49 protein-coding genes (2 of these 49 cut by a window edge) are annotated in these 57,671 nt (G+C 42.9%); 24 read left to right on the top strand and 25 right to left on the bottom strand.

What is annotated here, in order from left to right:
• On the top strand, positions 1-1,963 hold the 3' portion of the coding sequence (locus tag WAA86_RS10950) for a carboxy terminal-processing peptidase (protein WP_337301046.1). The gene continues 167 nt to the left of window position 1, outside the view; 1,963 of the gene's 2,130 nt are visible here — the last part of the coding sequence; its start codon lies beyond the left edge, outside the window; it ends in the stop codon at positions 1,961-1,963.
• A gap of 90 nt (positions 1,964-2,053) precedes the next feature.
• Positions 2,054-2,857 carry a DNA/RNA non-specific endonuclease gene (locus tag WAA86_RS10955; protein ID WP_337301047.1) on the top strand — a complete coding sequence of 268 codons (804 nt, stop codon included), beginning with the start codon at positions 2,054-2,056 and terminating at the stop codon, positions 2,855-2,857.
• Here WAA86_RS10955 and rodA read toward each other — a convergent pair.
• The 7 genes from rodA to WAA86_RS10990 form a co-directional block, all read right to left on the bottom strand.
• On the bottom strand, positions 2,854-4,137 hold the full coding sequence (rodA, locus tag WAA86_RS10960) for a rod shape-determining protein RodA (RefSeq protein ID WP_337301048.1): 1,284 nt from the start codon (positions 4,135-4,137) through the stop codon (positions 2,854-2,856). The two genes, WAA86_RS10955 and rodA, sit on opposite strands and share 4 nt — an antisense overlap.
• Positions 4,127-5,995 carry a penicillin-binding protein 2 gene (mrdA, locus tag WAA86_RS10965; protein WP_337301049.1) on the bottom strand — a complete coding sequence of 623 codons (1,869 nt, stop codon included), beginning with the start codon at positions 5,993-5,995 and terminating at the stop codon, positions 4,127-4,129. Before mrdA ends, rodA begins: the two co-directional genes overlap by 11 nt.
• Positions 5,988-6,320, bottom strand: coding sequence for a hypothetical protein (locus WAA86_RS10970; RefSeq protein ID WP_337301050.1), 333 nt, complete (start codon positions 6,318-6,320; stop codon positions 5,988-5,990). The genes mrdA and WAA86_RS10970 overlap by 8 nt, the downstream gene beginning before the upstream one ends.
• A 169-nt stretch (positions 6,321-6,489) precedes the next feature.
• Complete coding sequence (gene mreC / locus WAA86_RS10975) at positions 6,490-7,308, bottom strand: rod shape-determining protein MreC (protein ID WP_337301051.1); 819 nt, start codon at positions 7,306-7,308, stop codon at positions 6,490-6,492.
• A 91-nt stretch (positions 7,309-7,399) separates the two neighbouring features.
• On the bottom strand, positions 7,400-8,428 hold the full coding sequence (locus tag WAA86_RS10980) for a rod shape-determining protein (RefSeq protein ID WP_337301052.1): 1,029 nt from the start codon (positions 8,426-8,428) through the stop codon (positions 7,400-7,402).
• A gap of 55 nt (positions 8,429-8,483) precedes the next feature.
• Positions 8,484-10,016, bottom strand: coding sequence for a bifunctional phosphoribosylaminoimidazolecarboxamide formyltransferase/IMP cyclohydrolase (gene purH, locus WAA86_RS10985; RefSeq protein WP_337301053.1), 1,533 nt, complete (start codon positions 10,014-10,016; stop codon positions 8,484-8,486).
• A 95-nt stretch (positions 10,017-10,111) separates the two neighbouring features.
• Positions 10,112-10,564 carry a GAF domain-containing protein gene (locus WAA86_RS10990; protein WP_337301054.1) on the bottom strand — a complete coding sequence of 151 codons (453 nt, stop codon included), beginning with the start codon at positions 10,562-10,564 and terminating at the stop codon, positions 10,112-10,114.
• 144 nt (positions 10,565-10,708) lie between these two features.
• Between WAA86_RS10990 and WAA86_RS10995 the strand changes: the two genes are divergently transcribed.
• The 3 genes from WAA86_RS10995 (at position 10,709) to WAA86_RS11005 (ending at position 13,875) form a co-directional block, all read left to right on the top strand.
• Positions 10,709-11,122: an HYC_CC_PP family protein gene (locus WAA86_RS10995; RefSeq protein WP_337301055.1), complete on the top strand. Its 414-nt coding sequence runs from the start codon at positions 10,709-10,711 to the stop codon at positions 11,120-11,122.
• Positions 11,123-11,224: 102 nt separating this feature from the next.
• Positions 11,225-13,459: a TonB-dependent receptor gene (locus WAA86_RS11000; RefSeq protein WP_337301056.1), complete on the top strand. Its 2,235-nt coding sequence runs from the start codon at positions 11,225-11,227 to the stop codon at positions 13,457-13,459.
• Between the two features lie 59 nt (positions 13,460-13,518).
• Positions 13,519-13,875, top strand: coding sequence for a heavy-metal-associated domain-containing protein (locus WAA86_RS11005; RefSeq protein WP_337301057.1), 357 nt, complete (start codon positions 13,519-13,521; stop codon positions 13,873-13,875).
• A 59-nt stretch (positions 13,876-13,934) separates the two neighbouring features.
• Here WAA86_RS11005 and groL read toward each other — a convergent pair whose 3' ends face one another.
• From groL to miaB, 7 genes are all read right to left on the bottom strand, one after another.
• Positions 13,935-15,563, bottom strand: a complete 1,629-nt coding sequence (gene groL / locus WAA86_RS11010; protein ID WP_337301058.1) for a chaperonin GroEL — start codon at positions 15,561-15,563, stop codon at positions 13,935-13,937.
• 21 nt (positions 15,564-15,584) lie between these two features.
• Positions 15,585-15,863: a co-chaperone GroES gene (locus WAA86_RS11015; protein WP_337301059.1), complete on the bottom strand. Its 279-nt coding sequence runs from the start codon at positions 15,861-15,863 to the stop codon at positions 15,585-15,587.
• 137 nt (positions 15,864-16,000) lie between these two features.
• Positions 16,001-16,357, bottom strand: coding sequence for a preprotein translocase subunit SecG (gene secG, locus WAA86_RS11020; RefSeq protein ID WP_337301060.1), 357 nt, complete (start codon positions 16,355-16,357; stop codon positions 16,001-16,003).
• A gap of 7 nt (positions 16,358-16,364) precedes the next feature.
• A complete protein-coding gene (locus tag WAA86_RS11025) occupies positions 16,365-17,297 on the bottom strand; it encodes a hypothetical protein (RefSeq protein ID WP_337301061.1) in 933 nt (310 codons plus the stop codon).
• Between the two features lie 6 nt (positions 17,298-17,303).
• On the bottom strand, positions 17,304-17,822 hold the full coding sequence (locus WAA86_RS11030; RefSeq protein WP_337301062.1) for an LptE family protein: 519 nt from the start codon (positions 17,820-17,822) through the stop codon (positions 17,304-17,306).
• Between the two features lies 1 nt (position 17,823).
• Positions 17,824-19,107, bottom strand: a complete 1,284-nt coding sequence (locus WAA86_RS11035) for a sigma-54 interaction domain-containing protein (RefSeq protein ID WP_337301063.1) — start codon at positions 19,105-19,107, stop codon at positions 17,824-17,826.
• Positions 19,108-19,175: 68 nt separating this feature from the next.
• Positions 19,176-20,621, bottom strand: coding sequence for a tRNA (N6-isopentenyl adenosine(37)-C2)-methylthiotransferase MiaB (miaB, locus tag WAA86_RS11040; protein ID WP_337301064.1), 1,446 nt, complete (start codon positions 20,619-20,621; stop codon positions 19,176-19,178).
• Positions 20,622-21,029: 408 nt separating this feature from the next.
• Here miaB and topA point away from each other — a divergent pair, with 408 nt between their 5' ends.
• The 7 genes from topA to WAA86_RS11075 all read left to right on the top strand — a co-directional run bounded on the left by topA (position 21,030) and on the right by WAA86_RS11075 (position 30,670).
• Positions 21,030-23,525, top strand: a complete 2,496-nt coding sequence (topA, locus tag WAA86_RS11045) for a type I DNA topoisomerase (RefSeq protein WP_337301065.1) — start codon at positions 21,030-21,032, stop codon at positions 23,523-23,525.
• A 2-nt stretch (positions 23,526-23,527) separates the two neighbouring features.
• Positions 23,528-24,685, top strand: a complete 1,158-nt coding sequence (locus WAA86_RS11050; RefSeq protein ID WP_337301066.1) for a formimidoylglutamase — start codon at positions 23,528-23,530, stop codon at positions 24,683-24,685.
• 117 nt (positions 24,686-24,802) lie between these two features.
• Positions 24,803-26,161, top strand: coding sequence for a type IX secretion system lipoprotein PorK/GldK (gene porK / locus WAA86_RS11055; protein WP_337301067.1), 1,359 nt, complete (start codon positions 24,803-24,805; stop codon positions 26,159-26,161).
• 78 nt (positions 26,162-26,239) lie between these two features.
• Entirely contained in the window at positions 26,240-26,893 is a 654-nt protein-coding gene (gene porL, locus WAA86_RS11060; RefSeq protein WP_337301068.1) for a type IX secretion system motor protein PorL/GldL, read from the top strand.
• 55 nt (positions 26,894-26,948) lie between these two features.
• Entirely contained in the window at positions 26,949-28,517 is a 1,569-nt protein-coding gene (gene porM / locus WAA86_RS11065; protein ID WP_337301069.1) for a type IX secretion system motor protein PorM/GldM, read from the top strand.
• Between the two features lie 109 nt (positions 28,518-28,626).
• Positions 28,627-29,529 carry a type IX secretion system ring protein PorN/GldN gene (porN, locus tag WAA86_RS11070; RefSeq protein WP_337301070.1) on the top strand — a complete coding sequence of 301 codons (903 nt, stop codon included), beginning with the start codon at positions 28,627-28,629 and terminating at the stop codon, positions 29,527-29,529.
• A 79-nt stretch (positions 29,530-29,608) separates the two neighbouring features.
• The gene (locus tag WAA86_RS11075) at positions 29,609-30,670 is read left to right on the top strand and encodes an NAD(P)/FAD-dependent oxidoreductase (protein WP_337301071.1); all 1,062 of its coding nucleotides are present in this window, start codon (positions 29,609-29,611) and stop codon (positions 30,668-30,670) included.
• Here the strand turns inward: WAA86_RS11075 and WAA86_RS11080 are convergent.
• Entirely contained in the window at positions 30,660-31,043 is a 384-nt protein-coding gene (locus WAA86_RS11080) for a DUF983 domain-containing protein (protein WP_337301072.1), read from the bottom strand. The two genes, WAA86_RS11075 and WAA86_RS11080, sit on opposite strands and share 11 nt — an antisense overlap.
• A 65-nt stretch (positions 31,044-31,108) precedes the next feature.
• Here WAA86_RS11080 and WAA86_RS11085 point away from each other — a divergent pair, with 65 nt between their 5' ends.
• The 7 genes from WAA86_RS11085 (at position 31,109) to WAA86_RS11115 (ending at position 41,140) form a co-directional block, all read left to right on the top strand.
• Positions 31,109-33,031 carry an ABC-F family ATP-binding cassette domain-containing protein gene (locus WAA86_RS11085; protein WP_337301073.1) on the top strand — a complete coding sequence of 641 codons (1,923 nt, stop codon included), beginning with the start codon at positions 31,109-31,111 and terminating at the stop codon, positions 33,029-33,031.
• Between the two features lie 181 nt (positions 33,032-33,212).
• Positions 33,213-34,103: a leucine-rich repeat domain-containing protein gene (locus tag WAA86_RS11090; protein ID WP_337301074.1), complete on the top strand. Its 891-nt coding sequence runs from the start codon at positions 33,213-33,215 to the stop codon at positions 34,101-34,103.
• Positions 34,104-34,114: 11 nt separating this feature from the next.
• On the top strand, positions 34,115-35,020 hold the full coding sequence (locus tag WAA86_RS11095) for a leucine-rich repeat domain-containing protein (RefSeq protein WP_337301075.1): 906 nt from the start codon (positions 34,115-34,117) through the stop codon (positions 35,018-35,020).
• Positions 35,021-35,177: 157 nt separating this feature from the next.
• Positions 35,178-36,311 (top strand): efflux RND transporter periplasmic adaptor subunit, encoded by a 1,134-nt coding sequence (locus WAA86_RS11100; protein WP_337301076.1) that lies wholly within the window; start codon positions 35,178-35,180, stop codon positions 36,309-36,311.
• Complete coding sequence (locus WAA86_RS11105; RefSeq protein ID WP_337301077.1) at positions 36,311-39,586, top strand: efflux RND transporter permease subunit; 3,276 nt, start codon at positions 36,311-36,313, stop codon at positions 39,584-39,586. The genes WAA86_RS11100 and WAA86_RS11105 overlap by 1 nt, the downstream gene beginning before the upstream one ends.
• A 4-nt stretch (positions 39,587-39,590) precedes the next feature.
• Positions 39,591-40,955, top strand: coding sequence for a TolC family protein (locus tag WAA86_RS11110; protein WP_337301078.1), 1,365 nt, complete (start codon positions 39,591-39,593; stop codon positions 40,953-40,955).
• 2 nt (positions 40,956-40,957) lie between these two features.
• A complete protein-coding gene (locus WAA86_RS11115; protein ID WP_337301079.1) occupies positions 40,958-41,140 on the top strand; it encodes a CPXCG motif-containing cysteine-rich protein in 183 nt (60 codons plus the stop codon).
• 59 nt (positions 41,141-41,199) lie between these two features.
• Here WAA86_RS11115 and WAA86_RS11120 read toward each other — a convergent pair whose 3' ends face one another.
• A complete protein-coding gene (locus tag WAA86_RS11120) occupies positions 41,200-41,880 on the bottom strand; it encodes a head GIN domain-containing protein (protein ID WP_337301080.1) in 681 nt (226 codons plus the stop codon).
• Between the two features lie 324 nt (positions 41,881-42,204).
• Here WAA86_RS11120 and WAA86_RS11125 point away from each other — a divergent pair, with 324 nt between their 5' ends.
• From WAA86_RS11125 to acs, 3 genes are read left to right on the top strand one after another with little or no spacing between them, the layout of a single operon-like run.
• On the top strand, positions 42,205-42,465 hold the full coding sequence (locus WAA86_RS11125) for a DUF4212 domain-containing protein (RefSeq protein ID WP_337301081.1): 261 nt from the start codon (positions 42,205-42,207) through the stop codon (positions 42,463-42,465).
• A 30-nt stretch (positions 42,466-42,495) separates the two neighbouring features.
• On the top strand, positions 42,496-44,208 hold the full coding sequence (locus WAA86_RS11130; protein ID WP_337301082.1) for a sodium:solute symporter family protein: 1,713 nt from the start codon (positions 42,496-42,498) through the stop codon (positions 44,206-44,208).
• Positions 44,209-44,240: 32 nt separating this feature from the next.
• Positions 44,241-46,148 carry an acetate--CoA ligase gene (gene acs / locus WAA86_RS11135; protein WP_337301083.1) on the top strand — a complete coding sequence of 636 codons (1,908 nt, stop codon included), beginning with the start codon at positions 44,241-44,243 and terminating at the stop codon, positions 46,146-46,148.
• A 58-nt stretch (positions 46,149-46,206) separates the two neighbouring features.
• Here acs and WAA86_RS11140 read toward each other — a convergent pair whose 3' ends face one another.
• The 4 genes from WAA86_RS11140 to WAA86_RS11155 all read right to left on the bottom strand — a co-directional run bounded on the left by WAA86_RS11140 (position 46,207) and on the right by WAA86_RS11155 (position 50,585).
• Complete coding sequence (locus WAA86_RS11140; RefSeq protein WP_337301084.1) at positions 46,207-47,748, bottom strand: acyl-CoA carboxylase subunit beta; 1,542 nt, start codon at positions 47,746-47,748, stop codon at positions 46,207-46,209.
• 3 nt (positions 47,749-47,751) lie between these two features.
• Positions 47,752-49,194 carry an acetyl-CoA carboxylase biotin carboxylase subunit gene (accC, locus tag WAA86_RS11145; RefSeq protein WP_337301101.1) on the bottom strand — a complete coding sequence of 481 codons (1,443 nt, stop codon included), beginning with the start codon at positions 49,192-49,194 and terminating at the stop codon, positions 47,752-47,754.
• Positions 49,195-49,203: 9 nt separating this feature from the next.
• Positions 49,204-49,689 (bottom strand): acetyl-CoA carboxylase biotin carboxyl carrier protein subunit, encoded by a 486-nt coding sequence (locus WAA86_RS11150; protein WP_337301085.1) that lies wholly within the window; start codon positions 49,687-49,689, stop codon positions 49,204-49,206.
• 176 nt (positions 49,690-49,865) lie between these two features.
• Positions 49,866-50,585 (bottom strand): TIGR04283 family arsenosugar biosynthesis glycosyltransferase, encoded by a 720-nt coding sequence (locus WAA86_RS11155; RefSeq protein ID WP_337301086.1) that lies wholly within the window; start codon positions 50,583-50,585, stop codon positions 49,866-49,868.
• Between the two features lie 187 nt (positions 50,586-50,772).
• On the opposite strand from WAA86_RS11155, the gene WAA86_RS11160 reads away from it, so the two are divergent.
• A complete protein-coding gene (locus tag WAA86_RS11160; protein ID WP_337301087.1) occupies positions 50,773-51,555 on the top strand; it encodes a DUF547 domain-containing protein in 783 nt (260 codons plus the stop codon).
• Between the two features lie 43 nt (positions 51,556-51,598).
• Entirely contained in the window at positions 51,599-53,839 is a 2,241-nt protein-coding gene (locus WAA86_RS11165) for an efflux RND transporter permease subunit (RefSeq protein WP_337301088.1), read from the top strand.
• Between the two features lie 213 nt (positions 53,840-54,052).
• Here WAA86_RS11165 and WAA86_RS11170 read toward each other — a convergent pair whose 3' ends face one another.
• From WAA86_RS11170 to WAA86_RS11190, 5 genes are all read right to left on the bottom strand, one after another.
• Positions 54,053-54,889 (bottom strand): alpha/beta hydrolase, encoded by an 837-nt coding sequence (locus WAA86_RS11170; RefSeq protein ID WP_337301089.1) that lies wholly within the window; start codon positions 54,887-54,889, stop codon positions 54,053-54,055.
• A gap of 73 nt (positions 54,890-54,962) precedes the next feature.
• On the bottom strand, positions 54,963-55,772 hold the full coding sequence (locus tag WAA86_RS11175) for an amidohydrolase family protein (RefSeq protein ID WP_337301090.1): 810 nt from the start codon (positions 55,770-55,772) through the stop codon (positions 54,963-54,965).
• A 77-nt stretch (positions 55,773-55,849) separates the two neighbouring features.
• A complete protein-coding gene (locus tag WAA86_RS11180) occupies positions 55,850-56,287 on the bottom strand; it encodes a hypothetical protein (protein ID WP_337301091.1) in 438 nt (145 codons plus the stop codon).
• A gap of 53 nt (positions 56,288-56,340) precedes the next feature.
• Positions 56,341-57,036, bottom strand: coding sequence for an FAD-binding oxidoreductase (locus WAA86_RS11185; protein ID WP_337301092.1), 696 nt, complete (start codon positions 57,034-57,036; stop codon positions 56,341-56,343).
• 62 nt (positions 57,037-57,098) lie between these two features.
• Positions 57,099-57,671, bottom strand: partial view of a sensor histidine kinase gene (locus tag WAA86_RS11190; protein ID WP_337301093.1) — the 3' portion only. 240 nt of this gene lie beyond the right edge of the window; only the last 573 of its 813 coding nucleotides appear in the window; its start codon lies beyond the right edge, outside the window; the stop codon is at positions 57,099-57,101.

The following is a 57,671-nucleotide window of genomic DNA, read 5'->3' on the forward strand; positions in this document are numbered from 1 at the left end:
TTTTTCAGTTGAGGTCTTTGAGGATTTCATCAATGTGATTGATCCCACCAAAAGATACTTCTTGGAAAAAGATATCCAAGAGTTTGAAAAATATAAGTTTCAGATCGATGATCAAATCAAAAATACGGATATCAGCTTTTTCAATCTCGTTCACCAAAGGTTGATCGAACGTATGCAAGAGGCCAAAGGAGTGTATAAAGATGTTTTGGCAGCGCCCTTTGATTACAGTGCTGATGAAAAGATCAATATTGATTATGACAATCAGCCTTTCGCAAGTTCCAAATCGGAATTGAAGGAGCGGTGGAGAAAACAGTTGAAATATGCTACCTTGGGTACGTATGATTCTAAATTGACAGACGAGGAACAGAAAAAGACCAAAGATGCCAATTACAACGCAAAATCCTTAAAGGAGATTGAAGCGGAAGCCAGGGCATCCACGGAAAACACCCTTGACGAATTTTATGACTTTGTGGATGAGCTGGAACGCAAGGATTGGTTCGTTCAGTATATCAATACCATTGTAGATGAGTTTGACCCGCATACGTACTATTTTGCTCCAGATGACAAGGAAAAATTCGATGTGAGCATGTCAGGTAAGTTTGAGGGTATTGGGGCCCGTTTACAAAAACGTAAGGACGAGACCACTATAGTGGAAATTATTTCAGGTGGTCCGGTATGGAGAGATAAGCGTTTGGAAGTTGGTGACGAAATTTTAAAGGTAGGTCAGGAAGGTGAGCCACCAGTGGATATTGTTGGGATGAGACTTGATGATGCCATTAAATTCATCAAAGGCCCAAAAGGTACCAAAGTGAACCTTACCGTAAAAAAAGTAGATGGATCTATTGAGGTGATTACGCTAGTGCGCGATATTGTAGAATTGGAGGAATCTTATGCAAAATCGGCGACAGTCAAAAAAGGTGATCAAAAATTTGGGTTGATCAACTTGCCTAAGTTTTATGTGGATTTTGAGGATTATAACAACAGAAATGCAGCCACGGATGTGGCCAAGGAAGTTGAACGACTTAAGCAGGAAGGAGCAGAAGGTCTAATACTTGACCTTAGGGACAACGGAGGTGGTTCGCTAAAAACCGTTGTGGAAATGGCCGGACTCTTTATCAAAGATGGTCCTATAGTGCAGGTGAGATCTTCAGGGCAGCGTAAGGAAGTGTACGATGATAAGGATGAGCGAATCCAATGGGATGGACCCTTGGTTATCCTGGTAAATGAGTTATCGGCATCTGCTTCTGAAATCTTGGCCGCCGCCATGCAGGATTACAAACGTGCCATTGTAATAGGTAGCAAACAAACTTTTGGTAAAGGTACCGTACAGAATGTTATTCCTCTGGACAATATTGTAAGAAGCAACGAACATGGGGATCTTGGAGCGATTAAACTGACCACCCAAAAGTTCTACAGGATCAATGGAGGTTCCACGCAATTGGAAGGAGTAAAGAGTGATGTTGTGGTGCCAGATAGATATAGCTATATTGATCTTGGAGAGAGAGATCAACAAAATCCGTTGCCTTGGGATAAAATCTCCCCAGCGGACTATAAGCCATGGGACGGTTATATTGATTATGAGCAGACCATCGCCAACAGTGCTTCCAGAATGGCGTTGAACTCCCAAATTAAATTAATCGAGGAGAATGCCCAATGGTTGAAGCAACAGCAAGATGAAAATGTAATTTCCTTGAACTATAAAGTGTATAAGGATCAGGAGGAAATGATGAAGAAAAAGTCGCAATATTTTAAAACGATCAACGACTACGATTCCCATTTATCTTTTGAATCCCTGAAATATGAAAAGGAGTTGTTCACTCAGGATGAGGTATTGAGAGAGAAGCGGGATCGTTGGCACCAAGACTTGGCAAAAGATGTCTATGTTGAAGAGGCGATCAACGTTTTGCAAGATTTAAAACTGAACAACATTAAAGAGACCAAATTAGCTAGTGTAAAAGGATAGGTTTTACATATAATAGAATGATATATAAGCCCGGTTTATTACCGGGCTTTTTATATTTGTAACCAACCTGTATTTTTCCACGGATACCTAATGATGAAAAAAAAATATATTTACCCCCTATTGCTATTATTCTTTGCTGTTGCCTTTTGGCTTGTTGAGAACTTTTATGTTGTTGATACTTATGGGAGCGATGCTGCAACTCAAGGACCCAAAGGGAAAATCGAGCTGCTTTTGCCAACTTCAACGACAGGCATGGTGGTGCACCATGATTATTATTCCCTGTCCTATCATGAACGCTTCGAACAGGCCGAATGGGTGGCCTATGAGCTCACCAAGGCCCATCTGACCTATGATGACCGTAAGCGCCCCTATTTTATTGAAGACCCATTGGTTTCCACTAAATCTGCAGATTGGAAAAATTACAGGGGCTCTGGTTTTGATAGGGGACATTTGTGCCCTGCGGGCGATATGCGATTTTCAGAATCGGCCTATAACCAAACCTTTTATACCAGTAATATTAGTCCGCAAGAGAACGCTTTCAATGGTGGTATATGGAATAGATTGGAACAGAAAGTAAGGTACTGGACCAAGCGCTATACCTCTGTATTTGTAGTTACGGGTGGTATATTGGAAAGTGGCCTGCCACAGATCGGTGATGAGGAGGTGGCGGTTCCCAATTATTTTTATAAAGTGGTTGCCAAGGGCGATATTGACAATTTGCAAGTGGTGGCCTTTCTTATGCCCCACAAAGAAAGTAGTCTCCCTTTGGAGCGGTTTTTGGTGCCATTGGATAGCCTGGAGAGGCTTACCGGAATAGATTTCTTCGCTCAGCTACCCGATGCACAGGAAGCTATGTTTGAGAAAGGTGTCAATTTAGAGGGATGGGAATTTTAGTTCCACTCGTTCAATCTGTTCGAATCGAGCTTTAAGAAAATAAATAAAAGCGCAGTAAAAAATAAGAGGCCAGATCCGCCGTAACTGAAAAACGGCAATGGAATTCCAATAGTGGGCAAAACGCCTATAACCATCCCAATATTGATAAAATAGTGGATCAGGAGTACAGAGATGATACCATAGCCGTACATTCGGCTAAACCCACTCTTTTGCCGTTCTGAAAGGTAAACCAAACGGAGAAATAGTGCGGTAAATAAAATGATGACAATGGAGGTTCCTAGAAAACCCCATTCTTCCCCAACGGTACTAAAAATATAATCGGTATGTTGCTCTGGAACGAAATCACCCTTGGTTCTGGTTCCCTCCATAAATCCCTTGCCGAAAAACCCTCCGGATTCGATGGCTTTTTCCGATTGATAGGTATTATATCCTATCGTTTTTTTGATCTCCTCCAATTTTTGAGGGTCTTTTTCCAAACGGAGCCATAGACTGAAACGATCCCTATGCCGTTGTTCGAATACTGTATTGAAAACAAAGTTTACCGAAAGGGAAAATGCAATGGCAATTACAAAAAACGTTAGGATGGGAACAAATGGAACCTTAAAGGATTTCTTTTTCAACAAAAAGAACAAGGCTATGATAATACCCAGTACAATACCTACCCACGCTGTTCCGAACATCAAGGTGGTTACAAAGATCAAGAGCAATAAAAAAAGGATGGTCAGGTAATAAAGTGGGAGTCCTTCACGGAACATCACAAAAATCAATGCAAAGAAGACCAGGGCGCTTCCGGGGTCCGGTTGTGGGATCACTAGGATGGCCGGTATTAAGATGATCAAAAAGGCGTAAAATTGGTCTTTGCCCCGTTTTATGTCGGTCTGTATGTCACTTAAATATTTGGCCAGCGCCAACGCTGCGCCCACTTTTGCCAATTCCGAGGGTTGTAGGTTAAAGAAACCCAGATCGTACCAAGAAGTTGCGCCGGCAATGGTCTTTCCAAATACGAAAAGCCCTACCAATAGGATTAAGGATATGATATAGATCACGCTGGAAAAGCGCTCGTAAAAATCGGCCTCAATACCTAGTAAAAGTACAATGGAAAAAATGCTCACTATAATAAAGAACAACTGTTTGCCATACAAGGTCCCAAAATCCAAAAGGGCCTTGTTTTCTTCAGAATAGGTGCTGGAATAGATGTTGATCCAACCAATTCCTACCAGTAGGAAATAGATTAAAACGGTCAACCAATCTATTCGCTTTAAAATGCTTTTACCAGACACGCTCGTTTATTCTAAAAGGTTGGCCACTATGGGGTTTTGCATATTCTGCCTCCAAGGTTTTTTCTAACATCCTTTTTTCCAGATCCTTTCTGGTAATTTCTCCTTTGAGGTACTTTTCGATCAATAGGGAGGCGATATGTCCGGCATAGCGCGCACCGTAATAACCGTGTTCAATATAAACGGCTATGGCGATCTTTGGATTTTCAACTGGTGCAAAGGCGATGAAAACGGAATGATCGGTGAGCTGAGTTTTCACGCCATTTATTCGGGTGAAGTTCTCCACGGTTCCGGTCTTGCCCGCAATATCAATGCCCGGAATTTGAAGCCTGCTGGCCGTTCCCTGGGTGTAAACCATAGCCATTCCATGGACAACCGGATCAAAGTGTTGCTTGTCGATGGTAGTGTGCTTGGCTTCTGTGAATTCAGGGATGCTGATGTCCTTGTTTTCAATTTTTTTGAGCACGTGAGGAGTATAGTAAAAACCTCTGTTGGCAATGGCAGCCGTCATATTGGCCAATTGGATAGGGGTTGCGGATACCTCTCCCTGGCCAATGGAATTGGAGATGATGTAGGAGGAAGACCATCTATTGTCGCCGTACCATTTGTCATAGTACTCCTTACTGGGGATTCTGCCCCTTTTTCCAGTCGGGAGGTCATAGCCTAGAAAATCTCCCAAGCCAAAACTTTTCATGTGTTCTTCCCAAACATCCATTCCTTGATCGGTGGTGGGGAACTGCTCATATATTTTCCGGAAAGTCCCAGCGAAATAGGCATTGCAAGAATTGTAAATACCTGCGGTCATATCCCTTAATCCACCTCCGCAATGGCATCCCCTTTTTGTGCTGCCCACATAGAATCCATTGTAGCACATAATTCTGGTATCGGGGGTAATGGCCCCTTCTTGCAGGGCAACCAAGGCATTCAATATTTTAAAAGGAGAACCTGGAGAGGTTTCAGCCAAGAGACTACGGTCATAGGTGGGTTTGGCAATGGAATCGTAATATAGCTCGGTGTAGTTTTTGGATCTTTCACGTCCAACCAATAGGGCAGGATCATAGGTAGGTCCCGATATAAGCGCCAAAATCTCCCCAGAACTGGGTTCTATGGCTACAATACCTCCGTGTTTGCCCTGCATTAAAAGCTCACCGTATTCCTGGAGCTTCTTGTCCAACGTCACATGGATTTCTTTGCCCTGTTCGGGCAAGGTATCCATCATTCCATTTTTATAAGGTCCTATATCCCGGTTAAAACGGTCTTTTTGAATATATTTCACACCTTTTTTGCCTCTCAGGATATCTTCGTATTCTTTTTCAATCCCGGTTTTTCCCAAAAGTTCCCCTTGTTTGTAATAGGGGTTGTTGGCCAAGTCGCGCTCGTTTACTTCGCTGATATAACCCAATACGTTGGCACCACTGTTGGTAGCATAATAGCGCAACGATCTTTTTTGGATATAGAATCCGTCATACTTTCTCATCTTTTCTTGAAGACGGGCATAGTCTTCCTTTGACAATTGATGAACCAGCACGGACGGAAGTCGCGGAGAGTATATTTTGGCCTTATTTAAATTCTTGATAAAGGTCTCTTTGTCCAGTCCCAATAGGTTGCAAAACTCCAGTGTATCCAATGGTTTTACATCCTTGGGAATGACCATGACATCATAGGCAGGCTGATTGGCCACCAACAATTCCCCATTCCTGTCGTAGATATAGCCTCTTTCCGGGTAATCATAGATGGCTTTCACCGCAACATCCTCAGACACCTTTTCTCCGGGACTGTTAAATACCTGGAGATAGGAAAGTCGGCCGATGAAGGTGATTCCTATGATGATGATAATGGCGGAAAGAAGAAACTTATTCATTCTTTTTTGTACTAACTAGTGAACTTACCAATAGGCATACCAAAAGCGACACTGCGCTGGTGGTTGCTATTTTTTTCAAAATTACCAGTAAATTGGAGAAACTGAAAATTTCGAGTGAAAAGTATACTATATGGTGCAATAATATTAATAACGCTAGAAATGTAATTTGTTGTGCCCTAGTGCTATTGGAAAGTTTAAAACTCTGAAACTCGTAGTTTACCCCAAAGCAAAAACGCATGATGGTTGGTCTAAAATAGGCTATGGTTATTATGGCTGCCGAATGCAGGGCCATGGTGTCCGAAAAGAGATCGATCATGAGACCCATGAAGAAGCTTATCACTAAGAAAAGCGACCTGTTTTCCTTGATCGGGTACCAGTATATAAATAGAATATAAACCATTGGATTTATATATCCAAAGAAATTAAGGTGATTGAACACGAGTACCTGAAAAAAAACAAGCAGCAAAAACCGAACGATATTTATGAAATAATATTTACTTGCCATTTTCTATCTCAGATTCCAATTGTAATATTTCTGGTCTTGTCGTATTGTTGATGATATACACGTTCTTGATATTGGTCATATCATTGAAAAGGTCCACATCTATACTGTAATAGCTCTTGGAGGTGGTAAGGTCAAAGGCTTTAATGGTCCCTATGGGAATATTTTCAGGAAATATACTGGAGCTTGCCCCGGTAACTATGGTGTCACCGATTTTTAAGGGTACCAATCTGGGGATATCCACCAATTGTACCACATTGAATTTCTTGGTGTTCCATACCAAGGAGCCAAAACGTTCGGTGTTCTTGATTTTGGCATTGATATTGGATTTGGTATTCAGGATACTCTGTACGATGGCAAAATTGTCAGAAGTCCTTTCAATGATGCCCAATATACCTGTGGAGGTAATAACGCCCATGTCCTGCTTCAACCCATCTTTTTTTCCTTTGTTGATGGTGATGTAGTTTCTTGGGTTGGCAAAGCTGTTTTTGATCACCCTTGCGGATGTTACCACATAAGTGCTACTGGTGGAATCCAATTCAATTGCCTCAGGAACTTTCAGATTAAAAAGTATGCTTTTTAGTTTCCTGTTCTCTTCCAAGAGTTGCTGATTTTCCGTGCCTAGACCAAAGTAGGAGGTAAAGTTGTTGGTGGTTTGATAAATGCCACCAGTAAAACTGTTCGCAGAATTAAAAAATCTCGACTTGTGAAAGGAATGTGATTGTATGGTAAGGGCAAAGGCAACTGTCAACAACAAGACATAAAGCAATGAGGTTTTATATCTTATTATAAATCGAATAATCTGTTGCATTCACTTTAGCTATTTTGGTGGGTTACAAATATGACGATCCACTTAGGGTGTGCCTAATGAAATATTGACCTGGGTGCGCTGATTGCGAATTTTATTTGATCAGGATACTTTTGTATCGTTCCAAATTTTTCAGTGCAATCCCTGTTCCACGTACTACGGCCCGCAATGGATCTTCGGCAATGTAAACCGGTAAATCTGTTTTTTGGGACAATCTTCTGTCCAATCCTCTAAGCATGGAACCCCCACCGGCCAAGTAAATCCCGGTGTTATAGATATCTGCCGCCAATTCTGGTGGGGTTTGTGATAAGGTTTCCATAACAGCGTCCTCTACTCTTAAAATGGACTTGTCCAATGCTTTCGCTATCTCTCTATACGAGACTTGTACCTGTTTTGGTTTTCCTGTCAATAAATCCCTTCCTTGAACCGACATGTCCTCAGGTGGTGTCTGAAGGTCTTCCGTAGCCGAACCGATTGTTATTTTGATATTCTCAGCCGTACTCTCTCCTACATAAAGGTTGTGTTGGGTACGCATGTAATAGATAATGTCATTGGTGAAGACGTCACCCGCTATCTTTACGGATTTATCACAAACGATACCTCCAAGAGCGATAACTGCAATTTCTGTCGTACCACCCCCTATATCAACGATCATGTTACCTTTTGGTTGCATAATATCCAAACCGATACCAATAGCTGCTGCCATAGGTTCGTGGATCAGATAAACTTCCTTCCCGTTCACACGTTCCGCAGATTCCTTAACCGCACGCATCTCTACCTCGGTAATTCCGGAGGGAATACAGATGACCATACGCAATGCCGGTGGAAACCACTTTTTCTTCAGGGCAGGGATATTCTTGATGAACATATTGATCATCTTTTCCGAAGCGTCAAAATCTGCAATAACCCCATCTTTCAAAGGGCGAATGGTTTTGATGTTCTCATGGGTTTTTCCTTGCATCATGTTGGCTTCCTTGCCAACTGCAATTATTTTACCGCTGATCCTATCTCTAGCAACTATAGATGGACTGTCAACGACTACTTTGTCGTTATGAATTATAAGGGTGTTCGCCGTTCCTAAATCTATGGCTATCTCCTCGGTCAAGAAATCAAAAAATCCCATTTCTACAAGTTTGGTTTCGGATTAAATGTAAGTTTTATCGGTAAAAGTAACAAAATTAATGTTTAAAATGTCTTGTGCCGGTCATTACCATGGCGATTCCATTTTCATTGCAATAATCTATACTCAATTGGTCCTTGATGGAACCACCGGGCTGGATGACACTTTGGATACCGCTATTGCCCGCAATCTCAACGCAGTCGGGGAATGGGAAGAATGCGTCGCTCGCCATAACCGCTCCGTTAAGATCAAAATTGAAAGATTGTGCCTTGTGGATGGCCTGGTTCAAAGCATCTACCCTAGAGGTCTGTCCGGTTCCACTGGCCAATAATTGTTTGCCCTTTGCCAAGACAATGGTGTTGGATTTGGTGTGCTTGCATATTTTGGAAGCGAAAATCAAATCTTCCAGCTCATCGGCAGATGGTTTTTTATCCGTTGCATGGGTCAAGCCTTCAATAGCATCGGTAATATTGTCCCTTCCCTGTACCAAGATCCCATTCAAGCAGGTGCGTACCATGGTTTCGGGAAGCTCGATATCGTTCTGAATCAAAATGATCCTGTTTTTCTTTCCTTGCAATATCTCCAATGCGTCTGCAGCATAGGACGGCGCAATTACAACCTCGCAGAACAATTGATGTATTTCTTCAGCCGTTGCTTTGTCTATTTCCTTGTTGCTGATCAAAACACCTCCAAAGGCAGACACAGGGTCCCCGGCCAAAGCGTCTATATATGCTTGGTGAAGGGTATCCCGCATCGCAAGGCCACAGGCATTGTTGTGTTTTAATATCGCAAAGGTTGGAGCATCATTTTTAAATTCATTCATAAGGTTGACGGCTGCATCAACATCCAATAGGTTGTTGTAAGACAGTTCCTTGCCGTGAACCTTGTTGAACATGGCATCAAAATCGCCAAAGAAAAATCCTTTTTGGTGGGGGTTTTCGCCATAGCGCAGAACCTGACCATTGGGTTCGCTTATTTTTAATACCGCTTCCTCCTGGTTTTTGTTGAAATAGTTGAAGATGGCCGTGTCGTAATGAGAAGAAACATTAAAGGATTTGGCTGCAAATCGCTTTCGGTCTTCCAAAGTGGTGCTGCCATTTCCTTTGGTGATCAGCTCCAAGACCTCGCTATAATCTTCCATGGAGGACACACAGAGGACGTCCTTGAAGTTTTTGGCAGCCGCCCTGATCAAGGAAATGCCACCTATGTCGATTTTTTCTATGATATCTTGTTCCGAGGCGCCACTGGCAACCGTCTTTTCAAAAGGATAAAGGTCTACAATAACAATATCCAATTGGGGAATATCAAATTCCTTCAGCTGTGCCTGGTCTCCGTCATGATCCTGTCTGTTCAGGATACCTCCAAAAACTTTTGGGTGCAAGGTTTTTACCCTACCTCCCAAGATGGAAGGATAACTGGTTACATCCTCAACGGGTACCACATCAATCCCCAATTCTTTGATGAACTTTTCGGTTCCTCCGGTGGAGTAAATGGTGATTCCAAGTTCATTGAATTTTTGTACTATGGGCGCTAGACCGTCTTTGTGGAATACAGAAATTAGGGCCGAAGTTGCTTTTTTTGTGGTACTCATCTTGTGTGTGCTTATCTAAAGAAATTAATAAGGACACAAAAGTAGTTTATTACCTTTAAAAAAGGGGGCAGGTTATCAACAAAACAATCAAAGTTTTAAAGAATTTTGGCCACCTGTTCATTAATGAATTCCAAAAAGCGCTCATCTTCCGCTGTAAATGGGTCCGGGGTGTTGGAATCGATGTCTATTTGACCAACGTTTTCACCATTGACGAACAGGGGAACAACTATTTCGGCCTTAACGGTTATGCTGCAGGCAATGTAGTTATCCTGGGCCATAACATCGGGGACCACAAAATTTTGATTGGAAACGGCCACTTGACCGCATATGCCTTTTCCGAAGGGAATTATGGTATGGTCTGTATGGGCACCAGCATAGGGTCCAAGTTTTAATTCATTCTTATCCCCATTTTTAAAGTAAAATCCAACCCAGTCGTAATAGGTGACGTTTTCTTTTAAAAGGTCACATATTTGCTGCAGTTTGGTGTCTTTGTCTGCAGTGGCGTTATCAAGAATGGATAAAACTTGTGGTCTTAAAGTGGCTAACATGGGCATAATTTTTTGCAAAAATATTCAAATAGATCTACTAGGTCGCCTTTTTTGTCCAAAAATTACAAAGGGTGAACCGGTAAAATTTAGTTAATAATATACTGCATTTCATGCATCATCCGTTTATTTTGTATTTTCGCGTCCATGAAATCCATATTTCAAAAGGTTTTTTCCATATTCATGGCACTCTTGGTGCTGGCTTCCACGGTCTCATGGACCATTGGAATGCATTATTGTGGAAAATCTTTGGTGGATATTGCTTTGTTTGACCATGCCGATAAATGTGGTATGGATTCGGCTACCAATGATGGTTCGGGATATTCCGAATTGAGGCAAATGTCCTGCTGTGCAGATACATTGGCAGTAATTATTGGTCATGACGATCTTGTATCTTCACAAATTGATATTTCCAAGGTACAACAGCATTTTATAGCTGTTCCCATTGCGGCTTTTACCCTGTTCAATGAGACGGTAATACGGGAAAAATCCTATGACAATTATATCCCCCCGAAACTGGTCCGGGACGTTCAGCTTTTGGACCAAGTTTTTTTAATCTGATTTTTTTAATAACTGTATTTGCCTTCCAATCCGATTGGAAAGTTAGAGGGAATCGCGCGACTTCTAAGGTCGATTCCGTTTTATAATTATTAAAAAAATGAAATGAAATACTGTTTATTTATATTGCTGTTCCTACCAATCATAACCATCTCCCAAGAGAAGGTGGAAGGTATGATCATGGAGGCCAATGAGGGCAAGAAGCACATGGGCCTTTCGGGTGCCAATGTCTATTGGATGAATTCCCAGATTGGTACCATGACCAATGACGATGGGTTGTTCTCCATCCCATTCTCCAAAGAATACAATAAGTTGATCATTAGCTATGTTGGTTTTAAGACCGATACCCTAACGGTCAATGCACCAAAAATGCTGCACCATGCCCTGCAGCCATCCAATATGCTGAATGAAGTGGTTGTGGAGCAAAAGAGGGATGCCCTCCAAAAAACATTCTTTAGTGCGCAGAACGTAGTGACTGTCAATAGTGCGGAACTGCTCAAGGCTGCCTGTTGTAACCTCTCCGAAAGTTTTGAGACCAATCCGTCCATTGATGTGAATTTCACAGATGCGCTTACGGGTACCAAACAAATACAAATGTTGGGACTTACCAGTCCCTATCTGCTCATTACCCAGGAGAATATACCCATGGTACGTGGGGCATCCCAGGCATATGGCCTTACGTTCACCCCGGGCACATGGGTGGAGAGCATTCAGATCACCAAAGGTGCAGGGAGTGTCGTGAACGGTTACGAAAGTATTTCTGGACAGATCAATACCGAATTGGTAAAACCCTTGACCGACAGTGGACTTTTTGTAAACGGCTATACGGCACTGAACGGAAGATATGAGCTCAATACCCATGTCAATAGGAAGCTTACCGATAAATGGAGTACCGGTCTGTATCTTCATGGCAACCTGAGAAATTCCAATGTGGATGATAATGGTGATGGATTTTTGGATGTTCCCTTGGCCAATCAGATCAATGTGATGAACCGTTGGCAATATCAAAACCCGGAAACTGGATTTATCACCTTTATGAACGTTCGCTTCTTAAATGATGAAAAGCAGGTGGGACAGACCAGTTTTGACCCGGATTCGGATAAGTTCAGTACCAATGCCTGGGGCGGGGAAATAGATACACGTCGTTTTGATGCTTCCGTAAAGTTGGGTTATGTGTTTCCGGAGCTGCCCTTTCAGAGTTTTGGGTTTCAGGCTTCTTACAGCATGCACAAACAAGAATCCTATTACGGTTTCAATCAATACGACATAGACCATCACAGTCTTTATTCCAATGCCATCTTCAATTCCATCTTGGGAAGTACACAGCACAAATTCAAGACAGGGCTTACCCTGGCGTTGGATACCTATGATGAGTTTGTAAATACCCAGGATTTTGGACGTACGGACAATTCTTTGGGTGCCTTTTTTGAGTACAGCTATGATAATTTGGAGAAATTGAGTTTGGTGGCCGGTTTACGTGTGGATACGCACAATAGATTGGGGACCTTTGTCACTCCAAGATTGCACCTGCGATATACCCCTTGGGAAAATTCGAGTTTTAGAGGTTCCTTTGGTAGGGGAAGAAGGGCAGCCAATATTTTTGCGGAAAACCAACAACTATTTGGTTCTTCCAGACTAATTAGTATTGATAACATGGGAGGAGAGATCTATGGACTTGACCCCGAAGTGGCCTGGAATTATGGCGTGAGCTATTTGCAGGGCTTCAATCTGTTCAATAGGCAGGGGAATATTACGTTGGATTATTATCGCACCGATTTTGAAAACCAAGTGGTTGTAGATTGGGAAAACCCCCAAGAAATTTCTTTCTACAATTTGGATGGAAAAAGTTACGCCAACAGTTTTCAGGTGGAGCTGGATTATGAATTGGTAAAGAATGTGGAGATACGCGCTGCCTATAAGAATTATGATGTGCAGACCGACTATAATTCTGGAAGGCTCCAAAAACCCTTACAGGCCAAGAACAGATTTTTTGCAAACATAGGATATACCACCGTTCCCAAAGAAAATGGGTCGCAATGGCGATTTGATTATACGTTGCATGCCGTAGGAGAACAGCGCCTTCCCAATACTTCAGCAAATCCATCTGAATATCAAATGGAGGCCACTGCGGCGCCTTACAGTTTGATGAATGCTCAAGTGACCAAGGTGTTCTCCCAACATTTTGAAATGTATGTGGGTGGGGAGAATTTAACTAATTTTATGCAGGATAAACCAATTTTGGGGGCAGATGACCCTTTTGGCCCCTATTTTGATACAAGTATTGTATATGCCCCCATAATGGGGAGCATGTATTATGCAGGTTTTAGATATAAATTATAATTACGCAATTGGGTCTCTTTTGATATAGGGGCCTAATTTTAACTTTAACAATTAGAATCATGAAAAAAGGAATTTTAGCAATGGCAATGTTATGTTTCTCCTTGGCGACCTTCGCTCAGGACAAGAATAAGAAATTGACCATGGAAGTTGATGGGAAATGTGAGATGTGCAAAATGCGTATCGAAAAGGCAGCTCTGGGCGTGCCCGGGGTAAAGTATGCCACATGGGATATCCCTTCACACCAATTGTCCCTGATCATGGATGAGCGAAAGACCAATGCCATGAAGGTAAAAACTGCGATAGTGGCAGTAGGCCATGATACCAAGGAGCTGAAGGCAACCCAGGAATCTTATGACCAGGTGCATCCCTGTTGCCGTTACCGTGAGGACAATTCGGACGATAGTAAAAAGCATTAAAACAAAAAAACGCTCTGGATTCCAGAGCGTTTTTTTTTATATATCCGATGTGTTCACCATTACATCATTCCTGGCATACCGCCACCCATTGGTGGACCTGCAGGAGCATCTTCCTTAATGTCTGTCAAAGCACATTCTGTGGTCAAGATCATTCCGGCAACAGAAGCGGCATTTTCCAACGCAACCCTTGTCACTTTCTTGGGATCTATGATACCTGCTTTAAGCATGTCTACATAAGTTTCGGACTTGGCATCGTAACCGAAGTGACCTTTGCCTTCCAATACTTTTGCTACAACTACTGAGCCTTCACCACCTGCGTTTTCTACGATGGTTCTCAAAGGAGCCTCTATAGCTCTTGCAACAATCTGCAATCCTGTTTCTTCGTCTGCATTTTCTGCCTTTATGGAAGCGAGAACTGCTTTGGCGCGTACTAGGGCAACACCACCACCGGCAACAATACCTTCTTCAACTGCTGCTCTTGTGGCGTGTAGGGCATCATCCACACGGTCTTTTTTCTCCTTCATCTCCACTTCAGAGGCGGCACCTACATAAAGTACTGCAACACCACCGGCCAATTTGGCCAAACGCTCTTGAAGCTTCTCTTTGTCGTAATCAGATGTAGTGCTCTCAATCTGAGATTTGATCTGGTTTACCCTTGTTTTGATGTCACTTGCATTACCAGCACCGTTGACAACAGTTGTGTTGTCCTTGTCTATGGTCACTTTTTCACAAGTACCCAACATATCCAAAGTGGCGTTCTCCAATGAGAAACCTCTTTCTTCAGAAATAACGGTTCCGCCGGTCAAGATAGCGATGTCTTCCAACATGGCTTTTCTCCTATCTCCAAAACCTGGAGCTTTAACAGCCGCAATCTTTAGGGAACCTCTCAATTTGTTCACCACCAAAGTAGCCAACGCCTCTCCGTCAACATCTTCAGCAACGATCAAGAGCGGTTTGCCTGACTGGGCTACTGGTTCCAATACAGGAAGAAGATCCTTCATGGAAGAAATTTTCTTATCGAACAATAGAATGTACGGGTTCTCCAAGTTGGTCATCATCTTTTCAGAATCTGTTACAAAATATGGAGAAAGGTACCCTCTGTCAAATTGCATACCTTCCACAACATCTACATAGGTATCTGTTCCTTTGGCTTCCTCTACGGTGATAACACCTTCTTTTCCTACCTTACCGAATGCTTGGGCAATTAACTCCCCAATAGTATCGTCGTTGTTGGCGGAAATAGAAGCTACTTGTTTTATTTTTTCAGAAGAATCGCCGACTTTTTTGGTCTGCTTGGCCAAATCGGCAACGATGGACTCAACAGCCTTGTCTATACCTCTTTTAAGATCCATTGGATTGGCACCAGCGGCTACGTTCTTTAAACCTTCTTTAACGATGGCTTGAGCAAGTACGGTTGCCGTTGTTGTACCGTCACCTGCAAGATCGTTGGTTTTGGAAGCAACTTCCTTAACCATTTGTGCACCCATGTTCTCAAGGGGGTCTACCAATTCTATTTCTTTTGCAACGGTAACACCATCCTTGGTCACCATAGGGGCTCCAAAGGATTTGCTGATGATAACGTTTCTACCTTTAGGGCCTAAGGTAACTTTTACCGCATTTGCCAAAGCGTCTACACCTCTTTTTAGGCCATCACGTGCTTCAATATCAAATTTTATATCTTTTGCCATTTTCTTAGTTGTTTTTTTTGATTAAATAATTGCAAAAATGTCACTTTCGCGCATGATAAGGTAATCCTTACCTTCCAATTTTAATTCTGTGCCGGCATACTTTCCGTAAAGAACCGTATCACCCACCTTTACTGTTATCTTGTCGTCTTTAGTTCCTGGACCAACGGCCACTACCTTGCCTTGTTGTGGTTTTTCCTTTGCAGTCTCCGGAATGTATATTCCCGAAGCAGTTTTTGTTTCAGCAGCCATAGGCTCTATAAGAACCCTATCCGCTAATGGTTTAATGTTAACTTTAGACATATTTTTAGTTTTTAAATTTTAATTTCTGGTTACCATAAGGCAGAAATTATGCCATTGGTGTAAAACTGACATATTGTAAAACAAAAATGCCAGCTTGTCATTCAGGCTGGCATTTTTAGTATGTTATATCGTGTATTTTATTCCTCGTTATTCACAGGAGCAGCTTCGTCCGTTGTTGGTAAAGCTTCCGGTAGACTTTCTGGAACCGTTGTTTCTATGTCATCACCTTGTAATAACTTGGATTCGTTGGTTCCCAAACTGCCTTTTAAGGCCACATTGGACAATAGGATCAGAACAATCAATAAGGTTGCCAAAGTCCAGGTACTCTTGTCCAAGAAGTCTCCCGTCTTTTTAACGCCACCAACTACTTGGTTTCCACCGCCACCAAAAGATGAAGATAGTCCGCCTCCTTTAGGGTTTTGTACCATAATAACCAACACCAATAGTAGGCAAACAACAATGATAAGAATCAGGAAAATTGAAAATGTACTCATTATATTATTAGTTTTCTTTTTGTATTTTCTCTACCGTTTTTATTCGGTCAGCAAAGAAACTACTTTTTTCTGGATATTTCAAACTTAAAATTTTGTAAGCCTGTATTGCTTTCTTGTACTTTTTTTGCTCTAAATATACTTTTGCCAAGGTCTCTGTCATGAGTTCATTCTTGTCCATTTTCAAGGACTCTGAAATATCTACCTTATCTATCTTCTCCTTGGGAACAATTTTGGGGTTGTTTTCGATGAACTTGTCAATGAGGTCAAATTTCTTCCTTTTGGCCAGATCTTCGATCTCTTCGGTAGGTTCGTCTGCCTCCTTGTACGCTTTGGTTTGGTCTTCCTCCTTTTTATGGGGTTCTCTCTCAATGGGGGTGGCCGAAGTCAGTTGAAGCCATTCCGTAAAGGAGTATTTTTCTTTTTTTGTAAATGGTAGGGGCTTGCCAATTTCCAATTCTTTTTCGGCCTCTTTTCTCGCATCGGCGATGGCCTGGTCCACATGGGGGTCCATGGACTTAAATAGGGCGGGGTCCAATATCTGCTCTGCTTCCTTTACGTTCTGTGGCAATGGTTTGTCCTCGGAACGGTCATTGAGCAGGGTTTCAATAGGGGTGTCGGCAGCCACTTCTTCTGCGACAATCTCATGCTCCTTAATGGATAGGCTCCTCCCCGAAATTGAATCGGCAATGGCATTTTGGAGAAAATCCCTGGAAGTGATAAAATCAAAAAGTACATCCCTGTCCGTGGTATGGGCAGCGGTGATTTTCAGGGCATTGTTGAATTTGAAACTGTTCAGATTCTTAAGGCCTTTTAAATGAATGGCCCTGGCCGCCTGAAAATAGGGGTACTCTTCAATGATGTCCTCCAAATGCTTTGTCTGCACGGGAGAAACCACTTTGTTTGGATGTTGCAATAAAAATGTAAAATCCGATACGTTCATACCTATCTACCAATCTGCTAAGGATGCATTAAAAATATCTTGGGTTATCCTTTCAAAGATAACTTCATGTGCCTCGCCTTTTACACTATCCAATAGGGTGTTGGCATCATAATCATAAAAGAACGAAAAATTCTTCTCAAAATCAGCATCTTCTTTGGTCTTATTGAAGAACCTGACCTTTACCCCAATGGTGAGCCTGTTCTGAGCGGCCGTCTGATTGGAGGTTGCTGTCATGGGTGCAACCCGATATTCAATGATTTCACCTTCGTAGGTCAAATCGCCACCGGTGGTGACCAGGTCAAGACTGGTCTGGTTCAGTATGAGATCTTGCAGTGCCAAGGTAAAATCCCTGTCCAGATTGGGTTCAATGGTGGATCCGGGGCTTTGTGCCGCATAATTCTGAAAGTAGTTAACCTGAAAGGTCTTGGCGGTTCCTACGTTTCCCCCGGTAAAGTTGTACACGCCACATCCCTGCAGGGTGAACATAACCGTAAGGATCACCGCTATATTTTTTATTCTGGTCATATTATAGATTGTATTGTTTGATCTTGCGGTACAGGGTCCGCTCCGATATACCCAACTCCGCTGCAGCGGCTTTGCGTTTGCCCTTGTTGCGCTCCAATGATTTTTTGATCAATTCAATTTCCTTTTCATGTAAAGATAGGGTTTCCTCTTCTTCTATTTCTTCTGCAAAATGATACTTGTCCTCTTGAACGGATTTAGGGCTAGGGGTGGGACTTTCCATTTTTGGTTCGGGAAGGCTCAACACCTCCAGCTCACTGCTCTGTTCCTCCGCTTCCGAATAGTCCTCACTGTCGTCCTTTCCGTATATTTTACGGATCAGGTTCTCGTTCTCTTCCTGCACTTTTTCCGTGTCATTGTTCTTTAAAAGTTCCAGGGTCAATTTTTTCAGATCGTTCAGGTCGCCCTTCATATCAAACAACACTTTGTAGAGTATTTCGCGTTCGTTGCTGAACTCACTCTCCTTGCGTTCCTGTTTGATGACCGCAGGTAAATTGGATCCACTGGCATTGGGAAGGTAACCGTTCAATGTAGCAAAATTAATGGATCTCTGCTCCTCCAATACCGAGATTTGCTCGGCTATGTTCCGCAACTGTCGGATGTTGCCAGGCCAGCGGTATTTTAATAGGAGCTCAACGGCATCCTCCTCTAGGCGGATGGTGGGCATTTTATATTTCTGTCCGAAGTCGGATGCAAATTTTCTGAACAATAAATGGATGTCATCCTTTCTGTCCCGTAACGGGGGAATGTTGATTTCAACCGTACTTAACCTATAATAAAGGTCCTCCCTGAATTTTTCCTTCTTGATCGCCTCAAACATGTTCACGTTGGTAGCGGCCACGATACGGACGTCCGTTTTTTGCACCTGTGAGGAACCTACTTTTAAAAACTCCCCATTTTCCAAGACCCTTAGGAGCCGCACCTGCGTGGTTAGGGGCAATTCCCCCACTTCATCCAAAAATATGGTCCCCCCATCGGCAACTTCGAAATACCCACTGCGGGTGGCGGTTGCCCCGGTGAAGGCTCCTTTTTCGTGTCCGAAAAGTTCACTGTCTATGGTGCCTTCTGGAATGGCTCCGCAGTTCACCGCAATATATTTGGCGTGTTTTCTATGGGACAGGGCGTGGATGATCTTTGGCATGGCTTCCTTTCCCACACCACTTTCACCAGTGACTAAAACGGAAATATCGGTAGGCGCTACTTGGATAGACTTTTCTATGGCCCTGTTGAGCTTAACATCGTTCCCGATGATTTCAAATCGTTGTTTTATGGCTTGTACCGATTCCATTGCTTTAGGTTCATTTAAGATATTGAACACCGTAAATACTGTTCCTCTCCTTGTTTATTGACTCTTTTCTAGTTGTTGTCACTGTAGCCCACAGCTTCCCCTATCAGGGTTGCTGAGGTGCAGGCATTGATTTTTACGTTTACAAAATCGCCCACCCTATAATTTCCTTTCGGAAAAACAACCACCGTACTTTGGGAATTTCTTCCCATCCAGTCCGATTCTGATTTTTTTGAAGTGCCTTCTATAAGTACCTCTTCAATTTTTCCCACATGCTGTTTGGTTCTAAAGTGGCCATGTTCTCTTTGAAGGGCAATGATTTCGGCCAGTCTTCTTTTTTTGACAGGCTCCGGTACGTCGTCCTCCATCTTTCGCTCGGCCAAGGTGCCCGGCCTTTCCGAATAGGCATACATATACCCAAAGTCGTACTTTACCTTTTCCATTAGGGACAAGGTGTCCTGGTGATCCTCCTCTGTTTCTGTCGGGAAACCTGAGATCATATCCTGGGAAATGGAACAGTCCGGGATTATCTGCCTTATATTGTCTATTAGTTCAAAGTATTCTTCCCTGGTATGCAATCTGTTCATTGCTTTTAGGATCCTATTGCTTCCGCTCTGTACCGGCAGGTGTATATAGTTGCATATATTTCTGTGCTTGGCCATCACACGAATCACATCCAAGGTCATATCCTGGGGGTTGGAGGTGGAAAAGCGTATTCTCAGCTTGGGTTGCGCAATGGCGACCATATCCAAAAGATTGGAGAAATTAACGGCAGTGGCCTTTTGCATCTCACTGGCGTTTTCAAAATCTTTTTTCAAGCCCCCGCCATACCATAGGTAGCTATCCACATTTTGTCCCAATAAGGTAACCTCTTTAAAGCCTTTGGAGCAGAGGTCGTTTACCTCCTCCAAGATTGATTGTGGGTCTCTACTGCGTTCGCGCCCCCTGGTAAAAGGAACAACACAGAAGGTGCACATATTGTCACACCCACGGGTAATGGACACAAAGGCTGAAACTCCGTTTGACTGAAGTCGCACTGGCGCAATATCCCCATAGGTTTCTTCTTTGGAAAGGATTACGTTTACGGCATTTCTGCCTTCATCAATTTCTTGAATCAGATTGGGAAGGTCCTTATAGGCATCGGGGCCTACCACCATATCCACTATTTTTTCCTCTTCCAAAAGCTTGGTTTTCAAACGTTCTGCCATACAGCCCAAGACCCCAACCTTCATCTGTGGCCTGTGTTTCTTCACGGCATTGAACTTTTCCAACCGCTTGCGAACCGTAAGCTCCGCTTTTTCTCTGATGGAACAGGTGTTCACTAGAACAAGGTCTGCTTCTTCTAGGTTATCCGTGGTGTTGAACCCTTCATTGGCCAGAATGGAAGCCACAATTTCACTGTCTGAAAAGTTCATGGCGCAGCCATAACTTTCTATGTAAAGATTGCGCTTGTTTTCCTGGTTTTTCGCTACGGAAAGGGGTGTTCCCTGAACCGCTTCGTCTATTGTCTTCTCCATGGTTTCGTAATTGCCTTTAACCCAAATAGGCGTGCAAAGATAGGATTAATTGAAGATTCGTGACAATTTGACAGTTAAATATTTATCAAAAATCGGTAGAAACCATCTGTCAATACCTGCATCGCTTGTCAGGTTTTGGTTAGTCCTTATTATATATGCGTTACAAGGGTCAAGGTTGTCTTTGTGCTTCTTCGAGGGCAGGTCCTTGTCATGGTGCTAGTGCACGTGGAATGAATAGTGCTGTTCTTCATGGGTCGTGGGGGTTAAGTTCCTTGAATTTAGAGTGATAAAAAGAACATAAAATAAGATCGGTAAGCTCGGTGAAAGGATGCTTTTTTTATATGTGACGCAAGGATAAAGCGTTAAATAAAAAAATTGATATACTTTTGTGGCAACAAAAAAGATTGAATGGCAAAGAATTTAGTAATTGTAGAGTCGCCTGCTAAAGCAAAAACAATAGAAAAATTTTTAGGGAAGGATTATAAGGTAGAGTCCAGCTTTGGACATATTGCCGATCTGCCCTCTAAGGAGTTGGGAGTTGACGTGGATAATGGTTTTAAACCAAAATATATTGTTGATAGCGATAAGAAGGCACTTGTCAAAAAACTAAAGGACCTGGCCCAAAAAGCAGATACCATTTGGTTGGCCAGTGATGAGGATAGAGAGGGGGAGGCCATATCTTGGCATTTGGCAGAAGAGCTAAATCTGGACAAGGCCAAGACCAAAAGGATTGTTTTCAACTCCATTACCAAGGCAGCCATTCAGCGGGCCATTGAAAATCCCCGCGAAATAAATTATGACCTGGTAAATGCCCAACAGGCCAGAAGGGTTTTGGATAGATTGGTAGGTTATGAGCTTTCGCCGGTTTTATGGAAAAAAATAAAGCCAGGACTATCAGCAGGTAGGGTGCAATCGGTAGCGGTTCGATTGATCGTAGAACGCGAAAGGGATATTGAAGCCTTTTCCCCCGGAGCATCCTTTAAGATTTCGGCGGTTTTTAAAACACAGGACGGAACTTCTTTTTCTGCCAAAATGAACAAGACCTTTTCTTCACAAGAAGAGGCCGAGGCATTTCTAAAACAAAATATAGGCGCCAATTTTAAAGTCGCCAATCTAGATAAAAAGCCTGCCAAAAAATCACCGGCAGCACCATTTACCACGTCAACCTTGCAGCAGGAGGCTTCCAGGAAGATCTATTTTTCGGTGGGCAAAACCATGCAGGTGGCCCAGCGCCTCTATGAGGCGGGATTGATCACCTATATGAGAACTGATAGTGTCAATCTTTCCAAAGAAGCATTGGCAGAAGCGAAAGATGCCATCATAAGTAATTATGGAAAGGAATACAGTACGGTAAGGAATTTTACGGGCAAGACCAAAGGGGCGCAGGAAGCCCACGAGGCCATTCGTCCTACAGATATGAAAATACAGTCGCCTTCCTTGGATCGCGACCAATCCAAACTTTACGATCTCATCTGGAAACGTACCCTGGCTTCCCAAATGAGCGATGCCCAATTGGAGCGTACCAATATCAAGATCAGTGCAAGTACCCACAATGACGAGTTCAGTGCCAACGGGGAGGTTATCAAGTTCGATGGTTTCCTTAAAGTGTATATGGAAGGGATCGATGATGAGGATATGGCGGAAGAACAGGATGGGATGTTGCCGGCCATGAAAGAAGGGGAAGCCCTGACCAATACCAATATCTCGGCCACAGAACGATTCTCGAGGGCACCTTATAGATATAGTGAAGCTTCCTTGGTGAAAAAATTAGAAGAGCTTGGTATAGGAAGACCATCTACCTATGCACCGACCATATCCACCATTCAGAACAGGGGATATGTTGAAAAAGGCTCCATTGAAGGTACAGAACGCAATTATGTACAACTGATCCTTAAGGGCGATAAGTTGACAGCGAAGAACCTAACGGAAAAAGTAGGTTCGGATAAAGGCAAGTTAGTGCCTACAGACATAGGAATGATCGTGACCGATTTCTTGGTGGGGCATTTCGCCAATATTTTGGATTACAACTTTACGGCCAAAGTAGAGGAGGATTTTGATGAGATTGCAGCAGGGGATGAGGATTGGCAAAAGGTGATGACGGAATTCTACAAGGATTTCCATCCGAATGTGATTGATGTTGAGGAAAATGCAGATCGCGCCAGTGGTGAGCGTATCTTGGGGAAAGATCCAAAATCGGGGAGACAGGTATCTGTCCGATTGGGGAGATTTGGACCTATGGTACAGATAGGCACCGTAGAAGAGGAAGAAAAGCCATTGTTCGCCAGCTTGTTGCCAGAACACTCCTTGAATACCATATCCTTTGAGGAAGCCATGGACCTTTTTAAACTTCCACGTAAGTTGGGTGTATACAAAGGGGAGGAAGTAGAAGCCAATGTAGGAAGGTTTGGCCCTTATGTGAAATACGGAAAAACATTTGTTTCCATGGCCCCTGGTGAGAGTGCATTGGACATCACTATGGAAAGGGCAGCAGAACTTATACAAGAGAAGGAAAAGGCAGATGCACCTATTGCCATGTACGAAGAAAAAGAGGTGACCAAGGGGACAGGACGATTTGGACCATTTATAAAATGGGACGGCATGTTCATCAACGTGAACAAAAAGTACGATTTTGACAATCTGTCCAAGGAAGACATCGCTGAACTGATAGAGGCCAAAAAGCAGAAAGAAATAGATAAATTAATCCAAGATTGGCCAGACGAGGGTATTCGTATAGAAAAGGCTAGATGGGGAAGGCACAATATTTTGAAGGGGAAGATCAAAGTTGAACTTTCCAAAGATGTTGATGCCACCAAAATTAGCTTGGAAGAGGCCAAGGCATTGATCGAGAAAAAAACACCCAAGAAAAAAACAAAATCAAAAGCAAAACCTAAAGCGAAGAAATAACTATGGCATTTGATTTTTTGGTACCTGTAGAGGATAAGGTCCTGGCCCATTGCGAACTGCTTCCACCTCAGGCACTGGGAAAAAATATCTTTAAGCATACGGAGCGCAAAGGTCTGCCCGTGTTGGCCAATGCCACCATCGCAATTTTTGGGGTGCATGAATCCCGTAATGCCTTTGAGAAAAAAATGGAGCGCTTGGACATTTCAGGCCTGCGCCTACAGTTGTACAAGCTCATGATGGGCAATTGGAACACTTCCATCGTTGATCTTGGCGATGTGGAACAAGGGGAAGAGGTAGAGGACACCTATTTTGTGGTCAAGGAAATAGTGGCCGGGCTGATCGAGGAGAATATCATACCTATTGTCATTGGTGCTACCCAAGATCTGACGTATCCTACCTATCGGGCTTTTGATGGCCTAAAAAATATGATCAACCTTGTTGCCATTGACAGCAGGTTCGATTTTGGGGATGCAGAAGAGCTCATATCCTCCAATTCGTATATGAGCAAGATCATTACTGATAAGCCCAACAACCTTTTTAATTTCTCCAATATAGGATATCAAAGTTACTTTAACGCCCAGGAGGAGATAGACCTGATGGAGCGCCTGCTCTTTGACGCCTATCGTCTTGGGGAGATCGCATTTGACGTCTCTTTGGCAGAACCTGTCTTGAGGAATGCGGATATGGTCAGTTTGGATGCCAGAGCCGTAAGGGCGGCAGATATCGGCCTGTCGGATCATTTTTCGCCCAATGGTTTTACCGGAAGGGAAATATGTGCCATAGCGCGTTATGCCGGTATCAGTGACAAGGTAGCCCTATTTGGAATCTATGAAATAGAAAATAGTGTACAGTCATTCCAATTGATGTCACAGATTATTTGGTATTTTATTGAAGGGGTCAATTTTAGGATAAAAGAATCCCCATACCTTGATAAAGAGTCGTTTACCAAGTTTATAGTGCCCACGGACGACGAAGATTTGATATTCTACAAAAGTAATCTTACAGAAAGGTGGTGGGTAGAGGTCCCATCAATTTTAACTTCACATAATAAAACAAACACACCTGCGTTATTACCATGCACAGAAAAGGACTATTTGGAAGCGTGTGACCAAAATATTCCCGAAAGGTGGTTTAAAGCCTATAAGAAAGGCTTCAATTAATCAATATTTTTTTCAAGTATAAACTGTTTTGATACAATAATTTATTTAAAAAGCAGTTTTAGAAAGTAATAAAAGCGTTTGCAGTTTGCATTCTTAAATCGAAATTTAACCTAAAGTATGAAGAAGCTATTGTTGTTATCTATAGCATTTGTTTTTTTACTCGCGAGTTGTGGGTCCAAAACAAAAGGGGAATTAGTTGGAGCCCAAGGTAAAAAATGGTATCCAGAAAAACCTTATGGAATGGAATTGATTCCTAGGGGCGCCTTTACCATGGGTAAGTCAGAAGAAGACATGGCCCAAACCCTGAATGCACCGACCAAGACCGTAACTGTAACCTCCTTTTATATGGACGATACGGAAATTACAAATAGTGAATACCGTCAATTCGTGGATTGGGTAAAAGATTCCATTACCAGAACCAAATTGGCCATCCTTGCCGATGAGTTGGGACTAGGACCAGAAGATGGGGGAATTGGCGACTATGCATTTAAGGATGCCGATACCACTAGAATGTCTGCCTACGAAAAATACATGATGAACAATTATCAGGGTATGGGCGAGACAGGCTATGAAGGTAGGGCTTTGAACAGAGATCAGGATCTGGTTTGGGATATCAATGATTATCCAGATGAATATTATACCGAGATCATGGTAGATTCCATGTACTTGAAAGAGGAGGAATCCTATAACGGTCAACGTATTATAGATGTCAAAAAACTGAAGTACAGCTACAAGTGGATGGATATCGAAGCTGCGGCACGTTCCAAGACCGGTAACAGAAAAGATTTCATCAGACAGGAAATGTTGGAGATCTACCCCGATACCACGGTATGGATCAAAGATTTTGAATACTCTTACAATGAGCCCATGCACAACGATTATTTCTGGCATGATGCTTACAGTGATTATCCTGTAGTAGGGGTATCATGGCAACAGGCAAAAGCCTTTTGTAATTGGAGGACCAAATTTAAGAACGACGACCAAAAGAGCAGGGGCAAGCAATTTGTGAACCAATTCAGGTTGCCTACCGAAGCTGAATGGGAATATGCTGCCAGAGGTGGTATTGAAGGTGGTACTTATCCTTGGGGTGGACCGTACGTGATCAGTGATACGGGATGCTTTATGGCCAACTTTAAACCTCAAAGAGGGGATTATGCTGCAGATAGCGCTTTGTATACAGTAGAGGCAAAGTCCTTTGAGCCAAATGACTTTAACCTGTACAATATGGCCGGTAACGTTGCGGAATGGACCAATTCCAGTTATGATCCAAATTCATATGAGTTTGTATCTACAATGAACCCCAACGCCGTTTCTGCCGAAAACAGAAGAAAAGTGATCCGTGGAGGATCATGGAAAGATGTTGCTTATTTCTTGCAAGTGAGCACCAGGGATTACGAATACCAGGATTCTGCCCGTAGTTATATCGGTTTTAGAACTGTACAAGATTACATGGGAGAACAGGATTCTACCAACTAAACGAAATTCACATAGTGATCAACAATAAACCAAATACTTATTATTACTTAACATTAAACTAAAATTAAATTTACTATTATGGCACAGTCAAAATCAACAAAAAAACTATTTAACATGGCCTACGGGCTTGGAGCATCTATCGTAATTATCGGTGCATTGTTTAAAATCCTACACTGGGAGTTCGGTCCCCTTACAGGAGGTCTTCTTTTGGCAGTAGGTCTTATTACGGAAGCATTAATTTTCGCGATCAGTGCATTTGAACCTATTGAGGAAGAGTACGACTGGTCTCTTGTTTATCCGGAATTGGCTGGTGGTGAAATGACCGCTAGAAAATCAAACGGAGCTGCTGAAATTAAAGATGCTGAAACATCGTTGTCCAAAAAATTGGACGATCTTTTGAAAGAAGCTGGAGTGGATGCAGAATTAATGAACAGCTTGGGTAGCAGCATCAAGAATTTTGAAGGTGCGGCCAAGGGTATTGCTCCTACAGTAGATGCTATGGAGTCTACCAGAAAATATTCTGATGAAATGTCACAGGCAGCAGCCCAAATGGAGTCTTTGAACAGTCTTTACAAGGTTCAGTTGGACAGCGCAAGCAGACAAGCTTCTATCAACGAGGAAGTAGTACAAAATTCCAGTGCCCTTAAAGAGCAAATGGCTTCATTGGCAACAAACCTTTCTTCATTGAACGGAGTTTACGGTGGAATGCTTTCTGCAATGAGTAAAAACTAATTAGCGTACTTAGTTAACCCAAATCAAATTATTAATTAAAACCTAATTAGAAAACATGGCAGGAGGAAAACAATCACCACGTCAGAAAATGGTAAACTTAATGTACCTGGTCTTCATTTGTATGTTGGCCTTGAACATGAGTAAGGAAGTACTTGCAGCTTTCGGTCTTATGAACGAAAAGTTGGAGGCATCCAATACCAAAACAACACAAAATAACCTTGCCTTCTTGAGCGGCTTGGAAACAAAAGCAGGAGAAAACGAAGAAAAATTCGGTCCTCTTTTGGAAGATGCCAAGAAAATAAAGGCTTTGTCACAAGAGTATTTTGATTACTTGGAAAATCTTAAAAAGGAAATGATGAAGGGTGTAGAAGACCCTAAGGATTACCAGGTCATGGACAAGACAGATTATCTTGATCAAAAATTCTTCCAAGGTGACAACCTAGGTAAGGAAGGACAGGAATTCATGAAAAGGATCACGGATTACCGTACCCAAGTTACTGCTGTTTTGCCAGCTAGCATGCAGGATGTAAAAGATGCCGTTAAGACGAGATTTGAAACTGGCGATGACAAAGGCAAGGTAGAGAACAGGGATGGGATCAAAGTAGATTGGTTGAAATATCATTACGAAGGCTTTCCTTTGATCGCTTCTTTGACCAAGATCACTGCCCTTCAGTCCGATATTAAAGCTACAGAGCAAGATGCTTTGAAAGCCATGTTGCAAGGACAGTTGACCAGTGAGGTTTCCATGACCAACTATACTACCTTATTGGAGCAAGAGAAATCTGCATACTACCAAGGAGAGAAGTTCACAGGAAATATTGTATTGGGTCGTAAAGATGCCACTACAAGACCTAACGAAGTTAATTTGACCTTGGATGGTAGAAAATTAAAAGAAGGTCCTGACTATACTATCGAAGATGGTAAAGTGAAGCTTTTGGTAAGCTCAGGTAGTGCTGGAGACCATACCATTAAAGGTAACCTTGTGTTTATGCAAGATGGTGAGCGCACCGAAGTACCGGTCAACTCTACTTTTGCTACCATTACCAAGCCAAATGCCGCAGTGATCTCTGCTGATAAGATGAATGTGGTTTACCGTGGGGTTGCCAATCCCATTACCATATCCATTCCTGGTATTCCAGACAACAACGTAAATGCCAATGCCCCAGGTCTATCAAGATCTAGTGGAAGCAAGTACATCATGAATCCTGGAACAGGTAGAACAGTGACCATCAACGCTTCAGGTAAATTGCCTGATGGACAGGTTGTAGGTTCCAAAACAGAATTCAGGATCAAGGATATTCCAAGACCAGAAGGTTCTATTAGAGGAGAAAGTGGTAGTGTTAAAATGCCAAGGACCAACTTGGAGATCTCTACAGTAGGAGCAATGTTGGATGATTTTGATTTCGACTTGAACCTTGCAGTTAGCGGATTTAAATTTAAAGTGCCAGGTCAGCCAACGGTTAGTGTAGACGGAAACAAGCTTGACGAAAGAGCTAAATCAGCCTTGAAGAGAGCCGGTCGTGGAGATGCGATCCAAATATTTGATATCGAAGCTTATATTACCAACAACAGGAGCTATAAACTTAAGAAAGTTTCTCCAGTAGTAGTTGAGCTTACAAACTAGTAAATTTAAATAAGGCGTCCGGTAGTGGTATGTTGTTCGTATATGTAAAACGGCATACCACTATAGGACAAATTACACCTAGGTGTAATAAATACATAAATTATAAAAAATGAATTGGAAGAATGTTTTATTAATCGGAGCTGTTGCACTGTTACCACTCTCCATGATGGCCCAGGCAAATATTCTGAATGCCAAGATGCCCGATGAGGTAGGTAAGAAAACAGCCGCGCAAAAAGCGAATGACAATGATGCCCCATTGAAATACGGTTATGTGGACGATAGGGATATCCTTTGGTCCAAGACGGTATGGGAGGTCATCGATTTGGATGAGCGTGTTAACTTTCCATTGTACTATCCATTGGATACCATTGGGATCGGTTCTGATAGAAGATCACTGTATGATGTTTTGATGAAGAACATCAAGAGTGGTAAATTGACCGACATCTATGCCGATGCATATTTCACAGAAAAAAGGACCCTTGACGATCTTGGGGCTACCCTTCAGAAGGTAGATACCACAGATTATGGGTACGAGCAGTTGAATGCCGGGGAGCAAATATCTCCTGAATATATCAATAGAAGAAATCTGGTTGCCGCTGATCTTGAAGAATATCTTATTAAAGGTATTTGGTATTTCGATAAGCGTCAGGGAGAATTGAAATACCGTTTGTTGGGTATTGCGCCCGTAGCACCGGATGTGAACTTTATTGATGATGAGTCCATGGATATGGCAGAAGCCAAAGTACCTTTGTTCTGGGTATGGTACCCAAGCGCCAGGGAAATTTTGCACGAAGCCAAGGTATTCAATCAAAGAAACACGGCACAGCCCATATCGTTCGATATGTTGCTCAACGCCCGAAGGTTCAATGCCACTATCTATAAAGAGGATAACGTGCACGGAGACCGTGCCATTAAAGATTACATAGCAGATAATGCACTTTTCCAAGTTCTGGAAGCCCAACGTATAAAAGAGGTGATCAGGGACAGGGAACAAGATATGTGGGCCTATTAGGACCATAAATAAAACTCCAATTCAATACATATTAGAAAAACGCTGCATGTTACATGCGGCGTTTTTTTATTTTTGCAGCATGGTAGATTACTTGGTCGTAGGTTTGGGATTGGCGGGAATATCATTTTGTGAGGTTCTGGAGCAAAACCATACATCCTTTATGGTGATTTCAGACGATTCACAGACCTCCTCCAATGTGGCAGGGGGCTTGTACAATCCTGTAATCCTCAAACGCTTTACCTTGGCTTGGGATGCCAAGGCCCAACTGGATCTCGCCATTCCTTTCTACAATAAGCTGGAGGAGAAGTTGCGGACCCAACTTGATTATAAGCTTTCGGTTTTACGAAGGTTCGCCTCCATAGAAGAACAGAATATGTGGTTCGAGGCAGCAGACAAGCCGCAACTGGCCCATTTTTTATCCACCAAGATCATCGCCAACAAAAACAGTGCTATCGATGCACCTTTCGGATATGGGAAAGTTTTGTACACCGGAAGAATAGCAACCAAAAAATTACTTGCCACCTATAAGAACTACCTGATAGAAAAGGACATGCTCCTTCAGGAAACCTGTCAGTTCAATCAGTTGAACATCGGTCAGGAGCAGGTCACATACAAGGGTATAACTGCCAAACATGTGGTCTTCGCCACAGGGTATGGCCAAAGTGCCAACCCTTTCTTCAGCTACCTGCCCCTAAATGGGACCAAAGGGGAACTGCTCACCATTAAGGCACCCGATCTCAAGGAGGAAAACGTGATCAAGTCCTCTGTTTTTATCATTCCGTTGGGCAATGATCTTTACCGTATTGGCGCTACCTATAAATGGAAGGATAAAACCAATATTCCCACAGAGGAGTCCAGAATGGAATTGTTGGAAAAGCTCAATACTTTTTTAAAGTGTAGCTATGAGGTGGTAGATCATGTTGCAGGTATTAGACCTACTGTGGCGGACAGAAGGCCATTGGTGGGGAGGCACCCGGAATATGAAAATTTATACGCCCTGAACGGGTTTGGATCCAGAGGGGTCATGACCGGACCAAAAACGGCCATGGATCTTTTTGAGTTTATAGAAAATGGAGTCCCCCTGTCCAAGGAGATCGATATTGCCCGTTTTACGAAAAAATATTACGCGGTTAATTCTTAACGGCATCGGGATCGTACTTCATAAAAAGATTGATCCATATGTTTCGGGACAATCTCATGATGACCGGCATAAATACGATCAATGTGGCTACAATGGCAATGAAGGTATTGACCAAGGAGGTTCCCACGATCAAAAAGGCGATGACAAAGGCCGCTACCGCAAAGGCAATACCCACGCCATAACTCACATACATGGCCCCATAAAAAAAAGAAGGTTCTATTTTGTATTTGGTTTGGCAATGGGAACAACGTTCGTTCATTTTCAATAGATGGCCCAAATGGTACGGATTCTGGTCCACGTACATACTTTCTTGATGGCATTTAGGGCAACTTCCTGTTAAAATGCTGTAGAGTTTGTTTCCTTTTTTTAACATTTGCATAAAATTTGTGCAAAAGTACAAATTATTGATTTTCATTTAAGTAACTAGAGTCACAAAACATGCTGAATATACATAATCTATCTGTTTCATTTGCTGGGGAATATTTGTTTGAAGAGATAGCTTTTAGATTAAATGCTGGAGATAGGGTAGGACTTATCGGTAAGAATGGAGCCGGTAAATCCACCATGTTAAAATTGTTGTCCAAAGAATTGGAACCAGATACAGGTGTCATCGCTTCCGATAAGGATATCAAGATAGGTTTTTTGAAGCAGGATATCGACTTTGAATTGGGGAGGTCCGTTTTGGATGAGGCCCAACAGGCATTTCAGGAAATCAAGGAATTGGAACTTAAACTGGACTCCATCAACCATCAGTTGGTAGAGCGAACGGATTATGAGAGCGAGAGCTATAACCAATTGATCATAGACCTCAATGATATTACCCATCACTACGAAATATTGGGAGGATACAACTACCAGGGGGAAACTGAAAAGGTACTACAGGGCCTTGGATTTAAAAGGGAAGATTTTGGCAAGAAGACCGAGACCTTTTCTGGGGGATGGCGGATGCGAATTGAGCTGGCAAAACTTTTGTTACAGAACAATGATGTACTCTTATTGGATGAGCCTACCAACCACTTGGATATAGAATCCATCATCTGGTTAGAGCAATTTTTGAGAAGTTACACCGGAGCCGTGGTCATCGTTTCCCACGATAAGATGTTCCTGGACAATGTGACCAATAGGACCATAGAGATCTCCTTGGGCAGGATCTACGATTATAGCAAGCCCTATTCCGAATATCTGGTCTTGAGAAAAGAGATCAGTGACCAGCAGATGAGTGCCCAAAAGAACCAGGAAAAACAGATTCAGCAGACCGAAAAACTGATCGAAAAGTTCAGGGCCAAGGCTTCCAAGGCATCCATGGCGCAATCCCTGATCAAAAAGTTGGACAAGATTGAGCGCATTGAAGTGGACGAGGATGACAATAGTGTGATGAACCTGCGCTTTCCTGTTTCTGTAACACCGGGGAAGGTAGTGTTGGAAATAGAAAACCTATCCAAGAGCTACGGCAAAAATGAGGTGCTCAAAGAAATTGACCTTTTGGTGGAAAGAGGGAGCAAAACTGCTTTTGTAGGTCAGAATGGACAAGGGAAATCTACCTTGGCAAAAATAATGGTAGGAGAATTGGATCACGAGGGCCATATAAAACTGGGCCATAATGTGCAGATCGGATATTTTGCACAGAACCAGGCCGAATACCTGGACGGGAGCAAGACTGTTTTGGATACCATGATCGATGCGGCCAACGAAACCAATAGGAGCAAGGTAAGGGATATCTTGGGGTCTTTTTTGTTCCGGGGCGATGAGGTAGAAAAATATGTTAGGGTACTTTCCGGAGGGGAACGCAACAGATTGGCCCTGGCGAAAATGTTATTGCAGCCGTTCAACGTGCTTGTCATGGATGAGCCTACCAACCACTTGGATATTAAATCAAAGAATGTGCTCAAGCAAGCGCTCCAGAGTTTCGAGGGTACCCTAATACTAGTTTCCCATGATAGGGATTTCCTGCAGGGACTTACCGGCAACGTATATGAGTTCAAGGACGGTAACATCAGGGAATACCTCGGGGATATCGATTTTTATTTGGAGCAACGAAAAGCACAGGACTTTAGGGCTATTGAGAAAAAGCAGCAGGCCGTAAAAGTCAAGGAAAAAAGCAAGGACAAGGAGGTTACCTTTGAAGACCAGAAAAAAATAAAGTCACTCAAAAATAAATTGAGCAACGCTGAGAGTTCCATAGGGCAATTGGAAAAGGAAATTGCCAATATTGACCATGAACTTCTCATGAACTACGATGCCACCATAGCCCAAAAGAACTTTTTCGACATGTACGAAAAGAAGAAAAAGGAGCTTAAAAAGCTTATGGACCAATGGGAAGAAATAACCATGGATTTGGAAGAAATGACAGAAAAGTCTTAATCGCCAACAATACTTACAACACCACACCACAACTTTTGGCACTTTCACAACAAAAACCGATAGGTCGCTTGTCCTACATCGATTATTTTTGTTGTTAGTCTCTTATTGTACTTTATTTGTAGGACAATTCCTAGGAATGTTCAGACTACAAAAGTTTGAAGTACAATAAAGTATACACTACATGAAACAGGCTTATTTTGTTTTAGTTGTTATGATGCTAATGGGCCCATATGTGATGGGCAATGTTAGTTCCCAGGAAAAGAAAGTTCTTATAGATCTGTATTCCAGTACCCATGGTTCCCAATGGAAGGTGAGATGGGATTTGAATGCCCCTGTTTCTGAATGGTACGGTGTGCGTGTGGAGGATGGTAAAATTGTTTCCCTTAATTTGTTCAATAACAACCTTCAGGGGAACCTGCCAAATTCTTTGGGTAACTTATCATTTCTCGAAGAGTTGAATTTGGCCTTCAATACCCTGCAAGGGGAAATACCGGAGACCATCACCAAATTGAGAAAATTAAAGGTGCTCAGATTGGGAAAGAACCAATTGGAGGGAGAGATACCAGAGGAAATAGGAAATTTGGAGCACTTGTCCGTAATGGATATGTTCGATAATGGCCTGTCGGGCAACTTGCCGCCCAGTATTGGGAAGCTGAAGCAATTGAAGATGCTTTATCTTTCCTACAACGCATTGAGCGGAAGTATTCCAAAAGAATTGGTAAACTTGGAATCACTTGAAAGATTGGAATTGGCAGATAATATGATAGAAGGGGAATTGCCCAATGGGATGGCAGACCTTCCCAATTTAAAGGCTATGACCTTGGCAGAGAATAACTTGTCCGGTAATATTCCGGAGGGGATTTTTACAATGCCAAATCTGCGACTTTTACAGATGCAGAACAATAATTTTGAAGCGATTACTGATCAAATTACAGGTCAGAGAAATACACAACTGGCCCTTTTGGATATGGATAAAAAGGCCGATAGGTATGAAAAGAATGATTTTAAGGATTTGTTTATCCCCAATGCCACGGGTACTGCGGAGACCAAATTCGAAGATGATGATAACTAAACATTGAAATTATGATGTTAAAAACCAAATTTCGTAACGTAAAAATTATCCTCTTATTGGGGGCTTTTGCACTGGTATCCCATTCGGTAGCCTTGGCAGAGGTTGGCCAAGATGATAAGGAGGCTTTAATGTCCCTTTACAATAGCACCAATGGCGCTGAATGGACCAAGACCTGGGACCTAAGTCAACCGGTTTCTACCTGGTATGGCGTGAAGGTGGTCAACGATAAAGTTGTGGAGATCAACTTGTTCCGCAATAATCTACAGGGCGTACTTCCGGAGAGTATCGGTAAACTTACCCATTTGGTACAGTTGAACCTTGCTTTCAATGGTATTTCTGGTGAAATACCGAGAACCATGGTACAACTGAACGAGCTAAAAGTGCTTCGTTTGGAAATGAACCGTATCAAAGGAGAACTTCCGCAGGATATGGGCAAACTAAAGAAATTGGAGGAACTGACAGTGTTCAACAACTTCCTCTCTGGTAACATACCTGCAAGTATTGGGGAAATTACCAACCTTAAGGTGTTGAATATCTCTAGTAACAATCTAAAAGGTGCCATTCCCAATTCTTTGGGCAATCTTTCAAAATTGGAAGTATTGGGTCTTTTTGAAAATACATTGGACGGTTCCATCCCTTCGGAACTTGGAAAATTGGGAAAACTGAAGGAATTGGTTTTGGCCAATAATCAACTAGGGGGTGAAATCCCTATGGAATTTGGCCAGTTGGCAAGTTTGGAAATTCTTCAAATTCAGAACAATAAGTTTAATTCCTTTAAGAGTCTGGAGATGATGGATTCCAAACAATTTTTGGTTTTTGACTACGATAAAAAGAATATTAACCCGAATTTTAAAACGGTCGATTTCAATAATACCAGAATGGCCGATACTAAATTTGAGGATGACAATAATGAATAGTTGATTATAATTTTAGTTAGTTTGGTTAAAAAGGATGCTCTAAGCATCCTTTTTTTATGGGCAGATTTCTTGGTTTTAGGATATCTTTAACTAAATACGCTTAAACTAAAGGGTACTTTTGTTGTCTATACAACAATTATACTATAGCCTTAACTTAATGGATACTAGAAAAATAGTACTGTCCGTCCTTGGATTACTTCTAATTGCCCTATCATTTTATGCGGCCTCTGTCATCATCGCGAACAAGAACACCCAAAAGCCCAAACCTGAAAAAGTTGTTAAAACGGTGTTTGTGCAAACCGTTAAAAACGGAACCGTTCCCATTGTAGTCTCTGCTAACGGTAACCTGGTAGCCCAAAGGAGGGTAGAGCTTTTTTCTGAAGTTCAAGGGGTTTTCAAAACTGGGAGCGTCCTGTTCCGTCCGGGACAAAAGTACAGTGCAGGGCAGACCATTATCAGTATTGATGCACAAGAGTACAATGCCAGTGTGCAATCGTCAAAAAGCAACCTATATAATCTGATTACGTCCATCATGCCAGATCTTCGACTGGATTATCCGGAAGTATTCCCAAAATGGGAAGAATATCTCCGGAATTTCGACATACAGAAAACAACACCACCACTGCCACAAATGGATACCGAAAAGGAACGCTATTTTATTTCTGGGCGGGGGATACTGACCAATTATTACAATGTAAAAAATCAGGAGCAAAGACTGGCAAAATATAGGATCACGGCCCCATTTAACGGAGTGGTTACCGATGCCCTGGTCACTGAAGGCACCTTGGTGCGTTCCGGACAAAAACTGGGGGAGTTTATAGATACCGGTGTCTACGAGTTGGAAGTTGCCGTTAGCAAAAGCTATAGTGATCTCCTGAAGTTGGGTGAAGAGGTAGCATTGGTGAACTTGGACAATAGCAAGAAATACACTGGTAAAGTTGCCAGGATCAATGCCAATATAGATCAGTTGTCCCAAACCATCAGGGCGTATATTGAGGTGCGAAACCCTGAATTAAGGGAAGGGATGTACCTGCAGGCCAATTTGAATACACAGGAAGAGACCGAGGCCATTGAAATAGATAGGAGTCTGCTGTTGGAAGGCGATAAGATTTTTGTGGTTCGGGACACTGTCCTGGATATGATTGATGTAAAACCAATATTTTTTAGCGATAAGAAAGTGGTTCTAAAAGAAGTTCCGGACGGGGCCACCATCTTGTCCAAACCGGTCATAGGAGCGTATGCCGGAATGTTGGTAAAGGTATTGAAGGACATGGCTAATACGGAAGAATAATGAGGGGTCTTATAGCATATTTTATAAAGTACCATGTAGCTGTTAGTGTATTTATCCTGGCGTTCGTTGTTTTTGGAATTGCAGGGGCACTCTCATTGAAGTCGTCCTTCTTTCCATTGTCCGATTCCAAGAACATTGCCATTAATATTACCTATCCCGGTGCTTCGCCACAGGAAGTGGAAGAAGGAATTGTTCTTAAGATTGAGGACAACCTCAAAGGATTGGAAGGCGTGGATAGGGTGACCTCCACCTCCAGGGAGAACAGTGGAACCATCAATGTAGAGATAGAGAAAGGCAGGGATATTGATTTTATGTTGCTCGAAGTCAAAAATGCCGTGGATAGGGTGCCATCCTTTCCAACGGGCATGGAACCCTTGGTTGTTTCCAAACTGGAGGCCGTGCGTCAGACGATCAGTTTTTCGGTCAGTGGTGACAATGTCCCCTTGGCCACATTAAAGCAAATTGGAAGGCAGATAGAGAACGACATTCGGGCCCTTGAAGGCATATCGCAGATCAATATCTCGGGATATCCCCAGGAAGAGATAGAGATTGCGGTGAACGAGAATAGCCTTCTCGCTTATAACTTATCCTTTAGTGAGGTTTCCCAAGCTGTGGCCAATGCCAATATTTTGGTGACTGGGGGAAATATTAAGACAGATGCGGAAGAATATTTGATCCGGGCCAATAACAGGTCCTATTACGGTGATGAGATCTCCAACCTTATTGTCAGGGCAGATGCCTCGGGACAGACTATTAGGTTAAAGGATGTTGCCATTATCAGGGATAGGTTCTCAGAAACCCCCAATACGTCCTATTTCAACGGTAATCTGGCCGTGAATGTCAGTATTACGAGCACCAATACCGAAGATTTGATCTCTGCGGCCGAGCAGGTAAAGGAATATGTAGCGGATTTTAACCAAAAATACAATAATGTACAGGCCAATGTGGTCAGTGACCAGTCCGTCACCTTGACCCAAAGGACACAATTGCTGACCGAAAACGCTATCATGGGGATGATCTTGGTATTGATTTTCCTGTCCTTATTTTTGAATACAAGACTGGCTTTTTGGGTGGCTTTTGGTCTGCCCATTTCCTTTTTGGGGATGTTCATCTTTGCCGGCTTTTTCGATGTGACCATAAATGTACTCTCCTTGTTCGGAATGATTATCGTAATTGGTATTCTGGTGGATGACGGAATTGTTATAGCGGAAAATATCTATCAACATTACGAGAGGGGCAAGAGTCCCATACAAGCGGCCATAGACGGTACCATGGAGGTGATTCCTCCCATAGTCTCGGCTATTATTACAACCATTCTTGCTTTTTCTATCTTCTTGTTTTTGGACGGGAGGATTGGGGAATTCTTTAGTGAGGTGTCCGTAATAGTCATCCTCACACTTGTGGTGTCCCTTGTGGAAGCCCTGATTATTTTGCCGGCCCATTTGGCACATTCCAAAGCGTTGCAGCCACTGGATGATAAACCCAAAAAAGGTATAGCCAAAGTATTCTCCAAACTAAGAGTAATCAATGACTATGGTGATAAAATGATGGTCTGGATGCGGGACAATATGTACGGACCTTCCCTAAAATTCGCTCTAAAACACAAAATTCTGACCTTTTCATTTTTTGTTGTGGCCTTGGTCCTTACCCTTGGATCTGTAGGTGGTGGTATCATAAGAACGGCGTTTTTCCCGTCTATTGCCAGTGATAGGGTACAGGTATCCCTGTTGATGCCCAATGGCACCAATGAAAAGATTACGGATTCTATTATAAGCCTGATAGAAGAAAAAGCAGAAATAGTCAACAAGGAACTTACGGAAACCTATTTACAGGGGACCGACAAGGTGCTTTTTGAAAACATGATCAGAACGGTAGGTCCAGGATCTTCCGCGGCCAACTTGGTCATCAACCTACTTCCAGGAGAGGAAAGACCGGACGAAATACGTTCCAATATGGTGACCAGTAGGTTACAGGAACTGGTTGGACCCGTGGTGGGGGTTGAGAGCCTCATTTATGGATCGGGAGGTAACTTTGGGGGCGACCCTGTTTCCGTATCCCTTATGGGCAACAACATTCAGGAACTGAAAGCTGCCAAAAAGGATTTGAAAACGGCCTTGGAAAACAATGCCCTTTTAAAGGATGTTGCCGATAACGATCCTGCTGGGATCAAGGAAATAAGGTTAGAGCTCAAAGAGAATGCCTATTTATTGGGGCTCGATCTCAGGACGGTGATGAACCAGGTAAGGGCCGGATTTTTTGGTACCCAAGCACAGCGATTCCAAAGGGGACAGGATGAAATTAGGGTATGGGTACGATATGACCGACAGGACAGGTCCTCCATTACAGATCTTGATGAGATGCGTATTGCCACTCCATCCGGGAACAAAGTGCCATTAAAGGAAATTGCCACGTATACCATTGAAAGGGGAGATGTGGCCATCAACCACTTGGATGGACGAAGGGAAATCCAAATCTCGGCCGACCTTAAAGATGACAAGACTACCAGTGCAACGGATATCATGACCGATATCCAGACGCAGGTCATGCCAGAGATCCAATCAAAATATCCAACGGTATCGGCCTCCTATGAAGGACAGAATAGAGAAGCCGGCAAATTGCTGGGTTCTTTGAAATCTGCCGGTCTAACGGTACTATTATTGATCTATATTACCATTGCATTCACGTTTAGAAGCTTTAGCCAACCTTTAATGCTCATTTTGCTGGTGCCTTTTAGTTTAACGGCTGTAGCTTGGGGCCATTGGTTCCATGATTTTCCCATAAATATTTTATCCATGTTGGGAATAATAGCGCTGATAGGAATTATGGTGAACGATGGATTGGTGCTCATTGGTAAGTTCAATACCAACCTCAGGGAAGGGATGAAATTTGATGATGCTATTTTTGAAGCCGGTAAATCCAGGTTTAGGGCCATATTTCTTACATCCATTACCACCATCGCCGGTTTGGCACCCTTGCTATTGGAAAAGAGCAGGCAGGCACAGTTCTTAAAGCCCATGGCCATTTCAATTGCCTACGGTATTGCCTTTGCTACTGTGCTGACCTTGTTGATGTTGCCTCTTTTCTTGGCATTCAGCAATAGGTTCAAGGTAAGTTCCAAATGGCTGGCCACAGGGGTACCGGTAACCAAAGAGGAAGTAGAAAGAGCCATTAAAGAGCAGGATGAGGAGCGGCATATGCAGGGAAATCACCATCAGAAAGAAAATATTATTCATTCCAACGGTAGTATGGAAGAAAACACCGAAAAGAGTATATAGGTCCATGAAGAAATTTTATCTACTGTTAATAATTACGGCTTTTTACGGGAAGGAAATGGTCGCCCAAGAGAATCTATTGTCCAAGGAGGAGGCCGTGGTCAAGACCCTTGAAAACAATTTCAATATAGTGGTGGCCAAGAACAATGTTGAAATTGCAGAGAACAATACCGGGATTCTCAACTCTGGTTATTTGCCCTCCGTTACAGGAACGGCAGGTGCAACCTATAATAGGAACAATACCAATACAGAATTTCCGGGTCAATTTTTGGAAGATGGGAGTCCTAGACCGGATATAGACGTGGACAAGGCAGAAAGTCAGCGCTACAATTCGGCTATCAATGTAAATTATACCCTATTTGATGGGCTTGGGAGGTTCTATAATTACAAACGGTTAAAGGAACAGTACCAATTGAGTGAACTTCAGGCAAGGGAGACCATAGAAAACACCATCCTACAATTGTTCAGTGTTTATTTTGAAATTGCCAGGCTTACAGAAAACCAAAGAGTGCTGCAACAGGCTCTGGAAATCTCTCAGGATAGGATTAAAAGGGCGGAGTACTCTTTTGATTATGGACAGAATACCCAACTGGATATTTTGAATGCCCAAGTGGATGTAACCAATGACAGTATCAACCTGTTGAACACCAATCAGAATTTGGCCAATGCCAAAAGGGATCTGAACGTGATCCTGAACCAAGATCTGAACAATAGGTTTCAGGTGGATACCGTGATACGGTTTATTCCGAGATTACAATTGGAAGAGTTTGTAACGCTTGCCAAAAACAATAACGTGGCCGTGTTGCAGTCCGAACGAAGCCTGGCCATCAACGATTACGATATCAAGGTAAGCAGATCTGGATATTTGCCTACCATTGGTTTGACAGGTACCTATGGGTGGAACCGTAACCAGAGTGCCCCATCGGCCTTTTTATCTGGGGCCATCTTTCCGGGAATCAATTCCACTACGGATAATATAGCCTTGGGAGCCAGTCTGACCTGGAACCTTTTTGATGGGGGAGGAACCACGGTAAGGGTCAAAAATGCAAAAATTGCCTATGCCAATCAGGAGTTGATCAAAAAACAAATTGAGCTGGAGGTGAACAGGGATATATTGAACGCTCTGGCCATTTATGAGAACAGGTTGAACATTTACCAGATACAGGAGCAAAATGTGTTGACCAACCAAAATAACTTTGAGCGCTCTGAGGAACAGTTTAAATTGGGGCGAATTACCTCCATTGAATTCCGTCAGGCACAGATCAATCTGCTCAATGCGCAGACCAATAAAAACCTCGCCAAGTATGACGCCAAGCTGGCAGAATTGCAGTTGCTTCAATTGACGGGTCAGTTATTGAACGTAGAACTATAGCTATGTTTGAACATTTCTTTCAATGCCCCTATTGTTGGGAAGAAATTTCCATGTTGTTGGATACTTCCATTTCCAAACAGACCTACGTGGAAGATTGTGAGGTATGTTGTAACCCAATAGAGGTAACGCCCATGTTTCAGGACCACGAACTCATAGGTTTTGAAGCGGACAGTTTGGAACAGTAAACGAATAAAAAAAGCGCCATGAAACCATGGCGCTTTTTATTTGTTTCTTGAATTGGAGCCTACTGTATTGCATTGATGTTGCCCCCAACAAATTTTGTTTCTTTAATTTCTTTGGGGTTGCCATAAATATTTATGGTGCCTCCGGCTCTTACCGTAGCGTCCACAATATCAGAGGCATTTACATTGGCAGTGCCCCCTGCGTTTACAGATACCTCTGTCTGTTCTGTTTTTAGACTCTCGTTATTGACAGTTCCACCTGTATTCACAGAAATATCCTGAATCTTTGAGATCCCTGACAAGGAAATTATTCCTCCGGTGGTCGACTTTACATCCACCTTATCGGCTTCAACCTGTAGTTTGAGTTCGCCACCCTCCTGTGCACGCAATTCCAAGCTTACGGATCGGAGCTGTTCATCGGAAATGATCTTTGCCTTTTCGTTTACATCCAGAACAACCAAATTTTCGGTATGGTACAACATAACCGTGGTATTATGTCCGTCCAAAAAGTTGTCCAATTCCATGCGTACTTTCAATTTCCCGGATTTATTTACAAATTCCACTTCGCTCTTATCCTCCCCGGTGATTACTGCTTTGTTTACATCACTGCGGATCAATTTTACCGTAATGCCGTCATAGGCCTTTACCTCATAAAATTTGGATAGTTCGTGGGTCACTTCCTTTTGTGCTGAAATGTTCCATGATAGTAATGTGAAGGCGATAAGTGCCAGTGTTGTTCTCATAGGTAATGGTATTAATGATTAAGTTATACTATATACGGTTTTAACTGGCCTAGGGCCTACGGCAAAGGTCATATTTAAATGGAAGTACAGCGTTCTCAATCCGATCTAAAAGGAACTTTTTCAAAGCAGTTGTCCTGGCCCGGATTATAAAAATCAACGGACTTAAATAATTTGATATTCTTTCAATAAAACGATTCATGAAAAATGTTGATTGCTACCTGTTAAATCTCTATTTTTAGAATATCGTAAAAGAAATTCGGTATCTCTTTTTATGGAGAACCGAATCGTATGGTGCTATTTTAATCAAAAAAAACCAAACAGCAGATGACAGATAAACAGGCCAAGGCCAATGCCTATTGGAGGGAAAATGTACGGTATTTGTTGATTTTGTTGTCCATTTGGTTTTTAGTCTCCTATGGTGCTGGAATCTTGTTCAAGGATTTCTTGGATACCATAAAAATAGGAGGCTTTAAGCTAGGCTTTTGGTTTGCCCAGCAGGGTTCTATTTATGTGTTTGTCATCCTCATTTTTGTATATGTTAGGCTAATGAACAAACTGGACAAAAAATATGGGTACAATGAATAGGAATAGTATCATTTATAACCCTTGCATCATATGAGTGTGCAATTATGGACCTACATTATTGTGGGATTGACCTTTGCACTGTATATAGGCATTGCCATATGGTCTAGGGCAGGATCTACCAAGGAGTTTTACGTTGCAGGTGGCAATGTCTCCCCATTGGCCAATGGGATGGCCACAGCGGCAGATTGGATGTCCGCGGCCTCCTTTATATCCATGGCGGGTATTATTGCGTTTGCCGGATATGACGGCTCTGTATATCTTATGGGGTGGACGGGCGGATACGTGTTATTGGCCTTATTATTGGCCCCATATCTGAGGAAATTTGGAAAGTTTACGGTGCCCGATTTTATCGGGGAACGTTACTATTCCAAAACAGCACGGATCGTCGCCGTAATATGCGCCCTAATCGTATCCTTTACCTATGTGGCCGGACAAATGCGGGGGGTAGGCGTGGTGTTTTCCAGATTTTTACAGGTTGATATTACCACAGGAGTCCTCATAGGGATGGTTATAGTGCTCTTTTATGCTGTCCTGGGCGGTATGAAGGGGATTACCTATACGCAGGTGGCCCAATACTGCGTGCTCATCTTTGCCTTTATGGTTCCTGCCATTTTCATATCCATTCAAATGACGGGAAATCCTATTCCCCAATTGGGAATGGGCTCAACCATCAATGATGGATCTGGGATGTACCTGTTGGAGAAATTGGACGGACTCTCCACCGAGCTCGGTTTTGCAGAGTATATGGACGGCTCCAAATCTATCGTGGATGTATTTGCCATCACCTTGGCCCTTATGGTAGGTACGGCTGGACTGCCCCATGTGATCGTTCGGTTCTTTACGGTTAAAAGGGTAAGGGACGCCCGTAAATCTGCCGGGTGGGCCCTATTGCTCATCGCCATTTTATATACGACCGCTCCTGCGGTATCGGTATTTGCCAAAACAAACCTTATCAATACCGTTAGTGGCCAAGCGTATGCCGCCATGCCCACGTGGTTTAAAAACTGGGAAGAAACAGGGCTTCTTGTATTTGATGACAAGAACCAGGATGGAAAAATACAATATGTGGCCAGTAAAAAAGATAACGAGCTCACTATAGATAACGATATTATGGTACTGGCCAATCCAGAGATTGCTGATCTACCTGCCTGGGTCATTGCCCTTGTTGCAGCCGGAGGTTTGGCAGCAGCGCTCTCCACAGCAGCTGGATTGTTGTTGGTGATCTCCTCGTCCGTATCCCATGATCTTATCAAGAGTATTTTTAAGCCCAATATCTCGGAAATGGGCGAGCTATGGGCCGCTAGGATTTCTGCGACCGTTGCGGTGGTCATAGCAGGCTATTTTGGGATCAATCCACCTGGGTTTGTGGCGGCAGTGGTTGCCCTTGCCTTTGGTCTGGCGGCAGCTTCTTTTTTTCCTGCCATAGTTTTGGGAATTTTTTATAAAAAAATGAGTAAAGAAGGGGCCATAGCTGGAATGATCGTAGGGATTTCCTTGATGCTTTTTTATATGTTGAAATTCAAATTTGGACTTTTTGATGGCGGTAAAGAGGCCGTAGCCGGACTTTCCAAGGACTGGTGGTTTGGAATTTCCCCGGAAGGCTTTGGTAGCATCGCTATGATCGTTAACTTTATGGTAGCCATATTGGTCAACCTATTTACGCCAGATCCCCCAGAACAAGTGCAAGAAATCGTTGAGGATATCCGTATTCCCAGTGGAGCGGGAAATGCGGCCGTCCACTAAATTAAAACTAGTAATACAAGCAGTATCTAAGCATGAGCAATTACCATATAAAGCATTTAGAAGAGTATTTTCAGGTATACCGCAAATCGGTAAGGGATCCAGAAAGTTTTTGGGAAGAAGTGGCCGAAGAACATTTTTTATGGCGCAAAAGATGGGACAAGGTTCTGAGTTGGGATTTCACCAAACCTGAGGTACAATGGTTTGAGGGTGCACAACTCAATATCACGGAGAACTGTATCGATAGGCACTTGCCAACCAGAGGATCCAAAACGGCCATTATTTTTGAACCTAATAACCCGGATGAGGAGGCGGAGCATATCACCTACAGGCAATTGCATGAACGTGTCTGCGAATTTGCCAATGTGCTCAAGGATGAGGGCATAAAAAAAGGGGATAGGGTATGTATCTATTTGCCGATGATACCCGAACTGGCCATTTCACTTCTGGCATGTGCCCGTATTGGGGCCATCCATTCAGTGGTATTTGCGGGTTTTTCATCTACCGCCCTTTCCACTAGGATCAATGATAGTGATTGTAAAATGGTAATTACTTCCGACGGCTCTTACCGCGGGGGAAAAGAAATAGATCTCAAAGGGATCGTGGACGAAGCACTTCAAGACTGTCCCGGAGTAAAAACCGTTTTGGTGGCCAAAAGGATACATTCCAAGATTAATATGAAGGAGGGCAGGGACAAATGGTTACAACCCTTGTTGGACGAGGCTTATAACGACTGTGTTCCAGAGATCATGGATGCAGAAGACCCTCTGTTCATTTTGTATACCTCTGGATCTACTGGTAAGCCCAAGGGCATGCTCCATACCACCGCAGGCTATATGGTTTATACGGCCTATACTTTCAAGAACGTTTTTCAATATAGGGAGAAGGACGTCTACTGGTGTACCGCCGATATTGGCTGGATCACCGGCCACAGTTATATTGTCTATGGTCCATTGGCCAATGGGGCAACCACCGTCCTTTTTGAAGGGGTTCCGAGTTATCCCGACTTCGGTCGTTTTTGGGAGATCATAGAAAAACATAAGGTGAGTCAGTTCTATACGGCTCCAACTGCTATCCGAGCTTTGGCCAAAGAGAGTTTGGACCATGTTGAAAAGCACGATCTTTCCTCGATCAAAGTTCTGGGAACCGTAGGGGAACCCATTAATGAGGAGGCATGGCATTGGTACAACGTGAATGTAGGAAAAAAGAAAAGTCCAATTGTGGACACCTGGTGGCAAACCGAAACTGGGGGGATCATGATCTCGCCCATCCCTTATGCCACCCCAACGATTCCTACCTATGCCACCTTGCCATTGCCTGGCGTACAATTGGCCCTAATGGACGAGAATGGGCAGGAAATTAAAGGCAATCAGGTAGATGGCAGGCTCTGTATCAAATTCCCATGGCCTTCCATGGCCCGTACTATCTGGGGAAACCATCAGCGGTATAAGGATACTTATTTTTCAGCATTTGAGAACAAGTATTTTACCGGGGACGGGGCCTTGAGGGATGAGGTAGGGTATTACCGGATCACCGGTAGGGTAGATGATGTGATCATCGTTTCTGGCCATAACTTGGGAACAGCACCCATTGAAGACGCTATCAATGAACACCCGGCCGTAGCTGAATCTGCCATTGTAGGTTTTCCCCATGAAATCAAGGGAAGTGCATTGTACGGATACGTGATCCTAAAGGTCACCGGAGAATCCCGAGACCAGAACAACCTGAGAAAAGAGATCAACCAGATTATTACCGAACAGATTGGCCCCATCGCAAAATTGGATAAGATCCAATTTACCAGCGGGCTGCCAAAAACCCGATCAGGGAAGATCATGAGACGGATCTTACGGAAGATAGCCTGTGGCGAGATGGATAATTTGGGGGATACCTCCACACTGTTGAACCCGGAAGTGGTCCAAGAAATCATTGAACATAAATTATAGGGGTTTTGCGCCCTATATGCCAAATAAAAAGGCCTTCTTTTCAGAAGGCCTTTTTATGTTATAACGGTATATTCCCGTGCTTTCGATTGGGCAGTACCATCTCTTTATGTTCCAGCATGCTGAAACCTTTGATAAGTTTCCTTCTGGTATCCTTGGGCAATATTACCTCGTCTATAAATCCACGCTGTGCCGCACGGTAGGGGTTGGCAAATTTGTCGGCATATTCTGCCTCCTTTTCCAAAAGTTTTTTCCCTGGATCGTCCGAAGCAGAAATCTCTTTTCTAAAGATGATCTCACTGGCACCTTTGGCCCCCATCACCGCAATTTCTGCGCTTGGCCAAGCATAATTAAGATCGGCCCCAATATGTTTGGAGTTCATCACATCATAGGCACCACCATAGGCCTTACGGGTGATAACCGTAATCCTTGGAACGGTTGCCTCACTAAGGGCATACAACAGTTTTGCACCGTGTACGATGATACCGTTCCATTCCTGATCCGTTCCGGGTAAGAAACCGGGGACATCTACCAGGACCAACAGCGGAATATTGAAACAATCACAAAAACGAACAAAACGCGCTGCTTTTTTAGAGCTGTTCACGTCCAACACCCCTGCCAAGAACATAGGCTGGTTGGCTACAATACCAATACTTCTACCTCCCAATCTTGCAAATCCAACAATAATATTTTCTGCATAGTCCTTATGTATTTCGTAAAAACTATCGTCATCAATAATGCCCTTGATCACCTCGTGCATGTCGTAAGGTTTATTGGCGTTATCTGGAATAATATCGGATAGGTTATCCCTTACTTCGTCCCCTAATTCAAATGGAATTGTTGTTGGCGTCTCTTTGTTGCTCTGAGGCAAATATCCCAAAAGTGTTTTGATGTCCTCCAGGCATTGCACATCATTGGCCGAGGTAATATGCGCCACTCCGGATTTGGAGGAGTGTGTACTGGCACCTCCGAGTTCTTCAGAGGTTACCTCTTCATTGGTTACTGTCTTCACCACATTGGGACCGGTAACGAACATATAGCTGGTATCTTCCACCATCATCGTAAAATCGGTCATTGCGGGAGAATAAACGGCCCCGCCGGCACAGGGTCCCATAATGGCCGAAATTTGTGGGATAACCCCAGACGCCTGAACATTTCTATAAAAAATATCAGCATAGCCTCCAAGGGACCTTACCCCTTCCTGTATCCTTGCCCCGCCAGAGTCGTTCAACCCTACCAAAGGCGCTCCTACTTTTACCGCCAGGTCCATGATCTTGCAGATCTTTTCAGCATGGGTTTCTGAAAGTGCCCCGCCGAACACCGTAAAATCTTGGGCGAAAACATAGACCAATCGTCCATTGACGGTACCATACCCGGTAATTACACCATCACCGTAATACATTTCCTTTTCCATTTCAAAATCGGTGGTCCTGTGGGTCACCAGAATCCCTATTTCCTCAAAGGAGCCCTCATCCATCAAGTAATTGACCCGCTCACGGGCGGTCAGTTTTTTCTTTTGATGTTGTTTTTTGATCCTACTTTCACCTCCTCCCAAATGGGCCTTGGCAATTTTATCCTCTAGTTCTTTTATTTTGGAATCCATATGTTACTGAATTGGCAATCTTAGAATTTTTTGGTCTTTCAAGTACTGTTTTAAAGCGATCATGGCCGCTATTTTCGCTTCTTCTTCGTTTCTGCTCTTTAATGCTTCCGGAGAATAATAGTTCTTCACAAAATGTGTGTCAAAAGCACCCGATCGGAAGGCTTCATGTTCAAAAACGTACCTTCCAAATGCCAGCGTGGTCTCCACACCGGTGACTTGGTAAGCGTCAATGGCTGCGATCATCAATTGGATGGCCTCTTCCCTTGTTTTTCCATAGGTGATCAATTTGGCCAACATGGGGTCGTAATAGATGGGAATATCCATACCTTGTTCAAATCCATTGTCTACTCGTATGCCTTCGCCCTTTGGCAAAACATAGGTGTCCAAATGACCCACACTTGGTAAAAAATCGTTCAACGGATCTTCAGCATATACCCGTAATTCCAGGGCATGGCCTTTGATCTGAAGATCTTTTTGTGCCATTGGTAGCTTTTCGCCCCTGGCTACCCTGATCTGGAGTTCCACCAAATCTACTTCAGTGATCAGTTCCGTGACGGGATGTTCCACTTGTAGCCTGGTATTCATTTCCAGAAAGTAGAAGTTATGGTTTTCGTCCAACAGGAATTCCACCGTTCCGGCACCTACATAGTCGCAGGCTTGCGCCACTTTTACGGCAGCTTCGCCCATCTTTGTCCTTAACTCGGGAGAAAGGACGGAGGATGGGGCTTCTTCCACCACCTTTTGGTGTCTACGTTGGATACTGCACTCCCTTTCAAAAAGATGCAGGATATTCCCATGGGTATCCGCCATCACTTGGATTTCTATGTGTCTGGGGGAGGCTACGTACTTTTCAATAAACACGGAACCATCCCCAAAAGCCGAAGTCGCTTCGCTAATGGCCCTTTTCATCTGTGATTCCAGATCGATTTCTTTTTCTACGATCCGCATCCCTTTTCCTCCACCTCCTGCGGAAGCTTTGATCAATATGGGAAAACCAATTTTCTTCCCAATTTCCTTTGCCTTTTCAATATCGGTTATGGCCTTGTCAATTCCCGGAACCATGGGGATGCCGTAGTCTTTAACAGCGTCCTTGGCGGCCAGCTTACTGCCCATTATTTTTATGGCGTCCGACTTTGGACCGATAAAAATGAGGTTGTTTTTTTCCACTTCCTCGGCAAAGGCAGCGTTCTCACTGAGAAATCCATAGCCGGGATGAATTGCGTCTACCTGGAGCTCTTTGGCAACCTTTATGATCTTGGAGCCCAAAAGGTAGGATTCGTTGGAAGGTGCCTCCCCAATGCACACGGCCTCATCGGCAAATCTTACATGGGGAGCATTTCTGTCTATGGTAGAATAGATGGCCACCGTCTTGATGCCCATTTTCTGGGCAGTTTTCATAACCCTAATGGCAATTTCACCACGGTTGGCAATCAATATCTTTTTTATGTTCATCACTTATTCAAATTCAATTAATAACTGTCCCTTGTCAATAGCAGTTCCCTTGTTTATGGGTACCGACTTGATAACTCCCTCCCTAGGGGAGGTGATGATGTTTTCCATTTTCATGGCTTCCAAAATAAGTAAGGGCTCTCCTTCCTTTACCGATTGACCAGGGTTCACGTGTATGTCCAGTATCAATCCGGGCATTGGAGCTTTGATGGAATCGATCTGTTTGGAGGAACCCAGGGCAAAACCCATTTCCTTGATCAGTAGATCGAGGTCATCGGTAATCGATATTTCATAGGGTTTATTATTGATTTTGACCGTGTATTCCTTTTGGTTCAAATCGGATTTTATTACTTCCGCCTTAAAGGGTCTGTTGTCCTGCAGCACATGGTACTGCCCTGGTCCCATGGACAAAGTGTCCAATTGGTCCAATTCTGACCATGGAATGGTAAAGCTGTAGTTTTCATCTACAGTTACTTCAAATTTTTTATTCATCAAACTATGGGTTTAGAAATACCTAGCCCTAGGGATATTCATTGCGAATAGGAGGTAAGAGAGAATCCATATCTGCTCTTGCAAGGTCTAGATAACTTTAACAGCTTAAAGATATATTTAATTTTTAAGCTGATGAAAAAATACCCCGGTTGTGGGCGTTTTTGGCAAGGTAAGTCCTACTTGTAATTGTCGTTGGGGAGATTCAACATGGTATTATGGGTAGTCTTTATTTTTTCGGGGGTGAAGCCTGTCTTGTACATCACGAAGAGTACCAAATTGGTGAAGTTTACCCGCAAATATGAATTGTAGTCATATTTTCTGGCAGAGACCACAAGGTTGTTGTTGACTATTTTATAGGTGATCTTGTTCTTCTTGATCTTGTCCCAAAATTCAAAATCCTCCATGATGACCTGATCTTCATTAAAGCCGCCCAATTGTTCAAAGTTGGCCTTGGTGATAAAAAGGCATTGGTCCCCAGCTCCTGTGAAGAGTCCGTCCTTGGCGGTGAAAAATTCGTTTATTTTAAGCAGTGGCCCGCTCTTGTCGAACCTATATGAAAAAAGGCCTGCACCAAAACCGTCGCCAATGGTTTCAAAAATATTGGTTAAGAATCCAGTAGGGGGAATACTATCGGCATGTAGAAAGGCCAGAATACTGCCTTTGGCCATTTGGGCGCCCATGTTCATTTGTACGGCCCTTCCCTTTCCTGGGCATTTGACAATATGGAATGGCCCCGTGGTTGGTATTTGTTCCGTCCCATCCGTATTCCCGCCCGACAGTATAACCAATACCTCCACCTGTAAGGATGGGTGCTGCTTTAATTGTGCAGAGAGTATTTTGAAAAGACCTTCAATATTTTCTTTTTCGTTGTGTGCGGGAATAACAATACTTAACATACGCTTTATTCAAAAGGGTTGTACCTCCTAATTAAGTACGAAGGTACGAAGGTTAGGGTTCAGATTTTATGTCTTCAAATTAAAAAGAAATGTTTAATTTGAAAGCTATCCCAAGAAATAGTGACTAAAAGTAAAACCTATTTGCAAAAAGTTGCGTAACTATATTAGCAAACAGATACTATTACTTATGAAAGCACTCAGCATATTAGTACTTCTTTTTCTGCCTTTGATATCCTTTGAACATGGAAGTGATGTTGTTCTGGATGACCAAAAGATAGATTTCAATGCATTGTCGGAACAGTTTTTGACCAACATCAAAGAAGGGAAGGATACACAGGATCTTCAAAATGTGTTGGCCAATGCAAGTTTGGAGGAATTGGAATCAGGATTAGAGACCAACGATCAGAAAACAGCCTTTTGGCTGAATATCTACAATGCCTACATACAGGTCATTTTGGCCAAAAATCCTGAACTATATGAAGACCGCAGCAGTTTCTTTAAAAGGGAACAGATCAATATTGCGGGCAAAATGTTCTCTTTTGCAGATATTGAGCATGGGATGGTCCGAAAATCTCAATGGGAATACGGTTTGGGATACATAAGAAAATGGTTCCCTGGGAAATATGAACGTACCCTTAGGGTAGAAAAGAGGGACTATCGCATCCATTTTGCACTTAATTGTGGTGCCAAGGATTGTCCTCCTGTTGCCATTTACGAAGCGGATAGACTGGATGAACAACTGGCTAAGGGCACAAAACGGTTCCTGACCAAAACATCGGAATTTGATAGTGTTAAAAGAGAAGCTGCCGTGACCTCCCTGTTCAGTTGGTTCAGGGGCGATTTTGGTGGGAAAGGTGGTACAAAGGACATCCTTAAGAAAAACGGAATCATCAAAAGTACGGAAGGGGTGGATTTAGTTTATAAGAACTACGATTGGACCTTATATTTGGATAATTTTATAGAATTATAGGGAGGTTCCCACAAAAGTTTAAAACGATGATTTTTTAGTATCGATGGAGCAGCTTATTGGCTATAAAAAATATATCGTTTCAGTTTTTGTGCTTTTGGCCCTGGCAGCAGGATTCTCGTTAACCGGGCTTAAATTTTCTTTCGATCTTCAACCATTTTTTCCCGAGGGGGATGAGGAGCTGGAGTTATATCAGGATTTTGTCTCTGAATTTGGCACGGATGATAGTTACCTTTTTATCGCCATTGAAAGCGATAGCACTGTTTTCAATACGGGTTTTCTGGAACGGTTCCATCAGTTTTCCATGGATGCCAAGACCTTGCCCCATATACGGCGCAGCGAATCCCTGACCACCCTGTCCTATCCGCTAAAGACTTCTTTCGGATATACCGGTCTACCGATTATCCATAGGGAGGATACTACCGCCTACAAGGAGGATTGGAAACGGATCAGGGAAGAAAATATTTTTGTGAACTCTTTTATAGATACCAAAGCATCCTCTATGGTGGTAGTTTTGGAAACGGAAGAGCATCTGGACTACGGGCAGTCCAAAGAGTTGCTGGGGAGCATGGAACAACTACTGGAGTCCCATTCCCTGGAAAATTACCATGTTTTGGGAAGGGCGCCTTTTTACAAGGCGATTGTTGAACTGCAAAAAAGCGAACTTCTTTTTACCACCATAGCCTCCTCGGTACTGGTAATTTTATTGTTATTTCTGATCTATAGAAAGGCAGCCATTATAGGAATTGCTTTTGCGTCCATAGGTATATCACTTTTACTGTTTTTAGGGGTGGTTGTGGTTATGGGCAAGGAACTAACCGCCCTGTCTGCTTTTTATCCCATTCTTATCCTGATCGTTGGTGTTTCCGACGTCATCCATCTTATGGACAAATATCTCCAGGAATTGAATGCCGGCAAGAACAAGGTGTCTGCTATGCTCATTACCTTGAAAAGTGTAGGTGTGCCCACCTTTTTGACTTCCATGACCACCGCATTGGGTTTTTTGTCCCTATTGACCTCCAAATTGGAGGGCATTCGCGATTTTGGACTCATCTCGGCCATAGGGGTCATGGTGACCTTTGTAACCGTGATGCTGTTGGGCAGTGCTTTATTGGTACTGGTCCATAAACGATATTTGCTAAGGGAAAATGTGGGTTATTCTTGGAGCAGTGGGAAACTGTTGTGGATACAGAAATTCACCAAGAACCATGGCAGGGCCATTATGGTGGGCAGTCTCGTTTTTGGAATCATATGTCTTGTAGGGGTTTACAATATCAATACCAATTATAGGTTCTATAAAAGTCTTCCAAAGAACAGTAGCATAGCCTCAGATTTTGAATTTTTCCAAACCAATTATGCGGGTTCCAGACCTTTGGAGGTTGCCGTAATTGCCAAAAAAGGCCATACCGTTTCCGATTATGGGGTTTTGATGGAGATGGATAAATTGGAAGGTCGACTGCAACAAGAGGCGGCCATCAGGAGCGTACAATCGGTGACCACCTTCTATAAATTTGCCAATAAGGCCCATAATCTGAACCAAAGTTCCTATTACCGTTTGCCCGATACCCAAGAGGAATATGACCTTCTGGCAAGGGATGTACAGAAATTGAGCAGAAAGAGATATTCCAAATTTGTAAATCAAGATGGCTCCAAAGCCCGGATAACCGCTAGAGTCTTGGATGTGGGCTCGGATAGCTTGGTGAATATGTACAAGGATATCAACCGATTTATAGCAACGCAAACAGACTCGTCCCTAGTAGGGTTCACCCTAACAGGAAAAGGGTATCTGTTGGACACCAATGCCAATGATGTGCGCAATAATATTTTACAGGGATTGCTGGCCGCTATTTTTTTGGTTGGACTTTTGATGGCCTTTATTTTTAAGGATCTGAAATTGCTCTTCATTTCCATAGCTGTCAATATGTTTCCCTTATTGTTCTGCGGTGCCTTGCTGGGTTTTTTGGATATTCCCTTGGAGGCTACCATATCTATTGTATTTGCCCTGGTATTTGGGATTTCCGTGGATGATACCATCCATTTTTTGAGCAAGTACAGGATTTGCCTGGCGGAAGGATTGCCGAAGGAGCAGGCATTGGGCAAAACTTTTTCAGAAACCGGCAGGGCCTTGGTCATTACCACGGTGATTCTCTTTTTTGGTTTCGCAGTGATGTTGTTTTCCAATAACGAACCCAGTATGATCATTGGACTTTTGGCTGCCGTTACTTTGTTGAGTGCCCTGGTGTTTGATCTTTTACTGTTACCGGTACTGATCCGAAAATATTTGTAATGACGAGGGTAGGCGTGGACCTCCGTACTATTTTTTTAGTTTTTTTCCGCCGATGGGATCGGTGGGGAAACATTAAAAAATCCCCTTACCTCCTTAAACAACAAAAAAATATCATTCCGCTTGGCGGAAGGTAGGGAGGTCGGTACTAATAGATTTTACACAGTCTTACCAAAAAAATAAAGGATTGTTGAGGTGATCCAATTGGTTGATCTATCATCGGCCCAGATAAAGCCATTCCATGGCGGGGGTAAATTGTCTGCGCCAAAAGCGTTCGTTGTGTTCCCCTTCGGGATCGGAGACCCATTTTAGGTTTTTCTTCTTTTGGCCCGTTTCCAACATGAGTTGGTACATTTTTTTTGCAGGGGCTACCATTCCTTCTTCTTTTTCCCCAACCAATAAAAAGATCTTGGTGTTTCTGGGAAGCGGATGGTTTTGCGTGAAATTAAAAACCTCCTCGGCATACCAATATGAAGGAGAAAAAATGGCGGCCTTGCCATAAATTTCGGGATATTTAAAAAGGGCGTAATGGGAGATCAACCCACCCAAGGAACTGCCCATCAGGGCCGTATTCTTGCGATCGGGAAGAGTTCTGAAATTACGGTCTATAAAAGGTTTCAATTGATGGACCATAAAATCCACATAGGCCTCACCCTCTGCTCTGCCATATTTCTTGTTTTCCCAGGGGCTCAATTCATTGATCCTTTTCTCCTGCCCGTTATCTATCCCTACCACGATCATCTTGAGCTGTTCTTTGGCAGATAGGTTGTTTAGGCTCTCGTCTACTCCCCATTCGCCGGCATATGCCGTGGCATCATCAAAGAGATTCTGCCCGTCCTGCATGTAGAGGACAGGATAGGCGCGGTCCGACGCATAATATCCTGGGGGCAGGTATATCCTTATTTGTCTGGTGCGTTCCAATTTTGGTATTTCTAGGGTATGCTCCAAAACTATGGGATTGGCTTTCTCAGGACCTTGTAATATGCCTGTATGGGACGTTTTACAGGAAAAAAAACAAAGGGCCATGCCCAGGCACAGTATATACTTTATCATGGATAATGGTACTTGTAGTTTATTGGATTTCGCTGAAGTTTGTTGAGGTCTTTGGTTACCTGCAGGTCTCTGTTTATAATTTTGAAACATCTATTTTAAAAAGCTCGGCAGCATTTTTCCAAAGGATCAGTTCTTTTTTTTCTTCGGGAAGATCCAATTGTTTCATGAAATTAAGGTAGGATTTCATGTTTGAAATTGGCCAATCCGTGCCGTACAATAGGTACTTTGGATCCCCGGCGTAGGTAATCATTTCTTCCAGTTCTTTTTTCATGAACCTTTCAAACTTATCCGAAAAATTTCCTAGGACCAGCCCGGAAAAATCGGCATGTACGTGATTGTTCTTGTAGACCACTTCCATACAGTCCTTGATCCATGGGTTACCCACATGGCAGATAACTATTTTCATATCGGGGTTGTCCACCGCCACATCATCAATATGTAGGGGATGGGAGTACTTAACCCTTCCCGTTGGGGAATAGGTGTCTCCGGAATGGAACATAACCGGTACATCGAACTCCACCGCCATATCATACACTACTTTTAGCCTATTGTCATTGGGATAGAAGGGTTCGTATCCGGGATACAGTTTCAATCCTTTTATAAGACCTTGTTCCAAGAAATCACTGATTTCATAAAGATCCCTATGGTTGTAGTTTAAATAACTGATTCCTGCGACCACGCCCAGGTTTTTCCTGTCTGCAACGGCCTCCACAACCCTTTTGGTGCTGGGTCTGTGCTCGTTCACCTTATAGGAAGTGAGCACCAAAGAATAATCTACCTTGTTCTCCTCCATGGATTCCGTAAGTTTATTTAGGCATTCTTCCAAGGAAACTACACGGTCTTCATGGTAGTTGTTAATGTGGGTATGTACGTCGATGATCATAGATGAGATATTTGTTCACTTGTAAAAGTAAGGAAGCTTTTTTACAATTGAAACAGGAAACACTCCAGAGATTAGGGTTAAATCATCTTCATTGTTCTTTCATAGACCAATCCAGGGCCATCACAGTGGTTCCAAGTACTGGTAAGTACTTCCTTGGATTCCAAATACAATACTTCCTTTTGATTTCCCAGACAACTGCCAATAATTTCGCTATCCGTATGATGTGTTAACTCCAACCTAGTGCCTTCCTCCGATTTTATAACCGTAAATGTGCCTTTTGAATCTGTGACCGATCCCCCTTGTTTTCTGGATTTTAAGAATGTGCCATTACTTTTGAACAAATATGTTTCTTGCCATTGCATGGCTGGGCCTGTAGTTTCGGAATTGGGGGTATTCCCCGACATTTTTACCAAAACCCAACTTCCCTCATATTCTTGGTAAAGGGATTTATCCGAATCCTTGTTACAGGATGATAAGATAAAAAGGATACTGACGGCAAAAGAGAATAGTTTCATAAAAAGTGATTTTCCCTTAGGTGTACAAAAGTGTAAAACGTTGCGTAAGATTTCTATTTTTCAAAAACTAAGGTTTCTGCTGTCGCTCCAAGGTCCAGTAAAAGTTGGGTGATATTTTCAACAAAAACTTTGGGTCCGCAGAGATAAAAGTTCTGACTGAAATTGGCTATGTGTTTTATCAGGAAACTGCGGTCTATTCTAAGTCCACGAAATCCCACGACGTTTTCACGCGTAAAAATTTTTATAAAATCATTTTGGAGCATTTCCTGTAACTCCGTTTCCATAATTACATCTTCCGAAGTTTTATTGGAATAGATCAATTTATTGCCTTGAAGGTTCCTGTGCTTATGGAGTTCCCTGAAAATGGAAATAAACGGGGTTATTCCGGATCCACCGGCAATAAAAACGCCAGGTCCCCTGTAGGTAATGGCACCATATACATCGTGAAGTATGAGTTCTGCTCCGGCATTGATACTGCCCAACTTTTGGGTAACACCATGATGACCATCGTATATCTTTATCATAAATTCCAGATACGCTTGAGTCCTTAGGGAGGTGAAGGTGAATGGTCTCAATTGGTCTTTCCATTCGGGAAGGTTTATGGCAACATCTGTGGCCTGGCCAGGAATAAAATCATAGCCCGAAGGTTTTTCCACGACAAAACGTTTTACATCATGGGTGATGTAATGCGCTTCCAATATTTTAACGATATGCTGGCCCATTTTTGCTGGTTCTAAGTTGTTCAACATTGACCAGATTAAGATACTGAATTATTTGCTAGGATTTATCCCATGATTTTGGGTGACAATAACTACATGCCGTGGCCAGTCTTTGCCAAGGGCATTGTAAAATGAAACGCACAGCCTACATCGGGAACTCCCTCCACCCATATCTGACCGTTGTGATGATCTACAATTTTTTTACAGTGGGCAAGACCTATTCCGGTTCCCTCGTATTCCATTTTACTGTGGACCCTTTGGAAGATCAGGAATATTTTTTCCTCATTTTCTTTGAGGATACCAATGCCATTATCTTCTACTATGAACTCCACCTCATTGCTTTTTTTGACCGAACTGATTTTAATTATGGGGCTGGTATCTTTCTTGCGAAACTTAATGGCGTTGGATATCAGGTTTTGGAAGAGCAATCGCAGTTCCGTTTCATAACCAGATACACTTGGCAATTGTGCCAAGTTAAAAGTTGCCTGTGTGCGTTCTATACTATCGGCCAGGTCGTTCTGTACTTCCATGACAAGGGCATGGCAATCTACCTTGGTTTTTACTTTTTCTACCCCAATATCATTATAGGTCATGAGATTACGGACCATTTCCCGCATCCGTGTGGAGGAATTTATGATGGTATTTAGGTATTTTTGGGCCCTCTC

The organism is Sediminicola sp. 1XM1-17 (assembly GCF_037203765.1).
Classification (GTDB): domain Bacteria; phylum Bacteroidota; class Bacteroidia; order Flavobacteriales; family Flavobacteriaceae; genus Sediminicola.

Bases quoted from the DNA above. Each gene is read 5' to 3' on its own strand.
- WAA86_RS11075 (WP_337301071.1), top strand. From the start codon at position 29,609: ATGGTAGATTACTTGGTCGTAGGTTTGGGATTGGCGGGAATATCATTT.
- WAA86_RS11155 (WP_337301086.1), bottom strand. From the start codon at position 50,585: ATGTTAAGTATTGTTATTCCCGCACACAACGAAAAAGAAAATATTGAA.
- topA (WP_337301065.1), top strand. From the start codon at position 21,030: ATGGCAAAGAATTTAGTAATTGTAGAGTCGCCTGCTAAAGCAAAAACA.
- WAA86_RS10995 (WP_337301055.1), top strand. From the start codon at position 10,709: ATGAAATCCATATTTCAAAAGGTTTTTTCCATATTCATGGCACTCTTG.
- WAA86_RS11170 (WP_337301089.1), bottom strand. From the start codon at position 54,889: ATGATAAAGTATATACTGTGCCTGGGCATGGCCCTTTGTTTTTTTTCC.
- WAA86_RS11120 (WP_337301080.1), bottom strand. From the start codon at position 41,880: ATGAGAACAACACTGGCACTTATCGCCTTCACATTACTATCATGGAAC.
- mreC (WP_337301051.1), bottom strand. From the start codon at position 7,308: ATGCAACAGATTATTCGATTTATAATAAGATATAAAACCTCATTGCTT.
- WAA86_RS11015 (WP_337301059.1), bottom strand. From the start codon at position 15,863: ATGTCTAAAGTTAACATTAAACCATTAGCGGATAGGGTTCTTATAGAG.
- acs (WP_337301083.1), top strand. From the start codon at position 44,241: ATGAGCAATTACCATATAAAGCATTTAGAAGAGTATTTTCAGGTATAC.
- WAA86_RS11160 (WP_337301087.1), top strand. From the start codon at position 50,773: ATGAAAGCACTCAGCATATTAGTACTTCTTTTTCTGCCTTTGATATCC.
- WAA86_RS11185 (WP_337301092.1), bottom strand. From the start codon at position 57,036: ATGTTGAACAACTTAGAACCAGCAAAAATGGGCCAGCATATCGTTAAA.
- WAA86_RS11175 (WP_337301090.1), bottom strand. From the start codon at position 55,772: ATGATCATCGACGTACATACCCACATTAACAACTACCATGAAGACCGT.
- WAA86_RS11100 (WP_337301076.1), top strand. From the start codon at position 35,178: ATGGATACTAGAAAAATAGTACTGTCCGTCCTTGGATTACTTCTAATT.
- WAA86_RS11000 (WP_337301056.1), top strand. From the start codon at position 11,225: ATGAAATACTGTTTATTTATATTGCTGTTCCTACCAATCATAACCATC.
- WAA86_RS10980 (WP_337301052.1), bottom strand. From the start codon at position 8,428: ATGGGATTTTTTGATTTCTTGACCGAGGAGATAGCCATAGATTTAGGA.
- WAA86_RS11005 (WP_337301057.1), top strand. From the start codon at position 13,519: ATGAAAAAAGGAATTTTAGCAATGGCAATGTTATGTTTCTCCTTGGCG.
- WAA86_RS11085 (WP_337301073.1), top strand. From the start codon at position 31,109: ATGCTGAATATACATAATCTATCTGTTTCATTTGCTGGGGAATATTTG.
- secG (WP_337301060.1), bottom strand. From the start codon at position 16,357: ATGAGTACATTTTCAATTTTCCTGATTCTTATCATTGTTGTTTGCCTA.
- porM (WP_337301069.1), top strand. From the start codon at position 26,949: ATGGCAGGAGGAAAACAATCACCACGTCAGAAAATGGTAAACTTAATG.
- WAA86_RS11140 (WP_337301084.1), bottom strand. From the start codon at position 47,748: ATGGATTCCAAAATAAAAGAACTAGAGGATAAAATTGCCAAGGCCCAT.
- WAA86_RS11050 (WP_337301066.1), top strand. From the start codon at position 23,528: ATGGCATTTGATTTTTTGGTACCTGTAGAGGATAAGGTCCTGGCCCAT.
- porK (WP_337301067.1), top strand. From the start codon at position 24,803: ATGAAGAAGCTATTGTTGTTATCTATAGCATTTGTTTTTTTACTCGCG.
- WAA86_RS11180 (WP_337301091.1), bottom strand. From the start codon at position 56,287: ATGAAACTATTCTCTTTTGCCGTCAGTATCCTTTTTATCTTATCATCC.
- WAA86_RS11025 (WP_337301061.1), bottom strand. From the start codon at position 17,297: ATGAACGTATCGGATTTTACATTTTTATTGCAACATCCAAACAAAGTG.
- WAA86_RS11030 (WP_337301062.1), bottom strand. From the start codon at position 17,822: ATGACCAGAATAAAAAATATAGCGGTGATCCTTACGGTTATGTTCACC.
- WAA86_RS11150 (WP_337301085.1), bottom strand. From the start codon at position 49,689: ATGAATAAAAAATTTGAAGTAACTGTAGATGAAAACTACAGCTTTACC.
- WAA86_RS11095 (WP_337301075.1), top strand. From the start codon at position 34,115: ATGATGTTAAAAACCAAATTTCGTAACGTAAAAATTATCCTCTTATTG.
- miaB (WP_337301064.1), bottom strand. From the start codon at position 20,621: ATGGAGAAGACAATAGACGAAGCGGTTCAGGGAACACCCCTTTCCGTA.
- purH (WP_337301053.1), bottom strand. From the start codon at position 10,016: ATGAGTACCACAAAAAAAGCAACTTCGGCCCTAATTTCTGTATTCCAC.
- WAA86_RS11115 (WP_337301079.1), top strand. From the start codon at position 40,958: ATGTTTGAACATTTCTTTCAATGCCCCTATTGTTGGGAAGAAATTTCC.
- WAA86_RS11080 (WP_337301072.1), bottom strand. From the start codon at position 31,043: ATGTTAAAAAAAGGAAACAAACTCTACAGCATTTTAACAGGAAGTTGC.
- porN (WP_337301070.1), top strand. From the start codon at position 28,627: ATGAATTGGAAGAATGTTTTATTAATCGGAGCTGTTGCACTGTTACCA.
- WAA86_RS11110 (WP_337301078.1), top strand. From the start codon at position 39,591: ATGAAGAAATTTTATCTACTGTTAATAATTACGGCTTTTTACGGGAAG.
- groL (WP_337301058.1), bottom strand. From the start codon at position 15,563: ATGGCAAAAGATATAAAATTTGATATTGAAGCACGTGATGGCCTAAAA.
- WAA86_RS10955 (WP_337301047.1), top strand. From the start codon at position 2,054: ATGATGAAAAAAAAATATATTTACCCCCTATTGCTATTATTCTTTGCT.
- WAA86_RS11035 (WP_337301063.1), bottom strand. From the start codon at position 19,107: ATGGAATCGGTACAAGCCATAAAACAACGATTTGAAATCATCGGGAAC.
- mrdA (WP_337301049.1), bottom strand. From the start codon at position 5,995: ATGAATAAGTTTCTTCTTTCCGCCATTATCATCATCATAGGAATCACC.
- WAA86_RS10970 (WP_337301050.1), bottom strand. From the start codon at position 6,320: ATGGGTCTCATGATCGATCTCTTTTCGGACACCATGGCCCTGCATTCG.
- WAA86_RS11165 (WP_337301088.1), top strand. From the start codon at position 51,599: ATGGAGCAGCTTATTGGCTATAAAAAATATATCGTTTCAGTTTTTGTG.
- WAA86_RS11125 (WP_337301081.1), top strand. From the start codon at position 42,205: ATGACAGATAAACAGGCCAAGGCCAATGCCTATTGGAGGGAAAATGTA.
- WAA86_RS11090 (WP_337301074.1), top strand. From the start codon at position 33,213: ATGAAACAGGCTTATTTTGTTTTAGTTGTTATGATGCTAATGGGCCCA.
- WAA86_RS10990 (WP_337301054.1), bottom strand. From the start codon at position 10,564: ATGTTAGCCACTTTAAGACCACAAGTTTTATCCATTCTTGATAACGCC.
- WAA86_RS11105 (WP_337301077.1), top strand. From the start codon at position 36,311: ATGAGGGGTCTTATAGCATATTTTATAAAGTACCATGTAGCTGTTAGT.
- porL (WP_337301068.1), top strand. From the start codon at position 26,240: ATGGCACAGTCAAAATCAACAAAAAAACTATTTAACATGGCCTACGGG.
- WAA86_RS11130 (WP_337301082.1), top strand. From the start codon at position 42,496: ATGAGTGTGCAATTATGGACCTACATTATTGTGGGATTGACCTTTGCA.